Consider the following 55850-nt stretch of genomic DNA (forward strand, 5'->3'; position numbering starts at 1 on the left):
TATACTCATGCAGATGCGCTCCCTGAAACAGCTTCAGAAAAAATAATGGCGGCAGGGCGATGTTAAATATTTCTGTTAAACCGCGTTAAATCCGCAGTCCAAAAAACCAGCTGGTAACAAGAATAATTGGCAATGCCACCAGCAAAATAAACAATAGGACAGATGCGTCACGGATTTTAAGTGCCCGATAAATGTGCGTTTCATTGAGCGGTTCAGAGGCGTCGCCGATGATGTAGATGCCTGGTTTTTCCAGTTCAACATTGAGGGCGCCTGCGATTGCTGCCATGGGCCAGCCGTGGTTGGTGCTAGGAACCTTTTTGGCGTCTCGGAACATGATTTTCCAAGTATTTTTTGCGCTACCACCCGCGAACGGCGCGGCAAGCATGATAAAGAACGCGGTTAGCCGCGACAAGGGGTAGTTTACGACTGTGTCTAGTTTTGCGGAGAACCAGCCAAGATTGATGCGTTCTTTGTCTTTGAACCCGACTGTGCCGTCGAGGATGTTGATGACTTTGAAAACCATCGCGCCTGTCACACCAAAGAAACTGTAGTAGAAAAGCGGCGACAGTTTGAAGTCGGTGAGGTTTTCCGCCATGGACTCAATTATGCCTGAGGCAATCTGCGGATTGGTTAAGCCCTCGGTTTTTCGCCGTGAAAACATGCCCACGCATTCCCTGCCCGTGGCTAAATCCCCCTTTTTCATCGCTTCTGCGGCTTGGGTAGCAATTTGGGTCTCCAGCTTAATACACATGGTCAGTTTTAAGAGGAAGGCACCCAGCAAAATGTAAACCAGAAAACTCAGCGCCAAACAGAAATACAAAACCAAAAACACTGGAATGGCAACAACTGCAATCGCAATTAACCCCAGCAATACTCCGTTGAATTGTTCGATTTTGGGGTTTTTGTTTTTGAATGCGGGCATGATTTTGAAGACAAACTTGTTTACCCAAACGGTCGGGTGCAGTGGAATGCGCCATTTCCACATGGGCTCGCCAAACGCTAAGTCAATAATCAGCGCCAGAACCATAACCATTAGCATTGCCGTTGAGATTTGGGTAAACAGGGAGAGTTCCATAGCAACCATTTCACGTTAAAGGTCAATATTTGGTTTTCCCGAAAAATGGGAACAAAAAAGAACTCAAGAAATCCGTATAATCATGCCGTCCTCTGAAACTGAGTAAAATGTGTCTTTGCCTGTTTGTATCATTTGAGAGGTGTCAAAATTTTTGTTATCAATTATCTTTTGGTTTTGGACCTCGCCATTTTGGTCAATTTGAACAATAATTGTCTGGTTAGCCTCTTGACTGGGCTGTGCAAAGAAAACGAAACCAGCATTAGCCTTAAAAATAGAATCTATTAAAACACCATTTCCCAAGTTACTGTAAGTTTTATTCCAGATCATTTTACCGTTGAAGTCTGTTTTGCAAGCCCAAGCTATAGACGGGGAATCCTGAGCGGTTGCACCTGCAAGAATATATCCATCAGAGCAGGAAACAACAGTGTTAATGTCTGTTCGAGAAGCTTTTGGGATGCTACAGTCTTTTTTCCAAACAAAATTGCCTTCGCTGTCTAATTTTTCAACACAACAAAATCGGGTATACCAAGGAGGATCAAGACTATCTCCACCAAAAACCACGTATTCATCGTTGGAAGTTTGAATTATCGAAGTTAGGTAATCACAATCATTTGTTTTATTCCACTGCAATTGTCCTTGACTATCAGTTTTGACAAGTAACACATGGCTTAAATGATAGTAATAACCGCTACCAGCTAACAGATATCCACCATCTTTTGTTTGCAGTAAACAAGTAAGGGATGCACTTTCTATGTAGTATTTTTCCTTTTGGTCAAAATTATATTCTTGTTTCCAGAGCATACTTCCTTGAGAGTCAAGTTTGATTAGGAAAAAACGAGTCCTGTTATATCCCGCTATTGTGTATCCGCCATCATTATTTTGAAGGGCACACTGTACCCACAAGAATGAGTATGTTTGGCTCCACTCAACATTACCTGAAGCGTCAGTTTTTATTGTAAATCCCCGATTTTGCGTACCGATAATTAGAAAGCCCCCGTCAGAAGTTTGGATAATGTTGCTACAACCTGAGGCGGGCAATTGTTTTTCCAATGTTACATCAAAAGGTTGGTTATCTGAATATTTTGGTTCAGGGATAACGCAAAAAAGAAGGAAAGCACTATTATTGCGGTTAACAAAATAGCTGCCAAATGCTTCTTTGAAAATCTTTTCGGAGTTTTAGCACTTGGCAATTCATCCATAAGGGTGAAAAGGAGTTTTTTATTCTTAAGGTTTGTCAATAAAACCCTTGGAAGAGTCTGCTGAGAGCAGAGGTTAAGGTTTCTGGGTTATTTTTTGAGACAGTAATTGCTCGGCAAGTTGCAACTCTTTTACGGTGTTGATGTTGACTGCGATTTCTGGCATGTCCAGCACCAGAATGTCTTGGTCGAGCCATTCGTCGCCGTAGCGTTTTCGTCCATCTATCACATTTATGCCTGTAGGCACGACCTGTTTGCCTTCGCAGTCAAAAGCGTAATCCTCACGCATCCCCAACTGCTTCTTAACATCCAACGAAACAGCCACCGTCAATGCAGGTTTGCCACAGACTTCATAGCGCTCAACAATTTTATCAAACACTTCACCCGTTAACAAAGGCAAGTCAGCTGCAACCGCCAAAAAAACGCCCAATCCCAGAGCATTCGCCGCATATCCCATGTCTGAAACGTAATCTTTGCCAGGGGTTTGAACGATTTTGACTGGATAGTTTTGGAGGTATTGCGCAGTTTTGGGGGTTGTTTGGCTTACGGCAACCACTATGGCTTCGATTTTTTTGGAGGCTTGCAGGGCTTCAAGCACATATTGGATTACGGGTTTGCCGCAGACATCGATTAGGGGTTTTTCCTGTTTAATTTCCATGCGGGTGCCTTTGCCGCCTGCCATAACCAGTGCTGTTACGCCCATAATATCACCGCCAGCAAAACCACTATACAAACCATTCTTGTTAGTTCATTGGTTGCGCCAAACACGTCGCCAGTTACACCGCGGAAATGCTTGTGCGCAATTGCAGTCATAACCAGGCTTGTTATGATTCCTGCGAGCACAACTAAAACACCTGTCCACCAAAGCAAAGGAACAGCAATAGCAAAAGAAATCACCAGCGCCGCAATCAAACGCCAACTGCCGCCATTACCATGCATAAACGAAAGAAAAGACGAGTTCATACCCTCGTGCACACTTTTTCCAGCCCAAGCCATAACCACCATAGCCAGTTTTGCAGAAACCTCAACAACCACAACCGCACCCACAATAAAGCCTAGCCGCAGTTGCCCAAAGGCTAAGGCAGAAACAAGAAAAGTCATAATTCCTAAGCATAAGCCGCCTGCGCCTGTGAATTTGTCGTGCATAACCTCGATTTTACGTTCAGGTGTACCGTGAACCATAACGCCGTCACCAAAATCCAGCAAGCCATCTGCATGATGCAAACCCGTAAGCAAAAGCAACAATCCGAGTACGAGAACACCCACCACAATAGCTGGCAAGACGTGAAGTGCAACCCAGCCAAATGCGCCTGCAATTATCCCAAGTAGGGCGCCGATTAGGGGGAATGCCCACATGTTTTTGGCGCAGTCCTCAAGGAAGTTTTCGTCCATGGATACTGGGAAAACGGTTAGGAACGCTAGGAGGTTTTTGAGTTGTCGAACTACCAAGCCATGTCACTTTATGCTCATTAATTGAGCATAGTTACGCTCTATCTCCTTAAGAAGTATATCCTTTGTGACTGCCCCGCCAGTTTTTGCCATAGCCGCAATCGAAGAACCACCAGCACCCACACCTTCCTTTACCAAGCCAGTCTCGTAAATACGCAAGCCCGGATACTGGGAAGGACCAAAATCAAGATCAGCCGCTATTACGGGAACATCGCTGAATTGTTTGATGATTCCGCAAATATCAGAGGTTTTATCCTGAGCCACCCAACGGGTCGTTCCAACCGCGACATTACAGAGGGCTTCGGGAGCTAATGCATTGATTACTGCTAATACAGCGGTCATTTGGGTTCCGCCCGCCATCAAAACTGGTCCTTGACGGGCACCGCCGATGACTAAGCCGGCCATGGCTGCCATCATGGGGTCACCAACGGCTGAAACTGCTTTGATGGGGTTGTTTTGAAGGCTGCCGAATTTTTCTCCTGCCGCTTTTAAGCCTGCCGCGACGACTTCAGCTTTGAGGTTGTGGGGATTTTCGGGGAGTGTACTGCTTACTTTGCCCTGTGCCTGCACGCCCAACGCGGTTAAAACGCCCAATGCAGTGGTTGTGCCGCCGGGTATGCTTTCGCCTATGATGAGGTAGTCTGCGGTTTTGGCGAGGTGTTCACCGATTATTTTTGCGCGTTCTATGACTTCTTCAACGTTGTCAACTGAGTCGCCGCTTCTGATGTCGCGTCCTGGACTGCCATTAACGTCGATAAAGGGAACTTGAGGTTTTACTTTGACACCACCATTAACAACCACAACAGGAATGTCCGCTATGTGCAATGCAGAGGTTGTTACGAGCGCGGGAGTTGGGATGCCATCGGGTGTGATTGGGACGCCTTGGATAGATTTGCATTTTCCCAACAGTAGTAGTTCAGCGTCTGCTGGAGGGGTGAAGTCTGTGAAGTCTGGGTTGGCGCCTGCCGCGGAGAGTCCGGGGATTTTGCCGGTTTCCGTGGTGGCTATTGTGCAGATGAAAAGAGGTTTTTTTCCGTTTATTTCGTCTAGGAATGCTTCTGCTTTGGGTTTGTTTTGTGCAATAATTATGTCTAGGTTACTTTTCATTTGTGGATTGGCCGTCCTTGGGCAATACTTTGAACCCTTTTATGTCCAAATACCCAAATCCGCCGGTAAGTTTGAATTTTTCGGTTCCCAAAATTTCAATGCTTTCTTTAAAGTTGGGACCATCATACACAAACGTGTGGTACTCACCGCCTTCTCCACAGGGGTCAACGTTGCCCAGTTTTAGGATGTCATCGTAGAATTTTTTGTCCAAAGTTTTCCCAAGCCATTCAACACCCAAAACGCTCAGGTTCGTGCGGATAACCATGGCTTTGAATCCTGCATTTATGTAGTCTAGGTAAATCTTTTTTGTGTCACCCAGCCACAGCGGCTTGATGGGTTTTAGGTCGAGTTCTTTGCAGACGCGTTCCAGCCAGCCTTCTTCGTGTCCAGCTACCTCGTATATGTCGCCTGTGACTAAGCCTTCTACGCCTTCGGTTTTGAGTTTTGTGAGGATTGCTTTGAAGTCTTTTTCGTAGGTTTCAGGTGAGGTTTTTACTTTTATGAGTGGGATTCCGATGGCGTTGGATTGGGCTTCAAGCATGTCTGCATTTATGAGGTGAAAGTTTGACTTTTCCTCGGTCATCATCATTGTTAAGATGTTAACTACTTCGTAACCTTGTTTTTGTGCTAAATATGCGGCAAAGCAACCGTCTTTTCCTCCGCTCCATGAAGCTACAACTTTCATTTGTTTTTCCTCCAGATTATTTCTGCAAACGCTTTTTCAGAAAAGAGGCATAAAATTGGCTGAACATCAAAAACGTGCGGTTCCCCTTTGATGGTTAGCAGGTTTTTCTGTAATGTTCTGCAAATCTTTTCACTCTTCCGATGGATGGTTTATCCAGTGTAATTCTAATAAGCCTTACGGTAAACACACGGCAAACCTTAAAACACACATCAGCACTAAAACGTGCGGTAAAAACCATGAAAAAGCCACTACCACCACTACTCATCTACCTTGAAAACAAAGGAATCACACTCCAAAGCCTAATCGACAGCGCACTAGAAATGTACGTGCCCCACCCCGGCGTAGAAACCGAACAAAAAGCAACCGAAATGCTAACTGAAGAATTCATTGACATCTGCGAAGACGTAAACATATCCACCCTCATCGTCGCAGCATTTCAAGCACAACAAGAAGCCGAAAACGAACGCATCCCAGGCCTTACCAAAGAACACTTCATGGGCAGACCAGGATTAGTGGCTGACGAACTCATCGGCATCGCAATCGCCAACTACATTGCAGGCGCAAAAGGAACCTTTGAGTTCGTCCGTTTTGACCAAGCTAAACCAGGAATCCTAAAAGAGTTGCCGCCATTAACTAATGATGCAATCGGTGCATTAGTTGCTGGTGCATCTTCAAACATTTACACAAGAGCAACAAGAAACCTCAAAAAATAACCCGTTTTTGACTGCAAAATTTGTCATTATGGACCTCCCCTCTATGGTTTCTGCAATGAATTTCTAATAGGAACCAAATAGACTATTTGACCTCTTCCTATCATTTCTGCATACCTTGACTAATAGGCTCCAAATAGGCATGTTGACCAATCAGAAGCCTGTCATCTATCCAGGACACCTTTCTCTAAAAGTAGGTGGGTGTTATGTTTAGATGCTGATTTGGAACATCAATCGCTCCACAAGTTCTTTGTAACGGTTTCTAATCGTGACCTCAGTTACCTGTGCTATTTCTGCAATTTCCCGTTGAGTCTTCCGCTCACCCGTCAGCACTGATGCAACGTAGCTTGCCGCGGCTGCGATTCCTGTTGGTCCGCGTCCAGAGGTGAGTTTGATTTCTTTGGCGGAAACTAGGATTTTGTGGGCGATTTCTTCGACTTTTCCTTGCATGGTGAGTTGGTTTGAGAATTTGGTGATGTACTGGCTTGGGCGCAACGGTGGAATGGTGAAGTTTAATTCTTTTATTAGGAAACGGTAGCTTCTGCCGATTTCTTTTTTGCTAACAGTTGATGCCTGAGAAATCTCATCCAATGTTCTTGGTAAACCGCATTGTCTGCATGCCAAATATATGGCTGCTGATGTGACGCCTTGGATGGATCTGCCTCGGATTAGTCGTTCTTTGACTGCTTTGCGGTAAATTACAGAGGCTGTTTCAAGAATATTTTTTGGCAAGTTAATATTGTTGGAAATCTTTGAAATTTCGGAGAGGGCAAAGGCCAAGTTTCGCTCAGTTGCATCCGAAACCCTGATACGCCGCTGCCACTTCCGCAAACGGTACACCTGAGCTTTTTGCCCAGGCGAGAGGCTTTTGCCGTAAACGTCTCGGTCATGCCAATCAATAGTTGTGGATAACCCCTTATCATGAATTGTGTAGGTTAACGGTGCGCCAACGCGGGTTCGTTTTGAGCGTTGCTCATCATCAAAAGCTCGCCATTCAGGTCCACGATCAGCAATTTTCTGCTGAACAACCATGCCGCAGTCCATGCATACAACTTCAGCGGCTTCAGAATCATGCATAAGTCTGGTGCTTCCACATTCTGGACAGACCCGTGTTTTTGGGGTTTCTGCTGGGGGTGTGGCTGGATCTTTGTTGGCTTCATTTAATTTGCTGTTTTTCATCATTCTCTTTTGCCTCTTTTGCCTTTCGAGAGAAGCAAGTACAATTGTTTGTTAGCCAGCTTAGCGGGATCACTAATGGTTGGTTTAACAACTGCATAAGGCGAAGAGACTGAGCCAATTATGTCAAAAATTTTTCCGACAACTTTGAGGTTATCATTGACAACTTCTAAGCCAATTTTCGGGGCAGTGTCTGCTTTAACAATGAGATTGTTTGATGGAGTGATCTTTTGCACTCTACCTAATCTTTGCAAACCCATGCCCCTCTCGAAAAACAGTTAGGTCAACGTAAAACTCTATTTAAAGTTTTCTAGAAGTCTCATTTTTGTAGCAGTAAATATTTGTCTTTATAGTGGAAAGCTTATTAATGAGAAGTGTCGATTAGACTGTGCCTTAAAGGGTGAGGCTATAAAAAATGTCAAAACCATTCTATGTAAAATATGAAATGCCCAAAGAAATCGTGGATGCAGCCTATGAAGCCCTAACAATTGCTTCAAAATCAGGCACAGTTAGGAAAGGTACCAACGAGGCAACAAAAGCTGTTGAACGTACACAAGCAAAACTTGTAGTAATTGCAGAAGATGTTGACCCCCCAGAAGTAATAGCGCACCTACCACTTCTCTGTGAAGAACGAAAAATTCCATACGTATTTGTACCAAACAAAGACCAACTTGGCAAAGCAATCGGCATCGATGTTCCATGCGCTTCAGCATGCATACTTAGGGAAGGAGAAGCTTCAGGCTTAATCAAAGAAATCATTACGCGGATAGACCAGGTTAAACGAGGTACTCAGTAATGAGTGCTAAGGATGCAAAGGCGGTAAGTCAAGACGCACTTATCCCTTCTGAAGTAATTCAAGTTATTGGACGCACTGGCGTCACTGGTGAAATTACTCAGGTCAGAGTTCGCATCATGGAAGGCAAAGACAAAGGCAGAATCATCACGCGCAACGTAAAAGGGCCAGTTCGGGTTCAAGACATATTGATGCTACGCGAAACAGAACGAGAAGCAAAGAAAATCACGAGATAAAACAGCCAAGGAGAAAAATGGTCATGCCAAAAGCAAGAAAATGTTCATTTTGCGGTAACGATTTCCAACCGGGCACCGGCATGATGTACGTTAAAAACGACGGGTCTATTTTGTGGTTCTGCACAAGTAAATGCAAGAAAAGCAGTTTACAGTTCCGCAGAGACGCAAGAAAACTAAAATGGACTCAGTACTTCGGTAAAGAAGAAAAGGGCAAAGCCTAACTAAATCATGCATTTCTAACCCATTTTTTCATTTTTTTGATTTGCTTAGTGTACTGTTTTTATTCTAAATTCGACTGAAACTTTATTTGCAAAACTGCCAAACAAGGTGTTTGGTGTAAGTGTGCCAGTTTTCTTTACCAAGAAAGAATACTTCCAAGCGATAAAGGAAGGGAAAAAAACTATCGATGTCCGTAGAGGCAGACCTTTGCAAGGCGGCACAGCCGTTTTCCTATCGGGTCCCCATAAACTGCGGATGAAGATTGTTGGGCTGGAAACTGGCAAACTTGCTGACCTTATCAGGGAGGATAATTTTAGGTTGATTGTTCCTTGGGCGGGTTCTTTGAGGGATGTGTTGTCAGTTTTGAATTTGCTTTATTTTGGTGTTGATGGTGATTTTACGGCTTATCATGTTGCTTTTTTTGCGGATTCTGGAAAATCGGAAATGTCTGGTGATATTTGATAATTTTTAGGTAAAAATTTACGTAAAACGTAATTTAAGTAAAAAAAACGCAAAAGACTTAAATACTTCTGTGGTGTGTACCTTTTTCCGGAAGGACTTAAAAATGACCGGATTCAGCGGATGTTATACTGCATTAATGACACCCCTAACCAATAATAACCAAGTAGACTACGAAGGACTGCGCCGCCTAGTAGAATTTCAAGTAAAAGAAGGCGTAAGTGGCATACTTGCAGTTGGAACAACTGGCGAGAGCCCAACTCTTGACTGGAATGAACACAGCAAAGTTATCGAAAAAGTAAATGAGTACAGTGGTAGCAAAGCCATAACCATTGCGGGAACAGGAAGCAACTCAACACAGGAAGCCATCGAAGGCACCGCACACGCCTACGAACACGGCATAACCAGTGTCCTGCTGGTTGACCCCTACTATAATGGACCAAGCTCAATGGAAATACGCAGAGAATACATTGAACCAATAGCCCGCCAATTCCCTGAAGTCCAAGTTATACCATACATCATCCCTGGAAGACCAGGAACTCAACTATTACCCCAAGACCTCGCCATTTTGCACAGTCAATATCCAAATGTACGCTGTGTAAAGGAGGCAACAGGAGACTTCAAGAACATGGAATTAATCAGGAAGTTTTGTGGCGAAAACTTTGATATCCTCTCAGGTGATGATGAAAAAACACTAACTATGATGGTTTCACCCGACATTGCAGCAAGCGGCACAGTTTCAGTTACATCAAACATTGCCCCCCGTGCAGTTTCTAACATGACCCGTTATGCTCTTGACGGTAACACCCAAGCCGCCAACAGCTTGGCATCAGCACTTCAGCCACTATTTGACATTGTAACCGTTAAGACCCAAGAGCAAACTCCTTATGGTCCAGTTACATGCAAAGCCCGCAACCCCTTACCTTACAAAACTTTAATGAACATTTTAGGTATGCCCTCTGGACCCTGCAGGCAACCCTTAGGCAAGATGGCTCGCAGCGGAATAGATGCTGTTGTAGCGGCTACAAGAAAGGTCTGGGAAACTAACCCTGCAATTCTTCAACCTGTAGCTGACTTCTTTGATGTTAACCTAAAGGATAGGCTATATAACCCTGTTTATCTTGAAGGCTTATACTATGCTTAAGTTGTGTGTTGCTGGCGTTGCTGGTCGAATGGGCCAGGCAATAATAGAGGAAGCCACTGCAAAGGGACACGTGATAGCTGGCGCTGTAGAATCTTCCTGTGCCTCCTGTGTAGGAAAAACTTTGCGGGAAGCCCGAATCTGCAACTCGGACACCGTAATCCAAAGCTCAGACGATATTGCTCAAGCCGTTGAGCCCGCAGATGTTTACATAAGTTTCACCCTGCCAAATGCCGAATTAGTTAATGTTCCAATTGTCGCAGGCTTAGATAAACGAATAATCTTGGGCACTACAGGTTTTAGCTCTGCAGAAAACCAGCAGATAATTACTACTCTCTCTAAGGTTCCCTCAGTTTTCTCACCAAACTTTAGTGTAGGCGTCAATATCCTCTTCAAACTCGCCGAGCAACTGGGTGCTTTTCCAGCAGGCTACGATTTTAGTCTAAGCGAGATTCATCACGCAGGCAAAAAAGACGCGCCAAGCGGAACCTCCAAGCACATAGAAGAAATCCTTACCAAGGCACGCGGTTACAAAAAGACTGTTTACGGCAGAGAAGGCACCAGCCCACGTCACCCTGACGAGCTTGAATCCGTCGCGTTACGCGCAGGGGGCGTCCCCGGAGTTCATGATGTTATCGTTGCTGGACCATACGAGATGCTAAAGATTGAGCATACAGCGTTTTCAAGAAGCGTGTTTGCTCAGGGTGCGGTGGTTGCGGCAGAATGGATTAGCAGGCAAACTCAGCCTAAAGTGTACAGTATGGCTGATGTTTTAGGTCTTTGCTAGGTAAAAGCTATGAGTGCTGGTGTGTTAAAGTTTTTATCGAAGTATAGTAACTAAACTTGAGGCACGGAATGATAAGCAATGAGTAATAAGCGAAAAGTAGCCATTTTAGCCGCGACAGGAGCAGTAGGACAACGATTCATACAGCTACTGCAAGGGCACCCCTGGTTTGAAGTTAGCGTGCTAGCCGCATCAGACCGCTCCGCAGGCAAAACGTACGGCGACGCTGTCAATTGGCTAATGGAAACAGAACTGCCAAAAAACATCGCAGAAATGACAGTGGTAAACTCAGATGTTGCCTCAGTTGAAGAGGCAGGCGATGTGGACTTGGTTTTCTCCGCTTTACCAGGAGACTTGGCAGGTCCAGTTGAAGCACAATTTGGCGCGCTCTATCCAGTGTTTAGCAAGGCAAGCGCACACCGAATGGATAAAGATGTGCCCTTAATGATTCCCGAAGTTAACCCTGACCACGCTGAATTGGTTAAGCATCAGCAGAAGCTCCGCGGCTGGAAGGGTTTCATCGCAACTGACCCCAACTGCAGCACCATTCAAATGGCGATTTCACTAAAGCCTTTGATGCAGTTTGGTTTACAGCAGGTTATGGTTACCACAATGCAGGCGCTTAGCGGTGCAGGATACCCTGGTGTGGCGTCTTTGGATATTCTTGATAATGTGGTTCCGTTCATTTCAGGTGAAGAAGCAAAGATGGAATCTGAATCCCTTAAAATCCTTGGAAACTGTAACGGCAAATTTGTGGAAAACGCAGATTTCAAGATTAGCGCAAGCTGCAACCGTGTCAACGTGAAGGATGGACACTTAGAATCTATATTCATCAAGACACAACAGGAGCCCTCAATGGAGGAACTTGAAGAAGCATTCGCCAAGTTCCAAGGTGAACCACAAAAACTCAAACTACCCAGCGCACCATTACAACCAATCATAGTTAAGCATGAAAAGAATCGTCCTCAACCCCGCTATGACCGCGATGCAGGCTGCGGCATGAGTGTTGTGGTCGGCAGAATCCGCAAGGACCCAATCATGACATTCAAGTATATGTGCCTTGGTCACAACACTATCAGAGGCGCTGCAGGCGGCGGCATATTGAGTGCGGAGTTGTATGTTGCTAAAGGCTTAGCATAACCTGTGCTTACGATTACATCTGGTGTTAATTATGGTTAAAGGAAAACTACGTGAACCCCTCGAAAACCGCAAGGGTACCTTGTATTTTGACGGCAACTCAACTAAAGAGTTGGCTGAAAAATACGATACCCCACTTTACTTGATTAGCGAGAAGCGTATACGCGAAAACTACAATCACCTCTACGAGGCATTAGTCAACGCCTACAAGCACGTGCGCATTTACTACGCATGCAAAGCAAACACAAACCTAGAAGTGTTAAAAATCTTGGAATCCTGCGGCGCCTACATTGACACTGTAAGTCCAGGTGAAGTTTTTATGGCGTTAACCAGCGGATTTACTCCCGAGCGCATCCTCTTTACTGGAACCAGCGTCCGCAATGATGAACTCAGGTTTCTGGCAGACGCAAAAGTAACTGTGAACGTGGATTCCCAATCGGAACTTGAGCGGCTGCTAAAGATCGCTGTTCCACCAATTGTTTCAGTTAGAGTAAACCCTGAGGTTGGCGCTGGACACCACGACCACTGCATCACTGCAGGTCCCGAATCCAAGTTTGGCTTATGGGAAGATGACGTGGTTAAGGCTTATGCTACTGCTAAGAAGGCACGTGTGGAACGATTCGGTATTCACATGCACATCGGCTCAGGCGTCTTAGACGTTGAACCCTACGTTTTAGCCGTTGAAAAACTGCTCAGCATCGCCAAGCGGGTGCACGAGGAGGTCGGCGTAGATTTTGAATTCATTGATATCGGCGGCGGAATCGGGGTTCCTTACAACCCAGACGAGAAGGAAGCGGATTTGGCGCAGTTTGCCTCAAAAGTAGTTGCCCTTTTCAAGAGCAAGATTAAGGAGTACAACCTTGGCAAGCCATTCCTCTGTGTAGAACCAGGCAGATTCCTTGTCTGCGACTCAAGCATCCTGCTGACAACGGTTAACACTGTTAAGTCGACGCCTTCAAAGAAGTTTGTCGGCGTAGACGCAGGCTTTAACACGTTACTACGCCCCGCAATGTACGGTTCATATCATCACGTTTTGGTAGCTAACAAGCTGGGGCAAAAGGAAAAGGAAACCTACGACGTAGTGGGTCCAATCTGCGAATCAGGCGACGCCTTAGCCAAGAACCGCGCTCTCCCCGAAATTGAAGAAGGCGATTTGCTGGCGGTGCTTAATGCTGGCGCGTACGGGTTTAGCATGAGCAGTCAATACAACAGTCGCCCAAGAGCTGCAGAAGTAATGATTCGAGCTGGCAAGCCCTTTGTTGTTCGCAATCGTGAGCAACTCAGCGATTTAACAGCATCACAACGCAACTTGGAGTAAATTACTATGAAGTTCTGGAAAATGCATGGACTGGGTAACGATTACGTAGTAATTGACAACTGCAACCAAACCATTCCTGAAGCAAAGCTGGCTGGTTTAGCAAAGAAGCTCTGTGACAGACGCTTTAGTGTCGGCGCTGATGGACTTTTGCTGGTTTTTCCATCTCAAACTGCAGATGTTAAGATGCGCATTTTCAACGCTGACGGTAGCGAGGCAGAAATGTGCGGCAACGGCATCCGCTGTTTCGCTAGATACTGCTTTGAAAACGGCATCGTTGACAAGAGCGAGTTTTCTGTGGAGACGCTGGCGGGAATTAAGCAGGTTTGGTTAACGCTGGATGCTGGTGAGGTGCAGCTTGTCCGCGTGGATATGGGTATGCCTAACTGGAATCGTAAGAGTTTGCCGATGCTTGGTGAGGGAACTTGTGTTAATGAGGATTTGCAAGTTGACAACACAAACTACAAAGTAACCTGCTTATCCATGGGTAATCCTCACTGTGTAACATTTGTAGATAACGTTTCAGAGTTTCCAGTCGAACAGGTTGGACCCTTAATTGAGAATCACAAGGTTTTTCCCAACCGTGCCAACGCAGGCTTTGCGCAGGTTATATCCAAAAGCGAGATGAAGGTGCGTGTTTGGGAGCGGGGCTGCGGAGAAACATTGGCGTGTGGCACTGGAACTTGCGCTGCTGTAGCTGCTGCTAACAGGCTTGGCTTGGTGAATACAAAGGTGACTGTGCATGTTCTTGGTGGCGATTTGCAGGTGGAGGTTGCTTCTGAGGGCTTATTTTTAAGTGGTGCTGCCCAGAAAGTTTACGAAGGAACACTATTTGGAGAACCATAAACATGACCTTTGAGTATGCTGACAGAATAAAGCGGCTTCCGCCGTACCTATTTGCAGAAATAGAGAAAATCATTAACCAAAAGAAAGCTGCAGGCGTGGATTTGATTTCGCTTAGTATCGGTGACCCTGACCTTCCACCACCACAGTTTATCGTTGATGCCCTCAAGGAAGAAGTGGCTAATCTGAAAAATCACAATTACAGCTTCAGCCAAGGCGAGCCTGACTTCCGCGAGGCCATTTCAGAATGGTATAAGAGACGTTTTGGCGTGGATTTAGCTCATGACCAAGTTGTTGCACTCTTGGGTTCTAAGGAGGGCATCGCAAACATTGCTCGCGCATTTGTGAACCCTGGCGATAAGGTGTTGGTGCCTGACCCGTCCTATCCAGTGTATGCTAACGGCAGCACAATTTTGTGTGATGGTGTTGCGTTTCCTATGCCTATGCTTGAAGCGGACGGGTTTAAGCCTGACTTCTCCAAAATAGACGCACAGGGTGCCAAGATGATGTTTCTTAACTATCCCAACAACCCCACAGCCGCCACCGTAGACAAAGCATTCCTCAAGGAAGCTGTGGACTTCGCAAAAGACAACAACATAATCCTCTGCTACGACAACGCTTACTCTGAAATCAGCTACGACGGCTACAAAGCCCCTAGCATTATGGAAATTGACGGCGCAATGGATGTTGCAGTGGAGTTCAACTCGCTGTCAAAAACCTTTAACATGACAGGTGACCGCATCGCGTTTGCCGTGGGCAACAAAACGCTGGTTTCTGGTTTGGCTAAAGTGAAGTCACAGGTTGATTCTGGCCCGCCAGTTTACACGCAGAAAGTTGCAGTCAAAGCACTCGCAAGCTACGTAGGCAGTGAGCAGCCAGAGTTTCTGCGCAAAAACAACCAAATCATGCAAGAACGCCGAGACCTACTCGTAAAAACCCTCTGCGACATCGGTTACCCATGCGAAAAACCCAAAGCCACCTTCTATGTTTGGGTAAACTGCAAAGGCGACTCCATGAAATTCGCCGCAAAACTGCTCGACGTGGGCGTGGCAGTGACTCCAGGCGTCGGATTTGGCAAGTACGGTGAAGGTTATGCGCGTATGACTTTTACGCAGCCTAAAGAACGCATAGTGGAAGCTTGCAATAGAATCGCAAGTGCCTTCTAACTCTTATTTTTTGTTTTCCATTCTTCTTGGAGTTTCTCGGCTAAGTTGCCGTCTTCTAAAATGAACGCTCCGCGGTATCCGCAGTTTCTGCAGTCCCATGTTGACCAGAATTGGGGCATGCCTTGAGCCCAGAAGATGTCAGTTGAGCCGCATTTTGGGCAGAACTTTGATGGAGCGGTTTTCTTTTTTTCTTTTTTGTCTGTCAAGTTATTTTCCCGCTTTCTGCTTAGTGGTTATGGTATAAAATATTTTTTTATTGTCAAGGAGGCTATTAGTGACCTACCCCTCTATGGTTTCTGCAATGAGTTTCTATTTGGAGCCTAATAGGAATGTTGCGTGTTTAGTTGCTGAAATAACTGAAGAGCAGATTAGTGGCTTCTTTGTGCCCAGAAACTCTTAGAGTAATCATCCAGCACGTTTTCGTAGATGTGTTTGGTTTGTTGGGCAATTTTTTCCCAATCATACTTGTCCAAGATTTTTTGGTAAGCGTTTTTTCGCAGTTTGTTGCTGTAGGCTGGGTCGAGCAGGATTTTGGTTATGCCCCATGCTAAGGATTCAGGGTTATTTGGGTAAACTTTTATGCCTGTAACGTCGTGGTCAACGATTTCGGATAAGCCGCCCGTGTCAGACACGACGATGGTGCTTTTAGCTGCCATAGCTTCCAATGCGACAATGCCAAAGGGTTCAAACAGTGAAGGCACCACAGAAACATCCGCAGTTTTTTGTAGTCTCTGAAGTGTCTGTTCATCCATAAAGCCCTCAAACATTACTTTATGCTCTAAGCCCATGCTGCGTACGATGTTTAGGAGTTGTTCTTTCATGTAGCCACTGCCTACGATGATGAATTTGGCGTTGACTTTTTCTAGGATTTTTGGAACTGCATTGATTAGGATGTGGATGCCTTTTTCGTAGACTAGTCTGCCCACGAAAAGCACAATTTTTTCTTCGGGCAGTGCAAATTTGGCGCGGAACTCTTTGTCGGGTTGTATTTGCGCGTATGTGTTGCTGTTTACTCCGTTGGGTACCATAACCAGTTTGTCATTGGGGAGCCCAAATGCCCATCGGACATGGTTAATCATGTAATCGCTGCAGCAGATGACTTTCCATGCTTCATAGGTTAGCCATGCTTCGGTTTCGTGTATCATCTTTTCTGTGTTGTTGTGTGTGCCGTCGCGTCTGCCAATCTCGGTTGAATGCATCGTAACCAAAAGGGGCTTTCTAAAGACATGTTTAAGCCCGATACCTGCATCTGCCACAAGCCAATCGTGAGCGTGAATAACATCGATTTGTCCATCAAGCTTTTTGATTAGGGCAGCGGTTTCTTTTTGCATGTTTAGATTCATTAGGTAGACCCATGTGGCAAAGTCTGGCGCGGGATTCTTGTAGGAATCTATGCGGTAAACTTCTACGCCGTCGATGACTTCATGGTCTGGGGCATCTGGGAAATCGCAGGTTACAACGTAAACTTTTACTCCTTGCTTTGCGAGACTTTTTGAGAGGAAATAGACGTGGGGTGAAATGCCGCCGATAACTCTTGGGGGAAACTCCCAGCTAAGCATCAAAACAGACAAGGTATCTTTCATTGTTTGTTCTCCCCTGAAACGTTTCGATATATTCTTAGAACAGATTTTATCCAGCCGTTATGAGTGGTGGATATGACCTTAATTTTTTCTTTGGGAACCTGATAGATGCGTATGATTTCGTTTTTCATCCATTCTGTGCGCACGCAGATTTGGTTTGCTTCATAAAAGCCCAACCACTCGATGCTTTTGATTGCCATGTTATATGGCGTGTTGCTTGTGGAACGATGATCCTCTAGGCTTTCTACTGAGTAAATAAACGGTATTCCTAACCCATTCTTTAGGGTGACAGCGGCTGGAATAAAATGCCAATCATAAACATCAATTAAATCAATTTGCTTATTTGCTTCATAGTAAATGTTTGATGCAGCCCGCTCCACTTCTTGGTTTAGGGTTAGAACCCAAGTTAAAACGCCTGAATGCGTGTGTACAGGGTTTGCTACGCGGGTGGTTTTTACTCCTGTGGGTTCCTCAACGGTTCCCGTTCTAGAATCATGATAGGTCACTACAGAAGTGCCTACTTTGTTTTTTGCCAGAGCCGAGGCTAAGTTGCTGGTGTACTCGGCAAGTTTACCTACCATTCTTGGGGGATATTCCCAGGAAAAAAGTATAACGTGCATCATTGTCACTTTGATTTTACGTGAACAGTGAGCAAACCTTGATTATTCCTCTTCCATTAAGATAGTACCTTTTTTTGCCTTCGTTATCATAGAAACTTTCAGCGAAGCCTTCGTTTTTGTACTTGTCTAAGATGTGTTCTATTTCTTGTGGGTCTTTCTGCAAAAGCCTTGCCACTTCGTCGCCTCTTCGAGCCAAATCAGCAGCGGTGGCACAAAGATTGTGAAGGGTCTGTAGGACTTTATCGGGGAAAGGAAGTTCTTCTCTCATGATAAAACCTCTTGACACACAACAATAATTCGGGTTTCCTTTATAAAGACATTTGCGCTTGCTATCACGGTGAACTTGTTATCCAGCGTCCATGCTGTCTTAGATACAGATACCGTTTTTTAGCTGCAACTATCAGGGCTCTTCTTAGGGGTTCGCCTTTCTTTTTAGCTTCTTTTATTTTTTGCAACTCAGCCGTTAAGGCAGCATCTTTTAGTGAGTGCTGGCTCCACTGCTCAAGGTCACCGTTGTGTATGTGAAACTCTAATGCTTTAGGGCTAACTTTTTGGAAAGCATCAATTAAGCCCTTAAGGCTCCAAGCCATGGTACCTGTAAAATGTTGCTTGCCGACCCCAGTGTGGAACAAAAACGGCTCGTTAGCCACAAAAATCTCCGCACGCAATCTAACCTCAAAATCACCCAGCAAAGTCTGAGCTATAGCAAACGCATCCATAGGTGACTCAAAAGGACTAAAGTAAGAGTGAACTTCACCTGGTCCACCGCCCGCTGTGAACATGTAATAGAGATGGTCACTGATTTGGAAGTCCCGCCAGAGTCGCAAAAACGTTTCGTCCCCAGCCTCCTTAATGAAGGGTTCCAATCTACGCAGAGCTGTAAAGTAAGCCCACTGCATCACGTTACCCAGCCAACCGGTTTGGTCACGTTTAACATCAGCCCATGAAACCATACCATCTGCCTCAGGAACATCAATTTCCCCCGCTGACACGCACTTATCCACGATTTCTGAGGGAGTTGCCATTCGCAGGTTTTCATGGCAGAACATTTCATCAGGTAAATGTTGCAGGAAACTGTGAATACCCGTTTCAGGCCAGTGATGCTCACCGAAAGTTTCGTAATCAGCAAAAATGTTTACGCAATCCCCTTCTGCACTGGCGAGCCAACCTGCATATTTTTTAGCAGTCAAGGGCCACTCAGGCCACCAACGAGCAGAGAACCTAAAGCCCACGTCATCGGTTAATTTGTAATTGCGCAGAAACACACGGATTTTTTTGGCACCTTTTGGCGTGTAGAGGTAATTGGGGGATTTTTCGCCCAGAATCTTCTCAACGCCTTCCGTGTAGATTCCACGGTAACCGAGGTCTTCTATGGTTTTGGCGATGCGGTTATTGTAGAGTAGTTCAGTGTTTTCGAAAATGGATGGAGTACAGCCCAGTAAACTTTTGATTGTTTGGTTGTGCATTTTTACCTGTTCAATAAATTCGTCATCTTGGGGGTAGAGACTGGCTACGGAGTGGTAATATGTTTGATCCAGAAACTCTACACGTCCTGTTTCTGCTAATTGCTTGAAGGTTTCCAGCAGGTCCTTGCTGAACATTTCACATTGTTCCAAAAACACGCCAGAAAGACTAAAAGAGAAATTAACCTGTTTTTTGCTACGTTTGTGACTGTCAATTAGGTCCAGTATGATTTGGTTTGAGGGGAAGTAGCATTTTCTGGCTGCTCGGATAAAGATGTCTTTGTCGGCTTCGTTGTCAAAGTAGTAATCGAAGAGTTGCTCTTTGTTTAGGCGACGGAAAACTTTGCCTTCCCAAAAAAGGCTTCTTCTCAGCCTGTGTGGCTGGTGAACTTCAAACACAAACACAACGTCAGTCACAGTTTTTACCCCACAATACTCATGTTTATTTCTAATTTCCGACTAATAAAAGCAATCACTAACTTTACTGGTCGCTTGTTTTTTGCAGACTTTGCAGTTTGCTAAAGGTTTTAAGCAAACAACACAATATTATGATGCCAACGGGGAATTGAAGGGTGCCAGGTGCAGAAGAAGAAATCTACTCAACCATGTTTCGTTCAATGAAGCATCCTGCACGAAGAAAAATCCTGCGTATGATAGCAAATAAACCCTTAACTTTTTCGCAACTACAAGACGAACTGGGAATTTCCAGCTCCTATTTAACGTATCATCTTGAAAATTTGGGTGAACTAATCAGCAAAGAAGAAAACGGCATCTACAAGCTTTCAGCATTTGGGCAGGCAACAATTAACACAATGAAAACCGTTGAGGAAACACCTTCACCTAAAAAAGAAAAGTATCCCCTACGTAAATGGAAAAGGGCAGTTGCCGCTTTGACTATTGCGTTGATTTTGGTTTCAAGCTTTGCCGCTGTAGAAATCGGTGCTTACCTTAAAGCATCCAATGACAGCGAGGCGTGGCAGTCAAAATATGAACAATTAATCTCAGTTAGCACTAATTCTGAGAAGGCGCTAACTTTCATTGACCAAGTCGTCCAAATAGACACATCCAAATATGAAACCAGTCTGCTTAGCCGCTCAGTTGAGCACCGCGACAACTTAGGCGGTGCACTTGAAGAAATTCTCAGCTACTCTTTAGTTAATAGTGAAAGCAAAATGGAAGTGATTTTCCGCTTTAGGAACAGTCAGCTTTCTCAGTATCGACTAGTAATTATTGAAGGTGCACCAATTTATGCCGGACTTCAACCCAGCAGTCCACTTGAAGAAGCCAAGGGGTTACTTTCAAGATTCCAAGCCTACCAAAACGCACCCTACCTGCAGAACATGATAGATATGCTAGATATGATGGTTAATTCCGTTCAAAACGTCGAGTTAACTCATGGTAACCTTAAACTAAACACGACCAGCCTTGGGGATGCAACACAGTTTGTTTGGATATACACTGAAAACGGCGTTGATTTTGATCCTAAAATGTTTGATATCGTCTTTTATGACCGCGCCTTAACTGATTTGATTGATGACATGTTCCTGTTCTCGATTGGGGGCACAACAATAAACATCTCCGCAGACCAAGCAGTAACCATCGCCCGAGATGCCCTAGAAGAATACAGCTGGATTGCAGACGGACAAACCATCTCTGACTTTGGAGTTGTTGAGCCGCCAGTTGTAAAGTTTCACCCAAATACAAGAGATACCTTAGCTTTGTACCCGTACTGGGCAGTTACCTTTAAACTGGACACAGTTTACCCCGGCAACGTGGACCAACTAATTGTTGGCGTATACGCTGACACTGGAGATATAGGACGAATAAAAACAAGCTACTAAAAAAGAAAATTAGATTTTTTTGGTTTCCGCAGCATTTTTCAATGCAGCTACGCCCGGAAGCGTTTTTCCCATCAAAAATTCGATAAGCGCTCCGCCTGCTGTGCTGATGTAGCCGATTTTGCTGCTTAATCCGTACTCGTCAATGGCTGCGATGGTGTTTCCGCCTCCTGCCAAGCTGAAGGCAGCTGAGTTTGCGATGGCGGTGAAAACGGTTTTTGTTCCGTAACTGAACTCGCTGCTTTCGTACACGCCCATTGGGCCGCTGACCACGATGCTTTTGGCTTGGCTAATAATTTGGGAATAGTTCGCGGCGGTTTTGGTGCCGATGTCTAGGCTTGCTTTATCTGTTGGCAGCTGGCTGATTGGGATTTCTTGTCGTTTGCCGTTTATGTCTAATGCGATGTCTTGGGGCATAACAATTTTGTTTGGAAACTGAGCAAGCAGTTGCTTGATGCCTGGAATGAACTGGGTGAGTTCCTTCTTTTCCAAGTATGCCATGTTGCCCGCTCCAAGGTCAACTCCGCTTGCGGCTAAAAACAGTTGCCCTGTCACGCCGCCGACCAAAACAAAATCCGCCACTCCATTACTCAAAACGTACTTGCTGATTTCTAAGCTGTCATCAGCTTTAGCACCACCCATAACATAAACGCAGGGTTTCTCAGGCTTCTCCAAAATACGGCTAAGCGATTTCAGTTCACGCTCCATAATCCGCCCAGCAGCACTTGGCAGTACCGCAGTGAACCCAACCATCGAAACATGACCACGGTGAGCAGCGGCAAAAGCGTCATTAACAAAGATGTCTGCCAGTGGCGCCAGATTCTGCACCAGCGGGGTTTTTGAGTGCTCTTCAGGTGTGCCTTTTTTGGTTTCTCCATCAAAACCACGGACGTTGCCTAAAACCAAGATTTCTCCTGACTGCAAGCTTTTGATTGCTGCTTGGGCTTGCTCGCCGTAGATGTCATCGACGTATTTTACTGGGCATTTGAGGATGGTTGCTAGGATTTCAGTGTGTGGTTTTAGTGTTGTAAAGTCTGGGTCGCCTTTGCGTCCTTGATGTGCCAGCACAACAACTTTTGCGCCTTTCTCGGCGAGTTCTTTTAGGGTTGTTTCTGCGTGGGCTTTTATTCTGACGTCGCTTGTGACTTTTTTGGTTTGCGGGTCAACTTCTGAGTTGAAGTCCACTCTGACCAAAACAACTTTGTCTTTAACTTGAAAATCGTCTAAAGTTTTGAATTTCACCATTGTTAATTCACTTTAAACATTAAATTGAAAAAGAAAAGAAAGTGGAAGATTTAAGGTTTTACAGGCCTGCTTTTTTGCCAACCATCTCGATGAAGTCAACCATGCGGTTGCTAAAGCCCCATTCGTTATCGTACCATGCAAACACTTTAACGAAGTTGCTCTTTTCACCCAAAACCATAGTTAACTTGGCATCAAATACAGAGGAGTATGTGCTGTGTAAAACGTCGCTGCTAACGATTGGGTCTTCAGTGTACTCCAAGATGCCTTTGAGTTCGCCTTCTGCAGCTTGTTTCATTGCCGCGTTAATTTCTTCTTTGGTCACTTCCTTGCCAAGAACAGCAGTTAAGTCAACGATGCTGACGTCTGGGGTTGGAACACGAAGAGAGTACCCGTTCATTTTACCAGCACAACTTGGCAAAACCAAGCCGATTGCTTTGGCTGCACCTGTGCTTGTGGGGATAATATTTACTGCTGCGGCACGTGCACGTCTTGGGTCCTTGTGGACAACATCTTGGATTCGCTGGTCGTTTGTGTAACTGTGACATGTTGTCATTAACGCTTTTTCAAGACCAAAATTATCTTCTAAAACCTTGCTGATTGGTGCAAGACAGTTGGTAGTGCATGAGGCGTTTGAGAGAATGTTGTGTTTTTCTGGGTCATAATCCTTGTCGTTTACGCCTAAAACAAAAGTTGCATCTGGGTCCTCTGCTGGTGCAGAAATGAGAACTTTTTTGGCGCCTGCTTGGAGGTGTTTGCTTGCGCCTTCACGTTTGGTGAATAAACCTGTGGACTCAACTGCTAAATATACCCCTAAATCTTTCCATGGCAGAAGTGCTGGGTCTCTTTGGCTTAGGGCTTTGAGGGTTTTTCCGTTGACTACTAAGTCGTTTCCTTGAACTTCAACGGTTCCTGGGAATCGTCCGTGAACTGAATCATATTTTAGAAGTGTCGCGTTGGTTTTTGCATCGGCTAAGTCGTTAATTGCGACAAAGTCAATGTTTGCGTTTCTTTCCATTGCAGCTCTATAAAGTAGTCGTCCGATTCTACCAAATCCGTTAATTCCAACTTTAATGGTCATCTAAACTTCACCTTAATTTCTGAGGTGTAAACATAAAGGATTCCCCTAATTAATTTTCCCCTACCCAATTTTAACCACTACTCTTTTTTCTCCAAAAACCATTTGCTCAGAAAAATTTTATCTTCATAAATGAACCAAACACCAACCAAGACAGAACACAAAGACAAAAAATAGAATCAGCGGGTTAGGCGCTTATTTTTGGTGGGGGTAGAACACGTTTTTTCCCTAGTTTTATGCGTAATGCAACACGGTACAGTTTTCTTAAGGATTTAATAAGCTGCTCAACAGTTGGCGCGGTTGAGTAGATAAGAGGTATCTGCTCGTATTCTGCTATACGCATCGCCTCTTCGTCAGGTTTTGTTTTATGGAAAACCACAATTCGAGGCTTAAAACTGCTAACACGCACAATCATCATAGGCAAGCATCCTGTTTCAACATTAGTGAAAACAAAGGCGCGGTCAGTGGTGGCTCCAAAAAGCTGCGTGTACTCTAACCCCGAAAGAGCTTCAACGGCTTTTCGGCTATCAATCACGGTGTACCCGTTAATTTCCCGCACGCTCCGGTTCTTGCAGGCAACCACTTCCCCACTGATGGCCTTACACAGGTACTCTACACGGACAGGAATCGGAAACTCTCTTAAATCTAAAACCGCCATGCTTGGAGAACTAGTTAGCTTGGCAAATTCACGAATGAAACGGCTGCCTTTTTCCTCATCAATCTGCAACAGAGAAAGCACAAATTTTTTGATGAATTTTGCACCAGGACTTTTACGTCTACCACTCTCATAGTCACTAATTACAGAAGAGGATAGCCCCATTTTTTCTGAAAGGTTAATTTGTGAAACTGCAAATAGTTCACGCCATTTGCGCATAGTTGCACCTGGCTTGCTTGAAAGAATTATTTCTCCAGCTATTCTTCTGCCTAAAACTTCTCTTAGACTAGGTGACACAGACATGAACAGATGCTCCTGACGTTACTGTTTCCTTCAAAATTCAACTATAAAAACTATAGCATTCAAAATATCAACCATTAGGGAAAACAAAAAGGCCTATTGTAGCCTGCTATCAAGAAAGGCGTGCTTTACGGGGTTAACTAACCTGCTGTTGTGGTTTTTTGAATTTAGTTTATTAGGTAGTTTGTGGTATATGAAAAAGTAACGTTCCTGCCTTTAGGCATTAGAGCGTTACATCTACCTCAATGAAAAAAATAGGAGTTGAATACGAAATGACAGAAAAATCAAACGATGTTATCTTCGTTGGAAACAAGCCTCCCATGAGTTATGTATTGGCTATCATCACAAGCCTGTCTTCTGGAAGTCTAAAAGAGATAACTTTGAAGGCACGAGGCCAAGCAATCACTACTGCTGTTGACGTCGCAGAAATCGCCAGAAACCGATTTATAAAAGACCTCAAAGTAAGCAAGATTGCAATTGGTACAGCTGAGATGCCGCCAAGAGAGGGAGAAAACAAATCCAGAATGGTCTCCACGATAGAAATAACGCTATCAAAAGAGTAAACCATTAAAAAATAAACTGGAGCTTTTAGCTCTCCATTCTTTTTACAGTTTAAAAAGATTATTTTTTGTTTAAAAACGCATCTATCTTCTCAACTATACCAGTGAACTCTTTAGTGGCAACAGAATCCTTATGAGCAAGAACAAACGGTGACCCCTTATCCGAATCCAAACTAACCTTAGGGTCAATAGGGATACTTCCTAAAAATGAGGTGCCTGTTTCTTGGGTTATTTTTTTGCCTCCACCTGCTTGGAAAATATCAGTTTTTTCTCCACAATGCGGACAAACAAACCCACTCATGTTTTCCACCACACCAATCACTGGCATGTTCACTCTCGCTGCGAAAACGATGGCTTTCTCCACGATAGCCCTTGACAAATCCGAGGGCATAGTGACAATTATTACGCCATCCATTTCAGGCAAAAGCTGAGCCACACTCAAAGGTTCATCTCCTGTTCCGGGAGGCAAATCAATAAACAGTATATCCAAATCGCCCCAAACAATGTCGGTTAAGAATTGGCGGATAGCTCGCATTTTTAGGGGACCACGCCAAATTGCAGGCGTCTGACTAGGCATAAAGAAGTCAATAGACATAACCTCCACGCCTAAAGGTCCAACCACAGGTAACACACCCATTGGGCTTGTTTGAACCTGCTTGCCGTCTAAACCAAACATTCGGGGAATGCTGGGTCCGTGAATGTCAGCGTCGAGCACTCCGACTTTTTTTCCTTTTGCAGCAAATGCCGCGGCTAAGTTTGCGGTTATGGTGCTTTTTCCGACGCCGCCTTTGCCGCTGATGACTGCGATTTTGTGCTTGATTTTGTTCATGTTTGCTTTGAGTTTGTCTTGTTCATCTGAGGCTTGTTTTTTGTATGCTTCGATTAATGCTTTGTTTCTCTCTAAACTCATAAAAACCGCCTGCTTGCTTTGTTAAGGTTGATGCCTTAGTGAACTAAAATAGTTTATGGTAACACACTACCCTTAATGAAAAATCTTATATCCCAAAAGACAGTATTTTGATACAGTGTGCAAACTCAATTTTGCACAATAAACAATAACAGGAGTTGAAAGTAGTGTCTGCAAAACAAATGCACAAAGCAACTTGCTCTGAATGCGGCAGGGAATGCGAAGTCCCATTCAAACCTGACCCAAACAGGCCAGTTTACTGCCGCGAATGCTGGGCAAAAAAACGACCAGCAAGACCAAGACGATACTAAACCCCCAACAACCAACCCCGGTTTAATCCTATTTTTATTTTAATTTCCCGCAAAAACCTCTTTGTAAACAAAAAGCTAAATATTGCTGTCTGCTAACGTTTGGAGAGCAAGGGCCGGTAGTTCAGCTGGTATGAACGCTTGACTTGCACTCAAGAGGTCGGGGGTTCAAATCCCCCCCGGTCCACCAGCATTTTAGGTCACTTTCTCTTTCAGAACCATTAAACGATGGCTCATGAGGATTAAATTTCATATTTTATAATTGATTGCCTGACAGATGAGCTTTCAGGGGGGCGAGGCAGTACATGGCCCAGCCCATATCTTGACGCTGGAACTGTAAATAATCATCTTGGTCAGTACGGAAGTGTTTGAATACCTGTTCATGATCAGGGTGGTTGGGATTTTCTTCAAGCCAACGTATCAGTCCATACCAACTATCCGAAATGTATCTGTCCCAGTCATCGCGGCTGGAACGGATGATATATTCGAGTTCAAAGCCTTCGTTTCGGATAAAGTGGGCCAGTTCTGGTTCTGTGTGGGTAGTTGTCTGTTTTTGGGCATATTCTGGATGTACCTTATTGCTAAGCCAGTGAGTTTCACCGATGCCGAGGCGCCCATTCTGATGCACAGCCAGCTTCATCGCCTGAATTGTCTGTTGGAAGCCGCCAAAAACAAAAGTTGACCCAATACATGTTGCGGCATCGAAAGCCCCCTCTTCGAACACGTAGTCAGCTGCGGGGGCGCATACGATTTCGATTTGGTCCGACAAACCTCTCTTGACCAGTTTATCTCTGGCTCGGTCGCAGAAATCCCCGCATATGTCTATGCCAATACCGGTGATATTGAATTTTTCAGCCCAGAGCGTGAGAGGTTCGGCACAACCACAACCGAAGTCGATAACTCGACTGCCTTTTTTCAACTTGAGCAGTTTGCCGAGTTGGATGATTTTTTCAGGCGTAGAAGGGTTGAGTATCTCCATATAGCGGTGTGAGATGCTCATAAGGTCAAAAAATTCCATGATTCAAGTCTCCTTCAGGAAGGGGTAACTTCATTATAATACCAGCCATTAATTGACATTTAATGCTACTTCTATCTGATGAACTTAACCCTGCAGGCAGCATTATAGCGCTGTAGGATGATGCGGTAATAATAAAGGATTTGGCGGCTGCTTTTTTGTTCCATTGCGCGTCGCCTTTTCAATAAACTGAAAACTGAGGCAACGACACCTAACAGGGTCATGTTTGGTTCCAGAGGTGTTCGAAGTAGCTTTGAGCTAACTCTATTAAGCATGGGTTGTTTGACCATATCACCGACGAGTTTGAGTATTTAATTTCAGGCGTATTAATGATGACAACTTCTTTTTTGTCAAAGACGGCAAAGCATACGGCAGGCGTTGCATCAAGATATTTTACTTTGAAGCGGGGATTTTTCTTCAGGTCACGAATTTCCTTTGGCTCACGGGGACCTACATGATTTTCAGTTATGAACATAATGGTTAATCGGTTACCCACAGCCTCCTGCAAAGGTTCAGAGATAAATTGTTTGCACTGCAAAAAATCTTTTTTCGGACAGATGATGCAGATTTTTTCCTTTGAGTTTTGCATAATTTTATGCAGTTTAGCTGTGATTGCGTCGCCACCGAGAATGAGGGTTAATTGTTTTTCTTCTGAGCGCTGGACGTGCGAATTTCGTTCACTTACAAGCTTGATGAGGGCTGTAGCTTTTTTTCCGAGTTCCGCGTTTTCTTTGTTTCGTCTTTGCATTAGGATGGCTATTGCGTCTGTTATGGATAGTGATTTAAATTTCGTGGGGAATGCCACAACTTTTTCGACTAAACCAAGTTCTTGTAAGTCTGCCAGTGCTCGGTAAGTGTCAGGTCGGGCTACGTTTGAGTTTTTTGCTACTTCTTTTACTGAGGCGACACCTATTTCTAGAAGTGTTAGGTAGGATTTTGCTTGTGATCTGCTGAGACCAAAAGCAGTCAGTGTTTTTGTGCTTTCATCGTTTTTTTCCAATTAGCACTCTCCATATGCTACGTTCTAACCAAAAAACGGCTGTAGCGTTTCTTTAGACACAATATGCACGCTATATAAACTGTTCTACAGAACACTTGTTTTGATGGAAGGAGTTCCACCAGCAACAGCTTATAAACCAAAACCTAATGCAGATAAGCTTGACTCCGTGAAAGAAATAATGACCAAAAAAACAACAGAAAAGGAAAATCGCCAAAAAAACACCACATCTGAAGACTTCGACAACATAATGCTTCAAGCAATAGACGAAACACTCTCTATGCTCGGTGAAAAACCCAAAACAGCAATCTACGCATACCTTAAGAAAAAATATTTCATCGAAAAAAAAGACATGCCGCAAAGAATTGGCGAAGTCTCAAAAGCGCTAGAAGAACTGCTAAAAATAGGCGCTACACAATTAGAAATTTTATTCATGAAAAACCTTTTCATCCAACTGAAAAAAACACGCGGAGACTTCTTTTACGAATGGACTGCTTGTAATGTGACTTTTCAGGAGTATACGCAATTCATGAAACAAAAGTATACGAAAAGAACCTGCCCAGAGTTCAAATCGGGTTCATGCTAACATTTTGTAAGGTCAGCTCCATAGTTATCTGCTGAGAAAGGAACAGGTCCTTTTTTAGGTTCTTAAGTAATCAACGTTTTCCAGTAGGAACTATAGCAATGAGGTTGTATGCTGTTACATGTCTTTGCCTATTACTTGTATGTTATCGGTGCATGCACCTAGTATGCAACCGCATTCAGGGCAAACAAGTCGATCTATACCCGCATCGATTTTGAAGACAGGTTCAATTAATTTTCCACAATTGCTACATTTTGTTGTCACTTTGATTTCCTCGCACTAATAATAGTGAGAAGAAGTAACTAAGATTTTCCCTTGTACCCTATTGAGATATTGTTAAACAGGCATTGTAATTTAAAGTAGATTTATCTTAAAGTACAATATTATCAACTGTTGGTTAGGAATGACTCAAAAACATCTTGAAATGATTAAGGAAATTAAAGAAAACATCCGCACAATCTGCGGGGAAACAACAGCTAACAAGGTAATGGAAGACGCAGAAAAACTAAAAGCAAGCACCAATAAAGTGAAACTTGCTGAATGGGTCCAGAGTGCTATGGAACGGCTAGATACAGTAGCCTCTAAAAACGAGAGCAAAAATATAATGGGTGCATGCGGACGTAACTGTGCACAAATCAATCATAAAGCTATAGAGGCTTTTAAGAAGCGCCGCGCGAAATACAACTCCTTAACTGATTTTCTTCAGGCAGAGTCACAATTACCCATGAAAGGGACAAAATTGTTCTTGGAAGAGGATTTTGCAGTTCAAGTGTACTGCCCCAGCGAATTTGGTCATCCAATGCGTTGCTATTGTTCGCTTGTAAATGGATTACCTGCAGATAAAACGATGTCTTTGACGTATTGTCAGTGTTCCTGTGCTTTTGTCAAGCAGATGTGGGAAGAGACGCTGGGTCAACAGGTTTCTGTTACATTGCTGAAAACAGCGTTGTCTGGAGCAAATGAATGCCACTTCAGAATTGATTTCAAAAGCAGTAATTAACTAACCGTCTACAAAACCAGTTGTTCTAATCAGAGAAAAAAATTTAGCCATAATTTGCTTTCTACAATCGGTTACTCTTTCTTAGGTGCCTCTTTAACGGTGACTTCTGTGGGTCGATATTTTTCACAGGTACAGCTGTTTAATTCGTTGCCTTTTGTACATGAAAGCACATTTTCTTCATGATAGCTTTTGGGATGTCCACAGGTGCACATTTCGGAATCAATAAAAACGAGGTTGGAGGCGGCAAATATTGTGTTGCAGACTAGGCATTTATCGCCTTTTTCGCTATTTTCAGAATTTATAAGGATGTCAGTTTTGATAGCCCAGTATCCGCATGGGGGCAAAACCCGTTGGATTCTTTGGTTAAAGGAATCGCGCGGGAAACATCATGTTTTTCAGGGAATTTCATTCTGACTGCTGAGAGCATACCGTGAACAGCAAGTCCTAAAGTTTTTCCACCCATAATGTTCTCCTCTAACATGTTCGTGAGCAAGAGTTGATATAAAAGTTGCATTAGCAAAAAAGACCTGTTTGATACCTGCATTAAGCATCTTTACACTCAAATTGACAAATATCTCACATTTTCTTTTTCCTAAAAACTCTGTACCCAACTAAAACGAAAACAGCAATAATCACTCCAGCAATTGCTACTTCAACTTGCAAGAAATCGGGGGCCACGTTTTCTTTGCCCTCGAGTTTTAGCAGCCAAACATTGCCCTCCTTTGTACCTAAAACGACGCAACTCTCATCTTCAGACAGAACCATAGAATGATAGTTCCCCTCCAACCGTCCAGGCAAAATTCCACCCTCAAATGTCAAGTTCCACATTTGATTTCCCAAAGAATCTGTCTTTACCAGCCACATTTGCGTCAAGTTCTGAACCGCAAGCAAATAATCCGCATCACCTGTTTGTCGCGCACAAACTACTGCGGTACTTCGTCCCCCATAGGTTTGGTTCCATTGCATGTTCCCCTGCGCGTCAGTTTTAACGACCCAAGCAGTTCTTGAACCCCCCGCCAACCAGCCGCCTATATGGTAGCCGCCGTCGCTTGTGCGGATTATAGTGTTGCACTCAGGGTTTTTGTATCGGTCTAAGTCACCATAGGTTTGGCTCCATTTGATGTTGCCATCTGGGTCGGTTCTTACTAAGCGGTAGTAAGCAAAGTTTGGTTCAATTGAAAAAATTACGTCGGACAGGGTGAAGTCACCGTTTGGTTCGTGAATTATGTTAGAGGGACAATCATGGATGGGGTCAGAGAAGGTTTTGTTCCAGAGCAGGTTACCCTGGGAGTCTGTTCGGGCAAACCAGCTCCAGCCAATGTCTTCGTCAGCAATCTGCTCAAACCCTGCAAGAGCAAACCCGCCATCGTTTGTTTGAATCATTGCCCGCATAAAGCATAAAGGCGCACCAGAAGGGAAAGAGCAGTGCCACAAAAGACCCCCATCCTCATCTACTTTGGCTAAAACAAACATGCTGCTGGTATTTCCTGCAAAAGCGTATCCGCCATCTGAAGTGGGAACAAAATACGGTAAGATGACTGCTTCATCATCGTCTATTTGTATTGGCGTGGTTGATACTATGTTGCCTGAACTGTCAGTTTTAACAAGAAAGTTTGTCGTTGTATTTGCCGCGTTAAATACGTAGCCGCCGTCTGAAAGCGGATAGACTGAGTAGCCTTTGCCAGTCATGAATTCATGTTGCCAAACTATTTGCGGGGGCACACTGGATGTTGCAGATGTAAGAGCAGGCATAAATCCTGCTGTGATGGAAAGAGCTAGTAGCAAAGTTAGGATTTTTGCCCAGAGGTTTTTCATGGAAAAAAATTTGTATTTTGCAGTTAAGAAATTTGTGGTAATAAAGGGAAAGTGGCCAGGGTGTTTAGCGCAGTCGCCTGTTGATTCTTGTTGTACCAGTTGAACCTACACCTACACGGCTGCGACCTGAAATTGGCGAGCTGTACCGTTAACTGGAAATAGAACGTGAACTGTAGCCGGTACGTGGACTTGAATATGAACCTCTTGAGTAGGAACTTGAACTTACATATGAGCCATGTGAGCCTCGTGAGTATGAACTTGAATAGGACTTCATACCGATAGTGGAAGAATAGCTTCGGTAAGATGACGCAAACGGTGACTTGGTGGAGGATGCTGTTGAACCATAAACGTAGCTGCCTCTTTGACCTGGAGTGTAAGGTGGATAATATCTGCCTGTTGCAGGAAGACCATATCGTTTTTTGACTTCCTCTTCTTTTTGGGCAGCCTCTTGCTCTTCAGGAGTCATATAATACTGCTGGTCATAATACTGATCGGGGGATTGCTCGTACTGTGGGTCATAAGGAAATTGGTCAAAAGGAGCACCTTGGTCATAATATGGGTCTTGACCATAATATTGCCCCGGGTCACCGTACTGTTGTGGGTCATCATACTGTGGTGGATACCCTTGGTCTTGTGGTGGGTAATCTTGATATTGATAGCTTTCTGGGGGCGGTATGTAATCTGGTGGTGGAGGAGGGATTTCCTGGTTTGGTTGTAGACTCTCTTGTGGGGGTGGCGGTGGGGGTGGACTTTCCTGCATAAATTGCGGCGGATAATCTATTGGTGGTTGCTGGTCTAGAAAAGGTTCCATTTGCTGCATTGGCTCTTGTTGAACTGGCATGTTTTGCGGTTGAGGTTCTTGGTTGCCTCTACGTCTTCGTTTATTGACCTTTGTTTTTTTCCCGCCTTTTCTACGTCCAAACATTAAAAATGATAAAGTGAGAACTACAATTAAAAAGATTGCTATAGTCACTACTGTTAAAATGGATAATCTATTATTATTTGATGCTGAGGAATCATCTGCACTGGTCAGTGGTGACGAAAAAATTGAACAAATTAGTGCCCCCGCAAAAACAAGCATGGCTAATTTTAGGATTAACATTTTGCATAATGCACAAAAAAGCAAGCTTGTACTAAAAATAAAATACTAAAAAATAAAGAAAACAGTGATTTCTCACTGGATGATTATCTCAGACGTCTGCGGCAAGTGGGACAAATGTTTTGGTCGTCCCTTACAGGCGTTCTGCAGTTGGGGCATACACGCATACCACCCATTGGTCGACCATAACCTCCCCCATAGCCACCTGGCGCGGATCCATACCGGGATGGTGCAGGAGCCATTGGTCTACCGTATGAGGAACCGTAACCGCCTGGGGCTGCGCCGTAGCCAGCTGGACGTGCATAGGGTGATCCTCCATAGCCGCCTGATCTAGCGTATGGTGAGGGCATGCCGCCTCCGTATCCTTGGGGTGCCCCGTATGCGGGTGGTGCTCCGCCGTAACGTGGTGGTGCGCCTCCTGGTCCGCCGTATCCGCCATCATATGGTCCTGGACCCATTGGTCCACCTGGACCTTCTCCGCGTCGTTCGTTGTACATGTCTCTGCGGTTTCCGCCTCGTCTCATGTAAAGTAGTGTTAACGGAACAAAGATTGCAACGAGTACAACAACTATTATTGCAATATTTGTGGTGTTAAAGAAGCCTGCATCTGCAGGGGTGTTAGTATAGATTGGGTCTTCTGTATAGTAAGTATATGTTGGTTCGGTTGAGGCTGTTGGGCTTTCAGTTTCACCGCTACTAGTGGTGGGTGATTCAGTGGAGCCTGAGTCGCCTGAGGGTATCACATTGAAATTTGCAGTACCTGTATCACCTTTAGAATTTTTCAACGTAATAACGTATGATCCGGGTGCCACCTGGGGAACGTTAAAGCTTGTGTCTAATGAGCCTGTTGCAGAAGTAGTGGTCTGCATTAGGAATGGTTGAGTTGATGATCCCCAATAGAAACTTACCACTTCTTTGTAACCGAACCCTTCAGAGCCTTGGGCTACGTGCACGTTTATTCTTGTGCCAATAGGTCCACCTGAAGGTGTAAATGATACAGCTATATCTGTTCTTTCAGCACTTACTGGGACCGCCATTATTACTGTGAGAATAAGGCATACGACTACAAGTGATAAGGTTAATTTGATTAAGTTATTCCTCTTTGTTGTTCCCAAGATTGTCTCCTCATTATGCTCTTAGGATGCATTACAAGATTTAACACTTTGCAAAAAAACCTTTTGTTTTAGTGCAACACATGTATCTTGTTTTGGCGCCCTGAAAAGTTATTGCTCACACCTTGTATAAAAACTTTAAGCAATTAGCATGACCTTAGAAAAAACAAAAAAAAATTGCTATTTACTATGATTTCTGAAAAAGCTCTGTGGAAAAAACTCTAAAATTTTCAATCTTTGGGGAAGCCTTAAGCAAGGCGCGGATTTTTTTGGTCGCATCATCAACTCCCTTTGTGGAAGCCTCCATTGAATCTTCATCTTGCCATAGCGTCAAAATTACAGCTTTATTTGGGGTTTCATGGGGTAGCAAAGACATGTAGCCTCTAAAGCCATAAGTTGTTCTCACAGTGGTGTTTAATATTTTATCAAGCTCCAAAAAACCTTCTTCACGTTTACCTGTTTTGAAATTCCAGATTGTCATTCTGGTAAAAACCAATTAAAAATCACCTATAGAATACAGGTATGTTCACAAATTTAAGGTAATTGATTTTTTGGAAAACCTTAAAACCAAAATCGAATAGTTATTAGATTAAGGTTGTAGGTTTGTATGAGTAGCGATTTTGTTTCAGTTATTAAAGCAGATGAGCTTGAGGAAGGCAAAATTAAGCAGGCAACACTTGTGGGAAGAAATATTTTATTGATGAAAGTCAATGGCAAAGTTTACGGGACAGCTAGCCGTTGCCCCCACATGGGCTGCCTTTTAGCAGGTGGACAATTAAAAGAGTACATTCTCACTTGTCCCTGCCATGGTTGGAGCTTTGACATTAGAAATGGGCAATACCAAAACAACAAAGCCATAATCTTGGCTACTTACGAGTGTAAAGAGGAAAATGGGCAAGTTTACGTTAAAATGTTTGATGACTTCTGAAAAGAAGAGAGGTTTACTCTCTGCTTGAAAGAACCAAGATGTAGTCTGCTGTATCAGCACACATGTCCGCTGCGTGCTCGATGAATTCGATTAAATCATCAAAAATTACCATGGCACCACAGTTCATGTTTACGCCATATTTAACGAAGAGACCTTTAGCGCGCAGATACTCTACATCTAAGTCGTGCTCTATTTCACCTACTCTTTTTGCTTCCGCGATAGCTTCATCTGGGTCTGAAGAGATTTTTTCAATACTACCACGTAAGGTTTGGGCAGTTTCCACAAGCTTGCCAGTCATGTAAACTGTTTTTTGGCAGAGTTCAGCTGGAATCTCTGTGGTGGAGAGCATTTCAAGACATCTTGCAGCGTCCTTTGTGTGGTCAGCAAGTGTATCTAACCTTTTTACCAAGTGTAGGAGGTCTTCACGATAATCTGATACTAAAGCGGCGCCTTTGGATAGTTCCATGAAAACGTCTGTTCGAAGTCTGTCTACTTCTTCCTCGGCTTTGTAGAGGTTTTCAATGTATTTTTGTGATTCTTTAAAATTGTTTTCCGAAAAACTTTTGGTTGCTTTATGCAACAAAGTAACTGTATCGAAAGCTTTTGTTATTTGTTCATGAGCAAGTTCCAACCCGCGGGTTTTGCGACGTTGCTCAAACCAGTCATAACTTTTCTTTTCCAAAGTCAAGGTATCTCCTAAACACTAATTGTAAATAGTTAACTTATAACCCTTGTTCTTAATAACCCCTAAGATTTCTGCGCAGGAGCCTCTTGCTTGACAAACGGGTACAGGTATTACTGTACATCGATTGCTAGTAGCCAGTCTACCCAGTCCATTTTCTTGATTCGATTTTCCAGGTCCTCGTTTACTTTTCCCTTCACTTTTTCTCTCCCCTCAATTTACGATTTAAAGCAACTCTTAAAAAATTAAACATGTACAAAATACCATGATGCTTGGCGTTTTTCAGGTTGCTTTTTTTGTTTTCTCATGCTGCATCACTAAAGGAACAAATGTTGTCTGTATTTTATTTAGAATACCCAAATATTATACAGAGACCAAAATAATCTATATAGTCTATTCGTGAAGAGTAGCCTTTGCAAGCGCAATTTTATCGTCTAAACTTTTCATCAAAGTATTTGTGACCTTAACAGTTACGCCGAGCAGTTCAATGCGGCTTTTTTCTTTAGCATCCAAAGAATCAATAACAAAAACATCAAGAAAATCCCGATAAAGCTCCGCAACACCAAGCGCTGAAACCTCAAAACCCAACCCACGCAAAAGCTTATCCGCAGGACCCTTAATTGGCGCGCCAGCAACAATGGGGCTTATAGCGATTTTTTTTGCCTTTGTCTGTTTAACTGCGTCTCTTACACCAGTTAACCCAAGGATGGTGCCAATACTTACTATGGGATTACTTGGACAAATAATCACAAGGTCGGATTCCTCAATAGCTTCTAAAACCCCGCTGGCAGGCTTAGCAGTTTTGGAACCTGCGAACTCGACACCTAAAACTTCTTGTTTAGCCCCGTTTTTAACCATGTAATCTTGAAAATGAATTGTGCCGCTGTCGGTTTTGATTCGTGTCTCGACCCAGTCATTGGTCATGGGCAGTATTTTTGTTTGCACACCTAGTGATGTGTGGATTTTTTCTGTTGCTTGCGTCAGGGTTAACCCGTTCTTTAGCATTTTTGTCCGCAGAATGTTTGTAGCTAAGTCTCTGTCACCCAGATTGAACCAAGTGTCCTGACCATAACGTTTTAGCATTGCAAGTGTTTCAAAAGTGTCGCCTTTTATGCCCCAGCCTTTTTGCTCATCTGCAATGCCTGCAAGAGTGTAAGTAACTATGTCAACATCAGGAGACACGTGTAAACCAAAAAATTCCTTATCATCACCTGTGTTAACTATAACTGTTAGGTCTTTGGGGTTTATGATTTTTGTTAAGCCCGTTAGGAACCGTGCTGCGCCTACTCCACCTGCTAAAGCCGTAATCAATTTTTGCACCCTTAAGGTTGGTGTTCTTTTTCAGAAACCCAATATCCGCTACTTTTACCGTTGGAGTCTATAATATGTTCCTTCTTAAAAATGGGGACTTCATGCTTGTAACGTTCAACTGCTTCATGTAGCACCGCAAAAACTTCTTCACGATGAGCGCCAGCAACAGCAACATACACAAGGTCCTCCCCCACATCGAACTCGCCAAGAAAATGGTGGATCTGAACTGCGACTATACCTGTTTTTTTGGTTAGGTCACTGCAGATTTGGGTGAGAACTTCTCGGGCTTTTTCTTCGTAGCCTTGAATGGTGAGTTTTTGGACTTTTTTGTCCTCAAATGTTTCTCCACGGACCACGCCTATGAAGCAGGATATTGTGCCGGCTTTTTGGAAGGTTGGGTCTTGTTTTATGTTGTCTATGACATTTTGGATTGTGACGGTGCCTTTTGGGTGTACGCCGGCTTTTGCAGTCAAGATTTACACTTCCATGAAAGGAAAGGAACAGAGTATCTAATGTGGTTTACTGAAAATAAAAGAAATATTGTTGTAGGGTTAAAGAAGGAAAAGGGGTTATGCTTCTTCGGTTACTTCTTCTTCGACAACTTCAGGCTCAGATTCGAGTTCGGCTTCTTCTTCTGACTCTGGAGCTGCTGGGACTTCTGGGGGTAACTGCTGTGGTGCGGCTACAAGCTTGGATTTGCGTATGCCAACGTGTCGTAGTGGTGCAACGAATTTTGCCTGGTTGTAGATATCAGATGCAATTTTTCCAAGAACCATTTCTTGCACGAACTGGTCAAGTGTTAGAGTGGCGGCTTTTTCTTTGATAATTTTCTGCATCATGTTGCGAATGATTTTTTCCTGTGAAGTTTTTATGCGTGAAAGTGTCAGGGCTGAGACTGCGATGCGGAGCTTGAAGCCGTCTTTGGTTATTAGGTTGAAGAGTCCGTCGACTTTAGTGGTTCTTCGCCTTACAAGGCTTCTTAGGTAATCTCGTGAGTATTCATGACCTTTGAAAAGTGTTTTGGCGTTCTTTCCGTCCATTCCATAAATTTGGAAGAACATTTTCAGGTAATGATGAGAGAAGTCGCCCGTTATGTCGTAGAGTGTTGCTTCCACGACTCTTCCGATAAGTTGTTCTTGTTCTTGTGCTGGTACTGCGCCTAAGTCAACGTTACCAAAGAACGATGGCGCTACTACATTGTACCATCCTTTTCCACGCCACTTATCGCGAATATGTTTTGCTGATTTTGAAGACAAATTAATCCTCCAAACGTGCCAACACATTTCTCAAGGCTATATTAAAAGGTTTATTGTTTTCCTGATATTTTTTCCAGATGCCCCATGTATTTTCTTAGAACCTGCGGAACCGTTATTGTTCCATCCTCGGTCTGGTTGTTTTCGATTAGGGAAACAATGGTTCTGCCCGTAGCAATAGCGGTAGAATTGAGCGTGTGCAGAAAACCCTTCGGGGGCGCGCCTTCTTTTTCACGGTAGCGGATGCCGAGGCGTCTGGCTTGATAATCAGTACAGTTGCTGCAGGAGACGACTTCGCGGTAACAGTTGCTGGCAGGCATCCAAGCTTCAATATCATACTTTTTCGCGGCTACAGTGCCAATGTCACCTGTGCAAACATTAACTATACGGTAGGGTAACCCGAGCTTTTGCAACAAATCTTCAGCATTAACCAGCAGTTCCTCGTGCAGTTTGGGGCTATCTTCGGGTTTGCAGAAAATGAATTGTTCGATTTTGTTGAATTGGTGCGTGCGGAAGATGCCTCGTGTGTCTTTGCCGTGGGCACCTGCTTCTTTGCGGAAACAAGGGCTTAACCCAGCAAGTTTGAGGGGCATATCGTGTTCCTTTATGACTTCGTTCATGTACATTGCCGCCATAGGATGTTCAGATGTAGCAATCAAATAGGCATCTTCACCCTCAATTTTATAGAGCACATCCGCAAAGTCAGCCAGTGAAGTGACACCCTCATAGGCATCACGCTTCATCATAAGTGGTGGCTCAATAACCGTGTAGCCCTTCTCTGTTAATTCATCAAGAGCAAAGTGCATCAACGCAAAATCCAAACGAGCAGCAGGACCTTTCAAATAGAAGAATCTGGCTCCTGCAACTTTGCCTGCACGCTCCATATCAATAATGTCCAAGTTTAAAGCAAGGTCAATATGGTTTTTAGGTGTAAAACTAAACTGCGGAATAGTTCCCCAAGTTTTCACCAGCACATTTCCGCTGTCGTCAGCGCCAACTGGAACAGAATCCTCCAGCAAGTTCGGCAACCGCATTAGGAGGTCACGGTTTTTGGCTTCTTCCTCAGCCACCTGTTTTTCCGCCGTGGTTATTTGTGTGTCGATTTCTTGGGCTTTTTTAAGTTGTTCTGTGGCGGGTTGACTGGATTTTTTTAGTTTTGCGATTTCTATGGTTACTTGTTTGCGGGTGTGGCGCAGGTCGTTTAGTGTGGTTTGATTTTCCCGCCATTTACGGTCGTTAGCGATTAAATCCTCCAGCATTACTATGTTGTCTGGGTTGCCTCTTTTGTCAAGGTTGTCTCTTACCAGGTCAGGGTTTTCTCGGATAAGCTTGATATCTAACATGACACTCACGCGGAATAATTCTCTAACATTAAAAGAGCTATTTAACTTTATAACGCCTACAAGGTTTTTCAGACAGGATTAGGGAAGCCTCCTGTTTTTCCGATAGGTTATAATAGGTTTAGGGTGCGCTAAATAATAAGTTGGCACCCATGGTTCAAACCAAACTGTGCATAGTTACACATGTTTTCCTGCCGCATGTGGGAGGAATCGAAAAAGTCGTTTATGAACAAAGTAGCCGACTAAAAAAACAGCAGTTTGACCCTCTTGTAGTAACAAGCCGAATGCATGCGCCTTCCCCAAAATACGTTATTAATGGAATACCTGTTGAATGTTATGAAGCTTTAAGCCTCGCGTTTAGACTGGGAATCCCATACCCCATCCCCACAGGCTCTAGCTTCAAAACCTTCTCCAAAGCAGTTAAACAAGCCAAAATCGTGCACGCTCACGGACACATGTATTTGGCGTCTTTTGCCGCAAGTAAACTTGCCAAATTCTACAATAAACCCTTCGTGCTCACCCAACATAACACCTTCATCGAATACGATAACCTCTTTGACACAGTAGAATACTTGACTGATTTACTCATAAGCAAACAAACCCTGCAAGCTGCAGACAAAATATTAACGGTAAGCCAAGCCACAAAAAAATATGTGTTAAGTTTGGGGGCTAAACCTGAGAAAGTTGAGGTTCTCTATAACGGCGTGGACCTGAACCGTTTTAAGCTGCTCGCGGGTAAACGGGAAGAAATCAGGCTTAAACACGGCATATCCAACAAAGCCAAGGTTGTTTTGACCGTTAGACGATTAGTGTACAAGAACGGTGTAGACACCCTAATTGAAGCCGCAGCGTTGGCAGCAAAAAAAGACCTAAACATCGTGTTTCTTGTTGTCGGCAAAGGACCCGACAAAGAAAGGGTACAGCAACGAATTGTGCAGTTGGGAATTGAGCGAAATCTTTTGCTTGCGGGTTTTGTGAGCGATGAAGATTTGGCAGCGTATTATAATGCGGCGGACTTTTTTGTTCTGCCCTCTAAGTCAGGGGAAGGTTTGCCGCTGGTTGCGTTGGAAGCTATGGCGTGTGGTTTACCCGTTATAACCACTGACGTTGGTGGCATAAGGGAGATTTTGGTTGATGAATTTAGCAGAGTGATTCCGCCTAACAACCCTAAAGCTATGGCAGAGGCGGTTTTGGATTTTGCACGTACCCTGATCATAAATAGGGACGAGTTGAGACGGATAGTTGAACAAAAGTTCAGTTGGGACGTAAACGTTGAAAGACTCCGTGAAATATACGAAGAACTTATTTAACAGTCAAAGAATGTTAATAGAAGCCTCTTGGAGACGGAGCTCAGCATAACAATGCAGGTTGAAATGGTTTCAATCGTAATCCCAACACTAAACGAAGCAGGAAACCTTCTAGATATACTAAATACAATTCACGAAGGACTCACATATCCTCACGAAATCATTATTGTTGACGGAAACTCCGTTGACGGAACCAAAGAAATCGTTAAAAAAACAGGTTACTGCAGACTAATTATTGAGCCCAGACGCGGTTACGGGTTAGCGCTTCGGACAGGAATGAAAAACGCCCGAGGCAACGTCATCATCATGGTTGACGGCGACGGCACCTACGAAGTCAAACACATTAAACGACTAGTTGACACGTTGGCTATAAATGATGCCGACCTTGTTTTAGCTACACGAATGTATGACCCAAACAAAGCAATGGGCTTGATGAATTTTGTGGGCAACAAAATTATAACGTCCTGTTTTGATTTCCTCTACAAACAATTCTTCAGCGACACCCAGTCAGGTTTTAGGGCAATTTCCCGCGAAACACTGGAAAAAATCCCTTTGAAAGAAACCGACATGGCATACGCAACTGAGATGCTGATTCGTTTCGCCCAAAACAGGTGCCGAATGATTGAAGTTCCCACCATCTACAAGAAACGCTTGTATGGTCAGCCGAAACTGCGAAAATTTAAATCTTCAATCGAAATATTTAGCACTATGGTTAAAGGGCTGCTATGAGCAAAATTGGGAAAACCGCAAAGAAACTGCTCAGTGACGATAAAGGTTTTGTAGTTGCTATCGCAATTGCCCTGATTATAGTTTCATATTTGATGCTTAGTTACTACTTTGTTTACAGGCCAATCCCTGAAGGGTACAGTACAATGGGCATGCTTGATTACCAAAACAAAGCTGTGGACTACCCTGAAGTGGTAGTGTTAAACCAAAACAACACTTTTACAATTAACCTAACTGTTGAAAATCACATGGGCTCATCTCAGCAGTACAAGGTTTTAATGAAAACGGTTGAACCTATAGAAGTAATTCCAGTTGATACACCGCCAATTGCCACTTACGAAAAAACTGTTGCTGACGGGGAAACATGGAATATCCAACCCACAGTCACTTTAAACGACACAGGATACTACAGCGTGATTTTTGAACTCTACAGGTACATTCCAGAATCAAACAATTACCAGTTTGACAATTATAACATATGCGTCCTAAACGTCCAAGTCATAAGCAACTAAGTTTGCTACCATAACCGTTTGTTACAATGTGGACAGTAAGATTCGTTGGCAGACACGATTTGTTTGCAGTTAGGACACAACTGCACTGTTGTGCCGGGTCTTACATAGTTTGAATGGGGTTTTTGGTATAGGCTAGCGTCGTAGCTTGAAAAACGGGGCTGCTGCTTTATTTGCTTGTAGGGAGATACCCCTGAGGATTTTCTGTAGTACGGATGTTGGTGATAGTAAGGAGACGGAGTATAGTGCCCAATGGGAGTCTGAAACGGGTTCGGGGGGTCTAAGGCAGATTCATCAGGTTCAGGTTTGCTTCTTCTTTTTCTCAAATAAAACGCTACCCCAGCAACCACTGGAACAGTAACACCAACGCCTGCAATAATGGGAATAGCAATAGGCGGCAGGATAAACTCGTTTGATGTGGTGGTAATTTGGAAGAGGTTAGTGTCTGATATTATCTGGTAAATGCTCCAAGATAACGTCATATCCTCCGATTGAACTGTATAATTGAGGTAACTTTCCATTTTTAATCCTGTTTGATTGTCCCAAAAGGTTGACGTTATAAACTCGGTGGTGTTGTCAATGCTTTGTGTATATTCCAGTCGATTAACAATCCTTTGTGTTTCACCACTGCCGTAGGTCCGCATTAAGGTGTCATTGTGCAAAATTGTTGCGTCAATTGGAATACTAAGAATATCAGAAACAGTTTGGTTGGGCATAATTGCTATACCTAAAAGTTTCGGGTCACCCGTATAGGTGAGACTTTTACTACTTGAATCATTATAGAAATAGGTTACTGTGTAGCGAATGGTTTGCCCAGTGACATTTAGAATTTCATATTTTACGGAGGTTTTATTTTGAGCATCCAGCAACTCTTGAGGAATCAGCATGCTTGACTGATTTGTTTGCCATGAAGTACCAAAAGTGTAAACAACATAGTCCCCTGCTTTAACGCCAAGACTCTTGTTTTCATCAGCAGACACTAATGGGCAAAGTGTCAGCAGCAGAATAATTGTGGAAACCGCCAGTAGCCCTTTCCGATTCATAGTTTACACGATTTAGTAATTATTTGGCTTACTGAATTTAAGGTTTCTATGAAAAAGGTTTATGGAAATAACCGGTGTTTTCTTTAACTTTAAGTCTGGATAATTCTTAAATCTCCCAACTGCATCACAAACATGACATAAGGTGTAAATGTATGGCACAACCAACATTCAAAACAGTTTTCGTTTTTCTAGACACAGACAAATATTGCAGTCCCTTTGATATGCTAGTAGCAATCGACGCGTTCCCAGACAGCATGATATTCAAATACGAAAACGTCAACAGTGAAGACGCTCCAAAAATCGTTTACGACCTACTTTTCCCACGAGGTCCACTAGGAGCAGCACACACCAAAGTCTTCATCAACGGAAGCAACTTTGAAGAAGTAGAAAAAGTCGTTGCCGCAACACAGAAAGCCATGAAGTCAGCTCCATGGGGAAACAGCATAATCGTTGACCCAAGAGGCGGATATAGCACAGCCGCAGCAGCAGTAGCCAAAACATTGGGTGCATCCATAGGAAAAGGCTTAGGCGGATTAGAAGGCAAAAACGTCACAGTATTGGCAGGTACAGGACCAGTCGGTCAGACCGCAGCAAGAATTTATGCAGCCGAAAAAGCAAACGTAACCATCAGCAGCCGCTCACTTGCAAAAGGTCAAGCTGTAGCAGACAAAATTAATGCTGAAGTCGGCGAAAACCGCGTAAAAGTTGTTGAAGTTTCCAAACCAGAACAAACTGCAGAAGTCATAAAAGACGCAGACATCGTTCTTAGCGCGGGCGCAGGTGGAATTCAGCTTCTTAGCCAAGCAGACTTAAGCAAGGCGCCATCATGCAAAATTGTTGCAGACATAAACGCCATAAAACCATTAGGTGTTGAAGGCTTAGGCGAAAACGATGATAGCGTAGAAATCAAGACAGGCGTGTTCGGCATAGGCGCATTAGCTATTGGCAAACTAAAAATCAAAACCGAAACCGAAATGATAAAGCGTGCAACCGCTGAACCAGACGGACTCTTTGACTACTCAATAGCCTATAATATCGCTAAAGACAACATTCTCAAGAAACTTGCAAAAGCAGCTGCAAAATAAGCAGTTTCTTTTTTCTTTTTATTTTAAATTTTATTCATTCTATTTAGGACCAGTGGGCAATGGGTGTATAAGCGCCCAAAAAGGTTTCTTGGAGTTGGGGTTAAGGCAAATCTTAGAAAGTTTCATCATAAAAATGCTTTAGGAAATAATTAAGGTTTATTTAGGATAAACCCAAAGGAAAAACCGCAATAAGACCCCAAAAGAGAATACAAAATGGCTAGTTTCACTGAAATTCTTCAGCAAATATTGCACACAAATGCGGTAACAGCAGAAGCCATAACATCTATTCTAATCTTCATTGTTGTTGTCGCTGTAGGCTGGGGAATATATGCGGTTTTAAGCAGGCAACTTAGTAAGTGGGCAAAGAAAACGTCAACCACTTTAGATGACGAAATCATCGAAGCCGTAAAAGTCATAATAATAATGATAATCGTCATTTTTGGTATTGAATATGCCCTCTCACCGCTCTCGATACTTGAACCATACAATTACATACTAAATGGAGCATTCACAGTTATCCAAATCCTGCTAGCAGCCTTTGCGGTAACCAGAGTCTCAAACATTTTAGCTGACTGGTTCGTAGGCAGAACCGCAATAATGAAAGGAAAAAACAGCCACCACCTCTTATTTATTCTCAAAAAAATAATTCAGATAATAGTCTTCGTCTTCGCATTCCTCATAATACTTTGGACGTTTGACATTGACCTGACTGGCGCAGTAGTCGGCTTAGGAGTCGGAGGAATCGCCATAGCCTTTGCTCTGCAGAGCACTCTTAGTGATGTTTTCAGTGCATTCTCCATATACTTTGATCACCCATTTGAAATCGGAGACTTCATCGTTGTTGGCGACTACAGCGGCACAGTCAAAAGCATCGGCATCCGCTCCACAAGAGTCCAGCTATTGCAAGGCGAAGAACTCGTCATATCCAACCAAGAGCTCACCACGAGCAGCATCCGAAACTTTAGAAAACTCGAGAAAAGACGAGTAGTCTTCAACATCGGAGTAACCTATGATACCTCAGTTGAAAAACTACGAAAAATTCCAGGTATAATAACTGATGTCATCAAAAGCACTGAATTAGCCACATTTGATCGCGTTAACTTCACAGAGTTTGGCGACTTCAGTCTCAAATTCCAAATAATTTACTACGTAAACTGCTCAGATTGGGGCAAATACCTTGAAACACAAGAGCACATTAACTTTGAAATCAAAGAAGCCTTTGAGAAAGAAGCCATAGAAATGGCGTTCCCAACCAGCACAATCTACGTCAAAAAATAAGGCATCCACCCCCTATCTATTTGGTTCCTATTAGAAATTCAATGCAGAAACCATAGAGGGAGAGCGTTTTTTTTGCAAGTACCCTGGTCTACTTGAATGTTTTTTGCACAATTTCCCAATCGCTGGGGGTGTTCACGTTGAATAAAACCGCTACGTCATCAGTAATCAGTGCGCCTTGAGGTATAGTTGGCTGATTTATTTTTGAGCCATCAATAATATTCACGCCTGAAATGCAAACCGTTTCGCCCTCAAACGTGTCCAGCGACGAAGTAGACAGCCCAAGCTTTTTGCGGGCTGCAACAGGCACATAAACAGCTAATGCATCCTTACCGCAGTTTTCAAAGGCTTGGATTGCCCTATCAAGAAACGCGCCTGTTAACGTGGGCAAATCCGACGAAACCGTCAACACTGGGCAATACAGGTTTTTTTTAGCTATTACTTCTTTGAGGTCAAGGTGGTAGCCATTTCCTGCTGCCCTAAAAACCTCAAAATCCCTAAGCCTACACCACGCCTCTGTCACTGGAGTATTGGGGCTGGTAACCACTGTGAAACTTGAAACATTCTTGGCATCTTGCACTGCCGCCACAACTTTAGCAATAAAGGGTTCGTCAAAAAACCGTAGCATCGGCTTCTCAGTTGGCAACCCCATCCGTGAACCTCTGCCGCCAGCCATCACCAATGCGGGAATCTTCAAGCCAGCACCCCCAGCAAAACTGCCATTAAAACAAGGCATAGTGCTCTTGCAATCTCGTTTGTTGCGCCAATGGTATCTCCTGAAACGCCGCCGAAAGTTTTCTCAGAAACCTTCACCATCAACAAGCCCACTGGAACACTTGCCAAAACCGCAACAACTCCAATGATGCCACTTAAAGGTGAACCTAAAAAGAACAAGATTGGGAAAACAATCAAAACCGCCGCTACGTATGCTGCAATGTTTAGTTTCTTTTTTGCCATCCGCAGAAAAATCGAGCCCAACCCCTTATGTGAAGGTTTCCCGCCCCACACAATCGTAACCATCGCCAGTTTTGCAGCGACCTCAGAAGCAATAACTGCTCCAATTGCTATCCATGGATTAATAAGAAATAATCCAATAACTGCCAAAAATTCCACAATCAACGCGAAAAGCGCACCTGAATAAGTCACCGTCCACTTATGCGCTATCATTTTGCGGTCTTGCACATTTCTAAAACCCAGTGTGTTACCCAAATCCACCAATCCATCAAAATGCTGCAGACCTGTTAAAATCAGCAGAAACGCAATTGTCATTGCTGCCGGTGCGGCTTTTGCCAGAAAAGCTGTTGGGAACACAATAAGCATGTTTGCGGTTGAAAGCAAAAAGTCTATGATGTAGCTGGATGCAACAAAATATGCTGCTCCAAAAGCTCCAATTAATGCGCCGATTAAGGGGAAAAGGTAGATGTGTTGGGCAGTGTTTAGCACAAAGTCTTCTTTTGTGTTCATTGGGATTATGGTTAAGAAAGATAACAAATCCCTAAACGTTTTTATAGTTTTCAACGGCGACATATATTCTAACAACTACCATTAGTGAATATAGGCTTTGTCGTGAGAGGGATGGAGGAACTTAACAGTAAAAAAGTGATGGTTACTGGCGGCGCAGGCTTTATCGGTTACCATCTGACAAAAAAACTTGTAACCTTAACCCCCAACTTAACAATTTATGACGATTTATCCAGCGGAAAAATGGAAAACGTAAACGACGTACCATCCGCCAAATTCGTCAAAGGAGATATTTTAGACGCAAAAGCCCTCCTTGCACAAGAAAAAACTGACTTAATTTATCACTTAGCAGCTCAAGTTGTAGTTCCATACTCAATGGAAAACCCCCTGATTGACTTTGACACTAACGCTAAAGGAACCATGCATGTTTTGGAAAAAGCCCGCAAAGACGACGCAAAACTCGTTTTTGCTTCAAGCGCCGCAGTTTATGGCAACCCTACAGTTTTTCCAACTCCTGAAGGCTATGGTTTTCACCCCTTCTCATGTTATGGTTTAAGCAAGGTTGTCGGGGAAGAATACTGTCAAATGTACCAGAGCCAATATGGACTGGACATAACCATCATGCGGTTTGCAAACGTTTTCGGTCCAAGATGTCACGGTGTAATCCACGATTTTATTGAGAAACTGGAGAAAAACCCTGATAAACTGGAAATAATCGGCACAGGCTTGCAATCCCGCGATTTCGTGCATGTATCTGATGTGGTGGACGCGCTCATAAAAGTGGGAGAGAGCAAAAAAGCAAACGGTGAAGTCTACAACATCGGCTGCGGAACAACCACTTCAATTCTTGAACTTGCAAAAATGATAATCAAAATTCTTGGGCTTAAAAAAACAGTAATCACTACCACCAACGTTTCTTGGCAGGGTGACGTGACAAAAATCTGGTTCAACAATAACAAGGCTAAACGAGAACTGAAATGGAACCCAAAAATCACCTTGGAAGATCACATACGCGAAATTATCGCTGAGAGGAAAAACTCCAAATGAGTTCTGCCTCGCCAGTAAAGGGCTTACTTGCTCTACTTCGGCTTCCTTACTGGCTAATGACAGGTGGCTTATCACTTTTAACCGCGCGTGCAATAACCAAAGCAAGCCTAGGCAGCATAGAAACCACGCTTGGCGCGTTGAGTTTTGGGTGGGTTGCCCTTCTGATTTTCTTTTCCATGGCTTTTATCACGTCCGCAGGGTTTGCTATAAACGATTATTTTGACCGAGAAAGTGACGCTGTAATCAAGCCTAAGCGTCCTATCCCTTCAGGGGCGCTATCTTTAACGCAGGTTATGGCGGTTTCAGGCGTGCTTTTTGCGGTTGGGCTGGTTTTGGCTTTCTTGATTAACTGGCTTAGTTTTGCAATTATCGCTGTTGATTCCGTTTTGCTTTTGATTTATTCGTACATGGTGAAACGTAAATCAGGGTTCATAGCCAATGTGTTAGTTGGAATTTTAACTGGTACCGCTTTCCTGTATGGGCAAGCAACAGTCTCCAATACAATCAGTATAATTTCATTTACCCTCTACCCAATAGCTTTTGGAACCATAGGCGGTAACGTACTGCGTGATGTCCTAAGCGTTGAAGGCGACACGAAAGTTGGTTATCCAACGTTGCCACAGAAAATCGGTAACATCAAATCCATTAAAGTAGCTGCAATTTTCTTCCTGTTGACAGGGTTACTTGCGCCATTGCCTTCTATACCCTTCTTTGCGGACCACTTCACCATTTACTATCTTCCCTGTATTCTTTTGTGGAGTGTTCTGCTCATCTATGCATCAGTTCGCCTTATCACTTCAGCCTCAACTCTTCAAAGCGTACGAAAATATGAACGCATAGTTACTATGTCCATGATTCTTTTACCTATAGCGTTAATATTTGAAGCCGTACTCGGAGGGTTACTGTGAGCGAAACCAAAAGCATCTGCCCCGAATGTCAAAAGAAAATCAATGCACAACTCCGTGAAGTCAACGGCAAAATCCAGATCATCAAACAGTGTCCAGAGCACGGTGAATTCAAAGCTACCCACTGGCAAAGCATACCCATCTTTGAACACATGATAAAGTACGACCAGTTCCAATACCTCGGCGACCTCAACGCACCAAAAGACCCAGCAGGTTGCCCATACAACTGTGAAAAATGCAAAATTCACGCCTCAGGAACCGTCATCGGCGTTATCGATGTAACTAAACGTTGCAATTTTAAATGTGCAATTTGCTTCTCAACCTTCCCAGATCAAGGTGAAGATTACGAACCCACCAAAGAATCCCTCATAAACATGCTCGAGTTCGCCGCTAAAGCTAACCCTAAACCCCCAGCGATCCTGTTTTCAGGCGGCGAACCGTTGGAACGCGAAGACATGCCTGAAATCATAGCCGCTGCTCACAGGCTAAAATTCATGACAATTTTAGCAACTAACGGAACTCACTTGGTTGATACTCCTGGTTTGGCAAAGCGACTCAAAGATGCAGGGTTAAACATTGTTTACTTGTCTTTTGATAGTTTCCATGAAGAGTTCAACAAAAAAATCCGTGGATTGCCCCTGGTGGACATTAAGCTCAAAGCGATTGATGTCTGCCGCAAATACGATATGGAAGTCATTTTGGTTAACACGTTAATGAAAAGCCTCAACGATGAGGAAGTCGGTGACATGATTCGATTCGCAGCCCAAAACACAGACATCATAAGAGGCTTAATTTTCCAGCCCATAGCTTTCACTGGCAGAGCAACTGAGAATCCTTTCCGCGAGAACTTTCGGGAATGGAGTTTTGCCGAGGACGTGGAGACACAGACCAATGGGGAAGTAAAAGCCACCGATTTGTTTCCGATGTCTGTTATGACTTCACCGATTAAAATCATGCGTAAATTCATGCAAAAACCCTGGCCACTGTTTTCGTGCAGTCCACAATGCGGCATCGTGAACTGGATTTACGTTTCTAAAAGCGGCAAAATGTTCCCAATTAATCGTTTTGTGAATTTTGACAGATTCTTCAGTACCATTCGCAAAACCGCTGAAAACGCCGAGTCAAAAGGCAAATTCTCACTGCTTTCTTCACTGTTTATGGCTTCCATGCTGTCAATGAACATGTTCTTAGTTACCCGAGAAGTGGGTATGCCGACTTTGTTAAAGTCGATTTTGCGTATGCACATTTCACCTTCTTATCAGTCGCTGGGTAAAATCCGCCGCAGAATCTTCCTACTAGGTTGCATGGCATTTATGGACAGTTACAACTTTGACGTTAACCGCGTACGACGCTGCGTAGTTCACTACATTACCCCTGACCTCAAAATCATACCCTTCTGCGCCTACAACAACGTGCATCGCGTTGCAATAGAAAAGGAGTACATACAAAGAACCAAAAAAGCCTAATTTTTCCTCTTTTTAGGCAATTAAGACTTTTTCTCAAAATTGTTGCTGTTTTTGTTGCACTATCTTCAGGGTACCCTCGATTTTTTTCCAGTGCGCACCCTGCCAATACACTTGTCCGCAGTTGGGGCATTTCCAGAATTTGTCATTATAGAGAAGCGTGTTTGCTTCCACGTCAGTTTGGATTTGGGTTTTTGCGGTTGGGTTTAGTTTAGCTCCGCATTTGGGGCAATAGGATTTGTCCATATCAATTTCCACGTCTAAACTGTAGCGGCTTGCCAACTGTGCGAGTCTTCCTGTTTCATTTTTAGCATCCACATAAAACACTTCAATACCCTTGCTAACCGCACGATGATACAGCTCAAAATCCCTTGTCAAAAGCACCCTGTTCTCTTTTTTTGCCACAGCTAAAAGTTCATTGTCACCCATTTTAATGGAATACTCTACGTCGTGTCCAAGCATCCGAAGCCAACGTGCAAGTTTTCCCAGCATGCCATCTGCGAGGAACTTCAAATTTTGCCTCTCCGCAGAACCATGCCGCAGCCTGCTTTTGCTACAATTTCGCCCTCATCCATGATTAGTTTGCCATTTACGTAGGTTTTAACTGGTTTTCCTTGGGCTTCCCAGCCGTCGTAGGGTGAGAATTTGGCTTTAGACTTAAATTTTGATGCCTCAATCTTGAAGACTCTCTTGTAATCCACAACGGTTAGGTTCGCTTGGTTTTCTGCTTTAAGCTTGCCCTGACCTTGTAGACCAAAGATTTCTGCGGGTTTTTCCGCTAAAAGCTCTACTACCCTTTCAAGACTCAATTTACCCCTGTTAATCTGCGTCAATAGCAAAGGCAACGTGACTTCTAATCCTGGTAATCCCGGTTTAACCTCCCAAACATCTTCCGCCGACTTTTCATTCAAAGTATGGGGTGCATGGTCAGAACCCAGCGAATCCACGATGCCCTCGGTGATGCCTTTCCAGAGCGCTTCAGTTTGGTCTGGACTGCGGATTGGAGGCGCAACAATTATCATGCTTCCCAAGCGGGGCGTGTCGGTGCTGGATAGGAACAGGTGGTTTGGGGTTACCTCACAGGTGACTGCTCTGCCCTCTTTTTTTGCTTCAGAGATTGTGTCTAAGCCTTCTTGTGAGGTAACATGGCAAAAATGAATTTTAGCTTTGGTTTTTTTGGTGACTGACAGTAAATGTTTAATGGCTTTTTGTTCTGCTTCTGGAGTATGCGCTTGAAGAAACGCTGCTGGACTGCTTTTTTTGGCTGCTCGAAGCATAGCCTCATTAAATCCTACCAAATCCTTATCTTCAGCATGAACCGCGACAGGCACACCAAGCGCTCCAACCTGCTCAAAAGCTTCAGTCATTGCTGCGTCATCATCAAGGTTTAAGCCGCCAACCTGAGCGCCCATAAAAAGTTTAAACCCAAAATTCCCCTCAGCAACAATATCACCAATCTGCTTTGTCTCTTTGGGGAATTCGCTGTAGAATCCAACATTAACCATTGTGCGCCGCTGGGCTATTTCCATTCGGTTACGCAATGTTTGTGGGCTCATAGTTACAGGGTCATTGTTTGGCATGTCCAGAACCGTTGTGAAACCCCCCGCTGCCGCTGCCGATGTGCCCGAGTGGAAATCTTCTTTGTATGCTTTGCCTTCATCTCGCAGATGTACATGCGTGTCGATGAGTCCAGACAAAACCAGCAAGCCTTTTAGGTCAACTTTTTCGTCAGCTTGGGGCATGTGAGTTTCTTTGCCGATTTTCTGGATTTTGCCTTCCTCAATTGCGATGCAGCAGTCCAAAACTTCCTTGTTTAGGTATGCCTTAGCATTTTTCAGCACAGTGTCAGCAATCATGCAGGGTCACGCTATCAATTAAGAATTAGCCAGTTAAAAAGAATTATTAAAAAAGAGGCTATTTCTCGCGAAGCTCTATGAGGCATTCATCGCAGATGTTTCTGCCCTCATATTCTCTGAGGTTTTCTGAGTAGGCGTTGCAGTTTTCGCAGTAACCTGATAAGGGTGCTTCTTCAAGTTCTTCTTCGCCTTCCTCAATTCGGCTTTTCTCCTGCATAATCTCAAGAAGCTCCGACATAACGCCCAGAAGGTCTTTGCTTGAAATTATCCCAACCAAATTACCCTTATACATAACGCCCAATCGTCGAATATCTAACCGATTCATTCTCCTTGCGGCATCAGTGACCGTGGCATCTGGCTCAATTGTTACTAGTGGAGTAGTCATGATTTCTTTAACTTTTACGATGTCTGGCTTGAGATTGTTTGCTATAACCCGAATTACCAAGTCGCGTTCGGTTATTATGCCTATGGATTTTCCTGACTCGTTGATAACAATAACGCATCCTACGTCGCTTTGCGCCATTGACGCTGCAGCTTGGTTTGAGGTGCTTGTTTCATCTATTGTTATAACTGGGCTGCTCATGACATCTTTTACAAGCATTCGTGGTCTTAATCCAATTTCGGACATAAATTTCACATCCAGCAATCAAGCCACACTGGGCTACACTTGAAACTATAAGGTACACTAATTTAAGAGTTGCTTAAGTACAAGAAACTGCATCAAACAATGTATACGACAAGGCGTGAATACACATGCTAAAGTTAAACACTGAAAAACTAATCAAAATATCTGTTATGGGCGAAATAGCAAGCCCAACTATCCGAAACGTTTACTCCATTTCACCAACAGGAGCACCCACAGTCATGACAAGCGTCGGCGGAATAACCTACAACCTGCGAGTCGGCGACCCTGCCTGTGGCTGGATGGCAGACCATGCAGAACCATGCGTAAGCTTAGAAAACAAGGAAAACGACGCCCGATTTGGCTCAGCAGCAAACACTGCCTTCAACGTGTTATCATGTGTTGGTAACGAAGCAATTGTGGCAAGTGGTGATGCTAAAGGTGAGCGAGGTGTTGTAACTGGTAAACATGGTGGTGTCGAGCATGTGATGGTTGATTTTTCTGAGCAAATTGTTGAGAAATTGTTGCCTGGTGACCGTGTTTTAATTAAAGCCTTTGGCACAGGCTTAAAACTGCTGGATTTTCCAGAAATAAAAGTTATGAATATGGATCCCAAGTTTTTGGAAGCTTTAAATCCCCTTGCGGATGGTGAGACGCTTGAGGTTTCAGTGGCACATGTTATTCCAGCAGCGATTATGGGTTCAGGGCTGGGTGCTACTCAGGTAAATTCAGGTGATTATGACATTCAATTATCCGATGAGGTGATGGTTGAGAAGTATAGTTTGGCTTCTCTGCGGATAGGTGACATAGTTGCTATCGTGGATGCTGACCACAGTTTTGGCAGGATTTATCGTCAAGGCGCCATGAGCATCGGAATTGTAGTTCATTCAAACTGTGTCGCTGCAGGTCATGGTCCAGGTGTAACTACACTTATGACTTCCTCTTCTGGAAAGATATCTCCCAAGTTAAATCAGGCAGCTAACATCGCTTCATTGTTAAAGTTAAGAGCACATATATAAGAGTGGATATCCACTTATGGAGCGATTAGAAGAGAGGTCAAAATAATTGCCATTTAAGCGTAAAAGCAGAGGAAGATCAAAAGGCAGTAAAGGAAGCAGCAGTCTAGTTCAATGTGCAAACTGTGGTTCAATGGTCCCACGTGACAAAGCAAAAAGATCCACTCGTCGCGTTTCGTTTGTTGAGCCGCAATTGGCAAAGGAACTTCGGGCTAAAGGCACGTTTCTGTCTTCTTGGGTGGACACAAAATACTACTGTATTTCCTGCGCGGTTCACCGTGGCATCGTTAAGGTGCGAGCCGAAAACGAGCGTCATTCACGAGGCTATAAACGAAGATCCTAAATGCTACTTTTCTTTTTTAATTCTTTGTAAACATGTATTGCTCTTTGTAAAACTGTAAAGTTTGAAAGCACTGCCAACAAGGCTATGCCGTAACCAAGAGCTGGCAACCAAAAGAACGCAATTATGCTCACTACAGCTAAAATTAACATGCGTTCTGCGCGTTCGGCTAAACCAACAGACTCCATTTTTATCCCAATTGCTTCTGCCCGCGCGCGACAGTAACTCACCATCAAAGAACCTATCAATGCAGCAAGGCACCAGATGGTTCCCCAGTACGCTCCCCAAGCAGCATTTGTTAATCCAGCGATAATTATTGCGGCATAGAGTACTGCGTCTGAGTAGCGGTCAAGTAGTGAATCGAAAAATCCGCCAAATGGTGTTGCTTGTCCAAAAGTGCGGGCTACAATGCCGTCTAAGGTGTCGCAGAATCCTGATGCTAACATGAAAACGGTTGCTAAAATCAAAAGGTACAGTGAATAAGTTAATGCCAGTGCGTATGATGCTGCAGAGAGCAAGATAAGGGCAAAACCGATTATGCTGATTGTGTTGGGGGTTAAGCCTATTTTGTGTGCTGCCTGCGCCTGTGAGGTTAGCATTTGCTGGACGGACTTTTTGAGTTTAGTGAGCAAGGGTTTTCAACTTGAATGTTAGCTCAATAGGTGGTTGGCTGTAAAAAAGGCTTTCTAAGCAGCATTTACTGTTGCTTTGGGGTTGTAATTTTTTACTTGCTATTAGAATGTTAAAAAATGTCCTTTGTACACGTAAATGATTTAAATTCCCCTTGTACCTGTACCGCTAAATAGGTGATATAACTTTGGCTTTAGACCCAGTATTGAATGCAATCGTTACGATTTGTATTCTAGTTTTCTCAGCCAAGATTCTGGGTGAACTCTTTTCACGCTACAAGATTCCCTCGGTTCTTGGCGAGTTGGCAGCGGGTATTTTGCTGGGTCCTTACGCGTTTGGTAGCCTGCTCAATATTGGTGGAACTCCCCTGATTGAGCTTAATGAGATTGTGCGGGCTTTTGGTGAAATTGGCGGTATTTTGATTCTGTTTATTGCTGGGTTAGAGATGACTTTTACTGACTTCCGAAAGGTTGGTGTTCCAAGCTTTATTGTTGGAGCTTTAGGTGTTGTGGTTCCTTTTATTATCGGGTACGGTTTTTGCACGTTAATAGGCTATGACATTATTGTTAGTCTTGTTGTCGCTGCAGCTCTAGTAGCAACAAGCATTTCAATAACTTCACTTGTCTTGATTGAACTCAAGCAGATGCACCGAGTGGAATCTAAGATGATGATTAGTGCAGCTGTGGTTGATGACGTTTTAGGCTTGGCAGTTTTAGGTGTCATCGTCTCATTCATTTCCTCTTCAGCACCGATTGAACCCTTAAACGTGATTATCTTAATTTCAACCTCGCTTGCTCTGTGGTTGGCATTAACAGTTTTCTCCTCGTTTGTACTGCCCAGACTACTCAATTACATTTCTAAAGGCAACTCAGATGCTACAGTTGAAGCAACCGCTACTGCTTCCTGTTTTGGTGCTTCCGCGCTGGCAGCCGCAGTTGGCTTGTCACCAATTGTCGGTGCTTTTGCAGCTGGAATGGCGATTGCCAGTTCAAACACTATTGAAAAAATCCGTGCTTACGCCCAAAAACTCAGTATAGTGTTTTCCCCAATATTCTTCGCGTTAGCCGGAGCAGCCTTCAACATCAGAAGCTTTCTCACTTTAGACTGGCACTTCTACGCCTTCTTCTTTGCCTTAGTAATATTGGCTGTTGCAAGCAAACTGCTTGGATGTGGATTGCCTGCTGCACTGTTTTTGAAAAATCGTGCTAAAGGAATGAAAGTTGGTATCGGCATGATTTCCAGAGGTGAAGTCGGCTTGATTGTGGCTGGTGTAGCCATTTCTGCTGGCGCCAGAACTGAGAGCACTTACGCGGCAATTCTGGGTATGATAATGATTACCACTGTTCTCACGCCGCTTATGCTGCGTCGAGCCGCTGACAAAGAACCCC

The 55850-nt window shown here is 43.8% G+C and carries 68 protein-coding genes and 1 tRNA gene (2 of these 69 only partly in view); 30 read left to right on the top strand and 39 right to left on the bottom strand.

Annotation, left to right across the window (positions count from 1 at the left end):
* From NWF01_04830 to NWF01_04860, 7 genes are all read right to left on the bottom strand, one after another.
* Positions 1 to 9, bottom strand: partial view of a radical SAM protein gene (locus NWF01_04830; GenBank protein MCW4024345.1) — the beginning only. The gene continues 1419 nt to the left of window position 1, outside the view; only the first 9 of its 1428 coding nucleotides appear in the window; it begins with the start codon at positions 7 to 9; its stop codon lies beyond the left edge, outside the window.
* A 76-nt stretch (positions 10 to 85) separates the two neighbouring features.
* The gene (locus NWF01_04835) at positions 86 to 1075 is read right to left on the bottom strand and encodes a cobalamin biosynthesis protein (protein ID MCW4024346.1); all 990 of its coding nucleotides are present in this window, start codon (positions 1073 to 1075) and stop codon (positions 86 to 88) included.
* A 63-nt stretch (positions 1076 to 1138) separates the two neighbouring features.
* Positions 1139 to 2125, bottom strand: coding sequence for a hypothetical protein (locus tag NWF01_04840; GenBank protein ID MCW4024347.1), 987 nt, complete (start codon positions 2123 to 2125; stop codon positions 1139 to 1141).
* Between the two features lie 222 nt (positions 2126 to 2347).
* A complete protein-coding gene (locus NWF01_04845) occupies positions 2348 to 2974 on the bottom strand; it encodes an NTP transferase domain-containing protein (protein MCW4024348.1) in 627 nt (208 codons plus the stop codon).
* Entirely contained in the window at positions 2965 to 3720 is a 756-nt protein-coding gene (gene cobS, locus NWF01_04850) for an adenosylcobinamide-GDP ribazoletransferase (GenBank protein ID MCW4024349.1), read from the bottom strand. Before cobS ends, NWF01_04845 begins: the two co-directional genes overlap by 10 nt.
* A gap of 6 nt (positions 3721 to 3726) precedes the next feature.
* On the bottom strand, positions 3727 to 4827 hold the full coding sequence (locus NWF01_04855; GenBank protein ID MCW4024350.1) for a TIGR00303 family protein: 1101 nt from the start codon (positions 4825 to 4827) through the stop codon (positions 3727 to 3729).
* Positions 4817 to 5512 (bottom strand): diphthine--ammonia ligase, encoded by a 696-nt coding sequence (locus tag NWF01_04860; protein MCW4024351.1) that lies wholly within the window; start codon positions 5510 to 5512, stop codon positions 4817 to 4819. The genes NWF01_04855 and NWF01_04860 overlap by 11 nt, the downstream gene beginning before the upstream one ends.
* A 236-nt stretch (positions 5513 to 5748) precedes the next feature.
* Here NWF01_04860 and NWF01_04865 point away from each other — a divergent pair, with 236 nt between their 5' ends.
* Entirely contained in the window at positions 5749 to 6225 is a 477-nt protein-coding gene (locus NWF01_04865; GenBank protein ID MCW4024352.1) for an alpha-ribazole phosphatase CobZ, read from the top strand.
* 207 nt (positions 6226 to 6432) lie between these two features.
* Here NWF01_04865 and NWF01_04870 read toward each other — a convergent pair whose 3' ends face one another.
* Both NWF01_04870 and NWF01_04875 read right to left on the bottom strand, forming a co-directional pair.
* Positions 6433 to 7404, bottom strand: a complete 972-nt coding sequence (locus NWF01_04870; protein ID MCW4024353.1) for a transcription initiation factor IIB — start codon at positions 7402 to 7404, stop codon at positions 6433 to 6435.
* Positions 7401 to 7658 (bottom strand): Gar1/Naf1 family protein, encoded by a 258-nt coding sequence (locus NWF01_04875; protein MCW4024354.1) that lies wholly within the window; start codon positions 7656 to 7658, stop codon positions 7401 to 7403. The genes NWF01_04870 and NWF01_04875 overlap by 4 nt, the downstream gene beginning before the upstream one ends.
* Before the next feature lie 155 nt (positions 7659 to 7813).
* On the opposite strand from NWF01_04875, the gene rpl7ae reads away from it, so the two are divergent.
* From rpl7ae to NWF01_04925, 10 genes are all read left to right on the top strand, one after another.
* Positions 7814 to 8194 carry a 50S ribosomal protein L7Ae gene (gene rpl7ae, locus NWF01_04880; protein ID MCW4024355.1) on the top strand — a complete coding sequence of 127 codons (381 nt, stop codon included), beginning with the start codon at positions 7814 to 7816 and terminating at the stop codon, positions 8192 to 8194.
* Positions 8194 to 8427 carry a 30S ribosomal protein S28e gene (locus NWF01_04885; GenBank protein ID MCW4024356.1) on the top strand — a complete coding sequence of 78 codons (234 nt, stop codon included), beginning with the start codon at positions 8194 to 8196 and terminating at the stop codon, positions 8425 to 8427. Before rpl7ae ends, NWF01_04885 begins: the two co-directional genes overlap by 1 nt.
* A 23-nt stretch (positions 8428 to 8450) precedes the next feature.
* Positions 8451 to 8648: a 50S ribosomal protein L24e gene (locus NWF01_04890; protein ID MCW4024357.1), complete on the top strand. Its 198-nt coding sequence runs from the start codon at positions 8451 to 8453 to the stop codon at positions 8646 to 8648.
* Between the two features lie 121 nt (positions 8649 to 8769).
* The gene (locus NWF01_04895) at positions 8770 to 9108 is read left to right on the top strand and encodes a hypothetical protein (protein MCW4024358.1); all 339 of its coding nucleotides are present in this window, start codon (positions 8770 to 8772) and stop codon (positions 9106 to 9108) included.
* A 103-nt stretch (positions 9109 to 9211) separates the two neighbouring features.
* Positions 9212 to 10249 (top strand): 4-hydroxy-tetrahydrodipicolinate synthase, encoded by a 1038-nt coding sequence (dapA, locus tag NWF01_04900; GenBank protein MCW4024359.1) that lies wholly within the window; start codon positions 9212 to 9214, stop codon positions 10247 to 10249.
* Positions 10242 to 11033, top strand: a complete 792-nt coding sequence (gene dapB, locus NWF01_04905) for a 4-hydroxy-tetrahydrodipicolinate reductase (protein ID MCW4024360.1) — start codon at positions 10242 to 10244, stop codon at positions 11031 to 11033. Before dapA ends, dapB begins: the two co-directional genes overlap by 8 nt.
* A gap of 78 nt (positions 11034 to 11111) precedes the next feature.
* Positions 11112 to 12170, top strand: a complete 1059-nt coding sequence (gene asd / locus NWF01_04910) for an aspartate-semialdehyde dehydrogenase (protein ID MCW4024361.1) — start codon at positions 11112 to 11114, stop codon at positions 12168 to 12170.
* 31 nt (positions 12171 to 12201) lie between these two features.
* The gene (gene lysA, locus NWF01_04915; GenBank protein MCW4024362.1) at positions 12202 to 13485 is read left to right on the top strand and encodes a diaminopimelate decarboxylase; all 1284 of its coding nucleotides are present in this window, start codon (positions 12202 to 12204) and stop codon (positions 13483 to 13485) included.
* A gap of 6 nt (positions 13486 to 13491) precedes the next feature.
* Positions 13492 to 14328: a diaminopimelate epimerase gene (gene dapF, locus NWF01_04920; protein MCW4024363.1), complete on the top strand. Its 837-nt coding sequence runs from the start codon at positions 13492 to 13494 to the stop codon at positions 14326 to 14328.
* Between the two features lie 2 nt (positions 14329 to 14330).
* The gene (locus NWF01_04925; GenBank protein MCW4024364.1) at positions 14331 to 15491 is read left to right on the top strand and encodes an aminotransferase class I/II-fold pyridoxal phosphate-dependent enzyme; all 1161 of its coding nucleotides are present in this window, start codon (positions 14331 to 14333) and stop codon (positions 15489 to 15491) included.
* Here NWF01_04925 and NWF01_04930 read toward each other — a convergent pair.
* The 5 genes from NWF01_04930 to NWF01_04950 all read right to left on the bottom strand — a co-directional run bounded on the left by NWF01_04930 (position 15488) and on the right by NWF01_04950 (position 19571).
* Positions 15488 to 15697, bottom strand: a complete 210-nt coding sequence (locus tag NWF01_04930; GenBank protein ID MCW4024365.1) for a hypothetical protein — start codon at positions 15695 to 15697, stop codon at positions 15488 to 15490. The genes NWF01_04925 and NWF01_04930 overlap by 4 nt on opposite strands.
* A gap of 162 nt (positions 15698 to 15859) precedes the next feature.
* Positions 15860 to 17074, bottom strand: a complete 1215-nt coding sequence (locus NWF01_04935) for a glycosyltransferase family 4 protein (GenBank protein MCW4024366.1) — start codon at positions 17072 to 17074, stop codon at positions 15860 to 15862.
* A complete protein-coding gene (locus tag NWF01_04940; protein MCW4024367.1) occupies positions 17071 to 17691 on the bottom strand; it encodes a glycosyltransferase in 621 nt (206 codons plus the stop codon). Before NWF01_04940 ends, NWF01_04935 begins: the two co-directional genes overlap by 4 nt.
* 16 nt (positions 17692 to 17707) lie before the next feature.
* Complete coding sequence (locus NWF01_04945; GenBank protein MCW4024368.1) at positions 17708 to 17959, bottom strand: hypothetical protein; 252 nt, start codon at positions 17957 to 17959, stop codon at positions 17708 to 17710.
* 64 nt (positions 17960 to 18023) lie between these two features.
* Positions 18024 to 19571, bottom strand: coding sequence for a glycoside hydrolase family 57 protein (locus NWF01_04950; protein ID MCW4024369.1), 1548 nt, complete (start codon positions 19569 to 19571; stop codon positions 18024 to 18026).
* 155 nt (positions 19572 to 19726) lie between these two features.
* Between NWF01_04950 and NWF01_04955 the strand changes: the two genes are divergently transcribed.
* The gene (locus NWF01_04955) at positions 19727 to 20995 is read left to right on the top strand and encodes a winged helix-turn-helix domain-containing protein (protein ID MCW4024370.1); all 1269 of its coding nucleotides are present in this window, start codon (positions 19727 to 19729) and stop codon (positions 20993 to 20995) included.
* 9 nt (positions 20996 to 21004) lie between these two features.
* Here NWF01_04955 and NWF01_04960 read toward each other — a convergent pair whose 3' ends face one another.
* From NWF01_04960 to NWF01_04970, 3 genes are all read right to left on the bottom strand, one after another.
* Entirely contained in the window at positions 21005 to 22237 is a 1233-nt protein-coding gene (locus tag NWF01_04960) for a phosphoglycerate kinase (protein MCW4024371.1), read from the bottom strand.
* Positions 22238 to 22295: 58 nt separating this feature from the next.
* Complete coding sequence (gap, locus tag NWF01_04965; protein ID MCW4024372.1) at positions 22296 to 23315, bottom strand: type I glyceraldehyde-3-phosphate dehydrogenase; 1020 nt, start codon at positions 23313 to 23315, stop codon at positions 22296 to 22298.
* Positions 23316 to 23499: 184 nt separating this feature from the next.
* Positions 23500 to 24270: a helix-turn-helix domain-containing protein gene (locus NWF01_04970; protein MCW4024373.1), complete on the bottom strand. Its 771-nt coding sequence runs from the start codon at positions 24268 to 24270 to the stop codon at positions 23500 to 23502.
* Positions 24271 to 24539: 269 nt separating this feature from the next.
* Between NWF01_04970 and albA the strand changes: the two genes are divergently transcribed.
* Complete coding sequence (albA, locus tag NWF01_04975) at positions 24540 to 24830, top strand: DNA-binding protein Alba (GenBank protein MCW4024374.1); 291 nt, start codon at positions 24540 to 24542, stop codon at positions 24828 to 24830.
* Positions 24831 to 24888: 58 nt separating this feature from the next.
* Here the strand turns inward: albA and NWF01_04980 are convergent, their stop codons facing one another.
* Positions 24889 to 25656 (bottom strand): Mrp/NBP35 family ATP-binding protein, encoded by a 768-nt coding sequence (locus tag NWF01_04980; protein ID MCW4024375.1) that lies wholly within the window; start codon positions 25654 to 25656, stop codon positions 24889 to 24891.
* A gap of 260 nt (positions 25657 to 25916) precedes the next feature.
* Here NWF01_04980 and NWF01_04985 point away from each other — a divergent pair, with 260 nt between their 5' ends.
* Both NWF01_04985 and NWF01_04990 read left to right on the top strand, forming a co-directional pair.
* Positions 25917 to 26045, top strand: coding sequence for a DNA-directed RNA polymerase (locus NWF01_04985; protein ID MCW4024376.1), 129 nt, complete (start codon positions 25917 to 25919; stop codon positions 26043 to 26045).
* Between the two features lie 110 nt (positions 26046 to 26155).
* Positions 26156 to 26232 (top strand) — tRNA-Ala (locus NWF01_04990).
* A 66-nt stretch (positions 26233 to 26298) separates the two neighbouring features.
* On the opposite strand, the gene NWF01_04995 is transcribed toward NWF01_04990, so the two are convergent.
* Together NWF01_04995 and NWF01_05000 are read right to left on the bottom strand one after the other, a co-directional pair.
* Positions 26299 to 27060: a class I SAM-dependent methyltransferase gene (locus NWF01_04995; GenBank protein ID MCW4024377.1), complete on the bottom strand. Its 762-nt coding sequence runs from the start codon at positions 27058 to 27060 to the stop codon at positions 26299 to 26301.
* Positions 27061 to 27277: 217 nt separating this feature from the next.
* Positions 27278 to 28057 (bottom strand): hypothetical protein, encoded by a 780-nt coding sequence (locus NWF01_05000; protein MCW4024378.1) that lies wholly within the window; start codon positions 28055 to 28057, stop codon positions 27278 to 27280.
* Between the two features lie 178 nt (positions 28058 to 28235).
* Here NWF01_05000 and NWF01_05005 point away from each other — a divergent pair, with 178 nt between their 5' ends.
* Positions 28236 to 28640, top strand: a complete 405-nt coding sequence (locus NWF01_05005; GenBank protein MCW4024379.1) for a hypothetical protein — start codon at positions 28236 to 28238, stop codon at positions 28638 to 28640.
* 114 nt (positions 28641 to 28754) lie between these two features.
* Here the strand turns inward: NWF01_05005 and NWF01_05010 are convergent, their stop codons facing one another.
* On the bottom strand, positions 28755 to 28901 hold the full coding sequence (locus NWF01_05010; protein MCW4024380.1) for a hypothetical protein: 147 nt from the start codon (positions 28899 to 28901) through the stop codon (positions 28755 to 28757).
* Between the two features lie 139 nt (positions 28902 to 29040).
* Between NWF01_05010 and NWF01_05015 the strand changes: the two genes are divergently transcribed.
* Positions 29041 to 29637 carry a DUF6144 family protein gene (locus NWF01_05015; GenBank protein MCW4024381.1) on the top strand — a complete coding sequence of 199 codons (597 nt, stop codon included), beginning with the start codon at positions 29041 to 29043 and terminating at the stop codon, positions 29635 to 29637.
* A gap of 71 nt (positions 29638 to 29708) precedes the next feature.
* Here the strand turns inward: NWF01_05015 and NWF01_05020 are convergent, their stop codons facing one another.
* The 4 genes from NWF01_05020 to NWF01_05035 all read right to left on the bottom strand — a co-directional run bounded on the left by NWF01_05020 (position 29709) and on the right by NWF01_05035 (position 32263).
* Positions 29709 to 29981: a hypothetical protein gene (locus tag NWF01_05020; GenBank protein ID MCW4024382.1), complete on the bottom strand. Its 273-nt coding sequence runs from the start codon at positions 29979 to 29981 to the stop codon at positions 29709 to 29711.
* Complete coding sequence (locus NWF01_05025; protein ID MCW4024383.1) at positions 29936 to 30100, bottom strand: hypothetical protein; 165 nt, start codon at positions 30098 to 30100, stop codon at positions 29936 to 29938. Before NWF01_05025 ends, NWF01_05020 begins: the two co-directional genes overlap by 46 nt.
* A 113-nt stretch (positions 30101 to 30213) precedes the next feature.
* Complete coding sequence (locus NWF01_05030) at positions 30214 to 31452, bottom strand: hypothetical protein (GenBank protein ID MCW4024384.1); 1239 nt, start codon at positions 31450 to 31452, stop codon at positions 30214 to 30216.
* Positions 31453 to 31600: 148 nt separating this feature from the next.
* The gene (locus NWF01_05035; GenBank protein ID MCW4024385.1) at positions 31601 to 32263 is read right to left on the bottom strand and encodes a hypothetical protein; all 663 of its coding nucleotides are present in this window, start codon (positions 32261 to 32263) and stop codon (positions 31601 to 31603) included.
* A 52-nt stretch (positions 32264 to 32315) separates the two neighbouring features.
* On the opposite strand from NWF01_05035, the gene NWF01_05040 reads away from it, so the two are divergent.
* Positions 32316 to 32603, top strand: coding sequence for a hypothetical protein (locus tag NWF01_05040; GenBank protein ID MCW4024386.1), 288 nt, complete (start codon positions 32316 to 32318; stop codon positions 32601 to 32603).
* 34 nt (positions 32604 to 32637) lie between these two features.
* On the opposite strand, the gene NWF01_05045 is transcribed toward NWF01_05040, so the two are convergent.
* The gene (locus NWF01_05045) at positions 32638 to 33666 is read right to left on the bottom strand and encodes a hypothetical protein (GenBank protein MCW4024387.1); all 1029 of its coding nucleotides are present in this window, start codon (positions 33664 to 33666) and stop codon (positions 32638 to 32640) included.
* Positions 33667 to 33850: 184 nt separating this feature from the next.
* Entirely contained in the window at positions 33851 to 34159 is a 309-nt protein-coding gene (locus NWF01_05050) for an antibiotic biosynthesis monooxygenase (GenBank protein ID MCW4024388.1), read from the bottom strand.
* A gap of 111 nt (positions 34160 to 34270) precedes the next feature.
* Between NWF01_05050 and NWF01_05055 the strand changes: the two genes are divergently transcribed.
* Positions 34271 to 34591, top strand: a complete 321-nt coding sequence (locus NWF01_05055; protein ID MCW4024389.1) for a Rieske (2Fe-2S) protein — start codon at positions 34271 to 34273, stop codon at positions 34589 to 34591.
* A 13-nt stretch (positions 34592 to 34604) separates the two neighbouring features.
* On the opposite strand, the gene NWF01_05060 is transcribed toward NWF01_05055, so the two are convergent.
* From NWF01_05060 to serS, 5 genes are all read right to left on the bottom strand, one after another.
* Positions 34605 to 35273: a DUF47 domain-containing protein gene (locus NWF01_05060; GenBank protein MCW4024390.1), complete on the bottom strand. Its 669-nt coding sequence runs from the start codon at positions 35271 to 35273 to the stop codon at positions 34605 to 34607.
* A 393-nt stretch (positions 35274 to 35666) separates the two neighbouring features.
* Positions 35667 to 36593: a 2-phospho-L-lactate transferase gene (cofD, locus tag NWF01_05065; GenBank protein MCW4024391.1), complete on the bottom strand. Its 927-nt coding sequence runs from the start codon at positions 36591 to 36593 to the stop codon at positions 35667 to 35669.
* Positions 36594 to 36595: 2 nt separating this feature from the next.
* On the bottom strand, positions 36596 to 37057 hold the full coding sequence (locus NWF01_05070; protein ID MCW4024392.1) for a molybdenum cofactor biosynthesis protein MoaE: 462 nt from the start codon (positions 37055 to 37057) through the stop codon (positions 36596 to 36598).
* Between the two features lie 96 nt (positions 37058 to 37153).
* On the bottom strand, positions 37154 to 37867 hold the full coding sequence (locus NWF01_05075; GenBank protein MCW4024393.1) for a 30S ribosomal protein S3ae: 714 nt from the start codon (positions 37865 to 37867) through the stop codon (positions 37154 to 37156).
* Positions 37868 to 37890: 23 nt separating this feature from the next.
* Entirely contained in the window at positions 37891 to 39180 is a 1290-nt protein-coding gene (gene serS / locus NWF01_05080; GenBank protein ID MCW4024394.1) for a serine--tRNA ligase, read from the bottom strand.
* A gap of 149 nt (positions 39181 to 39329) precedes the next feature.
* Between serS and NWF01_05085 the strand changes: the two genes are divergently transcribed.
* The 3 genes from NWF01_05085 to NWF01_05095 are packed head-to-tail and all read left to right on the top strand — an operon-like array spanning position 39330 to position 41722.
* Positions 39330 to 40487: a glycosyltransferase family 4 protein gene (locus NWF01_05085; GenBank protein MCW4024395.1), complete on the top strand. Its 1158-nt coding sequence runs from the start codon at positions 39330 to 39332 to the stop codon at positions 40485 to 40487.
* A 27-nt stretch (positions 40488 to 40514) separates the two neighbouring features.
* Positions 40515 to 41213: a glycosyltransferase family 2 protein gene (locus NWF01_05090; protein MCW4024396.1), complete on the top strand. Its 699-nt coding sequence runs from the start codon at positions 40515 to 40517 to the stop codon at positions 41211 to 41213.
* Complete coding sequence (locus NWF01_05095; protein MCW4024397.1) at positions 41210 to 41722, top strand: DUF1616 domain-containing protein; 513 nt, start codon at positions 41210 to 41212, stop codon at positions 41720 to 41722. Before NWF01_05090 ends, NWF01_05095 begins: the two co-directional genes overlap by 4 nt.
* Positions 41723 to 41727: 5 nt before the next feature.
* Here NWF01_05095 and NWF01_05100 read toward each other — a convergent pair whose 3' ends face one another.
* Entirely contained in the window at positions 41728 to 42762 is a 1035-nt protein-coding gene (locus tag NWF01_05100) for a zinc ribbon domain-containing protein (GenBank protein ID MCW4024398.1), read from the bottom strand.
* A 152-nt stretch (positions 42763 to 42914) separates the two neighbouring features.
* Between NWF01_05100 and NWF01_05105 the strand changes: the two genes are divergently transcribed.
* Together NWF01_05105 and NWF01_05110 are read left to right on the top strand one after the other, a co-directional pair.
* Positions 42915 to 43847, top strand: a complete 933-nt coding sequence (locus tag NWF01_05105; protein MCW4024399.1) for a saccharopine dehydrogenase NADP-binding domain-containing protein — start codon at positions 42915 to 42917, stop codon at positions 43845 to 43847.
* Positions 43848 to 44060: 213 nt separating this feature from the next.
* Positions 44061 to 45125 (top strand): mechanosensitive ion channel family protein, encoded by a 1065-nt coding sequence (locus tag NWF01_05110; GenBank protein MCW4024400.1) that lies wholly within the window; start codon positions 44061 to 44063, stop codon positions 45123 to 45125.
* A gap of 88 nt (positions 45126 to 45213) precedes the next feature.
* Here NWF01_05110 and NWF01_05115 read toward each other — a convergent pair whose 3' ends face one another.
* Positions 45214 to 45819, bottom strand: a complete 606-nt coding sequence (locus tag NWF01_05115) for an NTP transferase domain-containing protein (GenBank protein MCW4024401.1) — start codon at positions 45817 to 45819, stop codon at positions 45214 to 45216.
* Positions 45816 to 46649 (bottom strand): adenosylcobinamide-GDP ribazoletransferase, encoded by an 834-nt coding sequence (locus tag NWF01_05120; protein ID MCW4024402.1) that lies wholly within the window; start codon positions 46647 to 46649, stop codon positions 45816 to 45818. Before NWF01_05120 ends, NWF01_05115 begins: the two co-directional genes overlap by 4 nt.
* A 48-nt stretch (positions 46650 to 46697) precedes the next feature.
* On the opposite strand from NWF01_05120, the gene NWF01_05125 reads away from it, so the two are divergent.
* Genes NWF01_05125 through NWF01_05135 form a run of 3 tightly spaced genes read left to right on the top strand, consistent with a single transcriptional unit; the run spans position 46698 to position 50001 of the window.
* A complete protein-coding gene (locus NWF01_05125; protein MCW4024403.1) occupies positions 46698 to 47630 on the top strand; it encodes a GDP-mannose 4,6-dehydratase in 933 nt (310 codons plus the stop codon).
* Positions 47627 to 48538: a UbiA family prenyltransferase gene (locus NWF01_05130; protein ID MCW4024404.1), complete on the top strand. Its 912-nt coding sequence runs from the start codon at positions 47627 to 47629 to the stop codon at positions 48536 to 48538. Before NWF01_05125 ends, NWF01_05130 begins: the two co-directional genes overlap by 4 nt.
* Complete coding sequence (locus tag NWF01_05135; protein MCW4024405.1) at positions 48535 to 50001, top strand: radical SAM protein; 1467 nt, start codon at positions 48535 to 48537, stop codon at positions 49999 to 50001. The genes NWF01_05130 and NWF01_05135 overlap by 4 nt, the downstream gene beginning before the upstream one ends.
* 33 nt (positions 50002 to 50034) lie before the next feature.
* Here the strand turns inward: NWF01_05135 and NWF01_05140 are convergent, their stop codons facing one another.
* Genes NWF01_05140 through NWF01_05150 form a run of 3 tightly spaced genes read right to left on the bottom strand, consistent with a single transcriptional unit; the run spans position 50035 to position 52482 of the window.
* The gene (locus NWF01_05140; GenBank protein MCW4024406.1) at positions 50035 to 50511 is read right to left on the bottom strand and encodes a Mut7-C RNAse domain-containing protein; all 477 of its coding nucleotides are present in this window, start codon (positions 50509 to 50511) and stop codon (positions 50035 to 50037) included.
* Entirely contained in the window at positions 50508 to 51854 is a 1347-nt protein-coding gene (locus NWF01_05145; protein ID MCW4024407.1) for a dihydroorotase family protein, read from the bottom strand. The genes NWF01_05140 and NWF01_05145 overlap by 4 nt, the downstream gene beginning before the upstream one ends.
* Positions 51855 to 51912: 58 nt before the next feature.
* Positions 51913 to 52482 carry a CBS domain-containing protein gene (locus tag NWF01_05150; GenBank protein ID MCW4024408.1) on the bottom strand — a complete coding sequence of 190 codons (570 nt, stop codon included), beginning with the start codon at positions 52480 to 52482 and terminating at the stop codon, positions 51913 to 51915.
* A 125-nt stretch (positions 52483 to 52607) separates the two neighbouring features.
* Between NWF01_05150 and NWF01_05155 the strand changes: the two genes are divergently transcribed.
* Both NWF01_05155 and NWF01_05160 read left to right on the top strand, forming a co-directional pair.
* On the top strand, positions 52608 to 53495 hold the full coding sequence (locus NWF01_05155; protein MCW4024409.1) for a DUF4438 domain-containing protein: 888 nt from the start codon (positions 52608 to 52610) through the stop codon (positions 53493 to 53495).
* A gap of 46 nt (positions 53496 to 53541) precedes the next feature.
* Complete coding sequence (locus NWF01_05160) at positions 53542 to 53835, top strand: 30S ribosomal protein S26e (GenBank protein MCW4024410.1); 294 nt, start codon at positions 53542 to 53544, stop codon at positions 53833 to 53835.
* Here NWF01_05160 and pgsA read toward each other — a convergent pair.
* Positions 53832 to 54464 (bottom strand): archaetidylinositol phosphate synthase, encoded by a 633-nt coding sequence (gene pgsA, locus NWF01_05165; protein ID MCW4024411.1) that lies wholly within the window; start codon positions 54462 to 54464, stop codon positions 53832 to 53834. The two genes, NWF01_05160 and pgsA, sit on opposite strands and share 4 nt — an antisense overlap.
* Before the next feature lie 185 nt (positions 54465 to 54649).
* Here pgsA and NWF01_05170 point away from each other — a divergent pair, with 185 nt between their 5' ends.
* Positions 54650 to 55850: the 5' portion of a cation:proton antiporter gene (locus tag NWF01_05170; GenBank protein MCW4024412.1), read on the top strand. Its footprint extends 71 nt past the window's final position; 1201 of the gene's 1272 nt are visible here — the first part of the coding sequence; the start codon lies at positions 54650 to 54652; the stop codon falls past the right edge of the window.

The sequence above is a fragment of the Candidatus Bathyarchaeota archaeon genome (assembly GCA_026014585.1).
Taxonomy (GTDB): Archaea; Thermoproteota; Bathyarchaeia; order Bathyarchaeales; family Bathycorpusculaceae; genus Bathycorpusculum.

Bases quoted from the DNA above. Each gene is read 5' to 3' on its own strand.
- albA (MCW4024374.1), top strand. From the start codon at position 24,540: ATGACAGAAAAATCAAACGATGTTATCTTCGTTGGAAACAAGCCTCCC.
- NWF01_04865 (MCW4024352.1), top strand. From the start codon at position 5,749: ATGAAAAAGCCACTACCACCACTACTCATCTACCTTGAAAACAAAGGA.
- NWF01_04835 (MCW4024346.1), bottom strand. From the start codon at position 1,075: ATGGAACTCTCCCTGTTTACCCAAATCTCAACGGCAATGCTAATGGTT.
- NWF01_04885 (MCW4024356.1), top strand. From the start codon at position 8,194: ATGAGTGCTAAGGATGCAAAGGCGGTAAGTCAAGACGCACTTATCCCT.
- NWF01_04980 (MCW4024375.1), bottom strand. From the start codon at position 25,656: ATGAACAAAATCAAGCACAAAATCGCAGTCATCAGCGGCAAAGGCGGC.
- NWF01_04890 (MCW4024357.1), top strand. From the start codon at position 8,451: ATGCCAAAAGCAAGAAAATGTTCATTTTGCGGTAACGATTTCCAACCG.
- NWF01_04945 (MCW4024368.1), bottom strand. From the start codon at position 17,959: ATGAGAGAAGAACTTCCTTTCCCCGATAAAGTCCTACAGACCCTTCAC.
- lysA (MCW4024362.1), top strand. From the start codon at position 12,202: ATGGTTAAAGGAAAACTACGTGAACCCCTCGAAAACCGCAAGGGTACC.
- NWF01_05085 (MCW4024395.1), top strand. From the start codon at position 39,330: ATGGTTCAAACCAAACTGTGCATAGTTACACATGTTTTCCTGCCGCAT.
- NWF01_05145 (MCW4024407.1), bottom strand. From the start codon at position 51,854: ATGATTGCTGACACTGTGCTGAAAAATGCTAAGGCATACCTAAACAAG.
- dapB (MCW4024360.1), top strand. From the start codon at position 10,242: ATGCTTAAGTTGTGTGTTGCTGGCGTTGCTGGTCGAATGGGCCAGGCA.
- NWF01_05030 (MCW4024384.1), bottom strand. From the start codon at position 31,452: ATGAAAAACCTCTGGGCAAAAATCCTAACTTTGCTACTAGCTCTTTCC.
- serS (MCW4024394.1), bottom strand. From the start codon at position 39,180: ATGTTAGATATCAAGCTTATCCGAGAAAACCCTGACCTGGTAAGAGAC.
- NWF01_05130 (MCW4024404.1), top strand. From the start codon at position 47,627: ATGAGTTCTGCCTCGCCAGTAAAGGGCTTACTTGCTCTACTTCGGCTT.
- rpl7ae (MCW4024355.1), top strand. From the start codon at position 7,814: ATGTCAAAACCATTCTATGTAAAATATGAAATGCCCAAAGAAATCGTG.
- NWF01_05100 (MCW4024398.1), bottom strand. From the start codon at position 42,762: ATGAATCGGAAAGGGCTACTGGCGGTTTCCACAATTATTCTGCTGCTG.
- NWF01_05150 (MCW4024408.1), bottom strand. From the start codon at position 52,482: ATGTCCGAAATTGGATTAAGACCACGAATGCTTGTAAAAGATGTCATG.
- NWF01_04985 (MCW4024376.1), top strand. From the start codon at position 25,917: ATGCACAAAGCAACTTGCTCTGAATGCGGCAGGGAATGCGAAGTCCCA.
- NWF01_04855 (MCW4024350.1), bottom strand. From the start codon at position 4,827: ATGAAAAGTAACCTAGACATAATTATTGCACAAAACAAACCCAAAGCA.
- NWF01_05155 (MCW4024409.1), top strand. From the start codon at position 52,608: ATGCTAAAGTTAAACACTGAAAAACTAATCAAAATATCTGTTATGGGC.
- NWF01_05005 (MCW4024379.1), top strand. From the start codon at position 28,236: ATGACCAAAAAAACAACAGAAAAGGAAAATCGCCAAAAAAACACCACA.
- NWF01_05035 (MCW4024385.1), bottom strand. From the start codon at position 32,263: ATGGAACCTTTTCTAGACCAGCAACCACCAATAGATTATCCGCCGCAA.
- NWF01_05015 (MCW4024381.1), top strand. From the start codon at position 29,041: ATGACTCAAAAACATCTTGAAATGATTAAGGAAATTAAAGAAAACATC.
- NWF01_04845 (MCW4024348.1), bottom strand. From the start codon at position 2,974: ATGGGCGTAACAGCACTGGTTATGGCAGGCGGCAAAGGCACCCGCATG.
- NWF01_04940 (MCW4024367.1), bottom strand. From the start codon at position 17,691: ATGCACGTTATACTTTTTTCCTGGGAATATCCCCCAAGAATGGTAGGT.
- NWF01_05125 (MCW4024403.1), top strand. From the start codon at position 46,698: ATGGAGGAACTTAACAGTAAAAAAGTGATGGTTACTGGCGGCGCAGGC.
- asd (MCW4024361.1), top strand. From the start codon at position 11,112: ATGAGTAATAAGCGAAAAGTAGCCATTTTAGCCGCGACAGGAGCAGTA.
- NWF01_04925 (MCW4024364.1), top strand. From the start codon at position 14,331: ATGACCTTTGAGTATGCTGACAGAATAAAGCGGCTTCCGCCGTACCTA.
- NWF01_04870 (MCW4024353.1), bottom strand. From the start codon at position 7,404: ATGATGAAAAACAGCAAATTAAATGAAGCCAACAAAGATCCAGCCACA.
- NWF01_05025 (MCW4024383.1), bottom strand. From the start codon at position 30,100: ATGGGTGGAAAAACTTTAGGACTTGCTGTTCACGGTATGCTCTCAGCA.
- NWF01_04970 (MCW4024373.1), bottom strand. From the start codon at position 24,270: ATGTCTGTGTCACCTAGTCTAAGAGAAGTTTTAGGCAGAAGAATAGCT.
- NWF01_04960 (MCW4024371.1), bottom strand. From the start codon at position 22,237: ATGGTGAAATTCAAAACTTTAGACGATTTTCAAGTTAAAGACAAAGTT.
- NWF01_05110 (MCW4024400.1), top strand. From the start codon at position 44,061: ATGGCTAGTTTCACTGAAATTCTTCAGCAAATATTGCACACAAATGCG.
- dapF (MCW4024363.1), top strand. From the start codon at position 13,492: ATGAAGTTCTGGAAAATGCATGGACTGGGTAACGATTACGTAGTAATT.
- NWF01_05120 (MCW4024402.1), bottom strand. From the start codon at position 46,649: ATGTCGCCGTTGAAAACTATAAAAACGTTTAGGGATTTGTTATCTTTC.
- NWF01_04860 (MCW4024351.1), bottom strand. From the start codon at position 5,512: ATGAAAGTTGTAGCTTCATGGAGCGGAGGAAAAGACGGTTGCTTTGCC.
- NWF01_05105 (MCW4024399.1), top strand. From the start codon at position 42,915: ATGGCACAACCAACATTCAAAACAGTTTTCGTTTTTCTAGACACAGAC.
- NWF01_05095 (MCW4024397.1), top strand. From the start codon at position 41,210: ATGAGCAAAATTGGGAAAACCGCAAAGAAACTGCTCAGTGACGATAAA.
- NWF01_05055 (MCW4024389.1), top strand. From the start codon at position 34,271: ATGAGTAGCGATTTTGTTTCAGTTATTAAAGCAGATGAGCTTGAGGAA.
- dapA (MCW4024359.1), top strand. From the start codon at position 9,212: ATGACCGGATTCAGCGGATGTTATACTGCATTAATGACACCCCTAACC.
- gap (MCW4024372.1), bottom strand. From the start codon at position 23,315: ATGACCATTAAAGTTGGAATTAACGGATTTGGTAGAATCGGACGACTA.
- NWF01_05075 (MCW4024393.1), bottom strand. From the start codon at position 37,867: ATGTGTTGGCACGTTTGGAGGATTAATTTGTCTTCAAAATCAGCAAAA.
- NWF01_04935 (MCW4024366.1), bottom strand. From the start codon at position 17,074: ATGAAAGATACCTTGTCTGTTTTGATGCTTAGCTGGGAGTTTCCCCCA.
- NWF01_04875 (MCW4024354.1), bottom strand. From the start codon at position 7,658: ATGGGTTTGCAAAGATTAGGTAGAGTGCAAAAGATCACTCCATCAAAC.
- NWF01_04995 (MCW4024377.1), bottom strand. From the start codon at position 27,060: ATGGAATTTTTTGACCTTATGAGCATCTCACACCGCTATATGGAGATA.